The sequence below is a fragment of the Rhodococcus parequi genome (genome assembly GCF_046042785.1).
GTDB classification, from domain to species: domain Bacteria; phylum Actinomycetota; class Actinomycetes; order Mycobacteriales; family Mycobacteriaceae; genus Prescottella; species Prescottella parequi.
The window spans coordinates 399,634-457,038 of the sequence record NZ_JBDLNV010000005.1 but is presented as its reverse complement, the minus strand read 5'-3'; the positions used below and the strand labels follow the sequence as shown (position 1 = coordinate 457,038).

At 68.7% G+C, this 57,405-nt stretch carries 58 protein-coding genes (2 of these 58 cut by a window edge); 18 read left to right on the top strand and 40 right to left on the bottom strand.

Annotation, left to right across the window (positions count from 1 at the left end; all coding sequences use genetic code 11):
• The 3 genes in view from moeZ to ABEU20_RS16670 are tightly spaced (at most 41 nt apart) and all read right to left on the bottom strand, a layout consistent with a single transcriptional unit that may run on beyond the window.
• Positions 1-594, bottom strand: the 5' portion of a protein-coding gene (moeZ, locus tag ABEU20_RS16680) for an adenylyltransferase/sulfurtransferase MoeZ (RefSeq protein WP_420165487.1). 585 nt of this gene lie to the left of the window's left edge; the window shows 594 of its 1,179 coding nt (coding positions 1-594); it begins with the start codon at positions 592-594; its stop codon lies off the left edge, out of view.
• Positions 595-635: 41 nt separating this feature from the next.
• Positions 636-1,391 carry an HAD family hydrolase gene (locus ABEU20_RS16675; RefSeq protein ID WP_420165486.1) on the bottom strand — a complete coding sequence of 252 codons (756 nt, stop codon included), beginning with the start codon at positions 1,389-1,391 and terminating at the stop codon, positions 636-638.
• Between the two features lie 9 nt (positions 1,392-1,400).
• On the bottom strand, positions 1,401-2,489 hold the full coding sequence (locus ABEU20_RS16670; RefSeq protein WP_420165485.1) for a DUF3152 domain-containing protein: 1,089 nt from the start codon (positions 2,487-2,489) through the stop codon (positions 1,401-1,403).
• 358 nt (positions 2,490-2,847) lie between these two features.
• Between ABEU20_RS16670 and ABEU20_RS16665 the strand changes: the two genes are divergently transcribed.
• Positions 2,848-3,519 (top strand): TetR/AcrR family transcriptional regulator, encoded by a 672-nt coding sequence (locus ABEU20_RS16665; RefSeq protein WP_013416717.1) that lies wholly within the window; start codon positions 2,848-2,850, stop codon positions 3,517-3,519.
• Positions 3,520-3,612: 93 nt separating this feature from the next.
• Here the strand turns inward: ABEU20_RS16665 and ABEU20_RS16660 are convergent, their stop codons facing one another.
• Complete coding sequence (locus ABEU20_RS16660; protein WP_420165484.1) at positions 3,613-3,843, bottom strand: DUF3107 domain-containing protein; 231 nt, start codon at positions 3,841-3,843, stop codon at positions 3,613-3,615.
• A 106-nt stretch (positions 3,844-3,949) separates the two neighbouring features.
• Positions 3,950-4,630 (bottom strand): ferritin-like fold-containing protein, encoded by a 681-nt coding sequence (locus ABEU20_RS16655; RefSeq protein WP_420165483.1) that lies wholly within the window; start codon positions 4,628-4,630, stop codon positions 3,950-3,952.
• Positions 4,631-4,998: 368 nt separating this feature from the next.
• On the opposite strand from ABEU20_RS16655, the gene ABEU20_RS16650 reads away from it, so the two are divergent.
• Together ABEU20_RS16650 and ABEU20_RS16645 are read left to right on the top strand one after the other, a co-directional pair.
• A complete protein-coding gene (locus ABEU20_RS16650) occupies positions 4,999-6,642 on the top strand; it encodes a DEAD/DEAH box helicase (RefSeq protein ID WP_420165482.1) in 1,644 nt (547 codons plus the stop codon).
• Between the two features lie 20 nt (positions 6,643-6,662).
• Positions 6,663-7,877: an Rv3212 family protein gene (locus ABEU20_RS16645; protein ID WP_420165481.1), complete on the top strand. Its 1,215-nt coding sequence runs from the start codon at positions 6,663-6,665 to the stop codon at positions 7,875-7,877.
• 35 nt (positions 7,878-7,912) lie between these two features.
• Here the strand turns inward: ABEU20_RS16645 and ABEU20_RS16640 are convergent, their stop codons facing one another.
• Complete coding sequence (locus ABEU20_RS16640; RefSeq protein WP_420165480.1) at positions 7,913-8,716, bottom strand: ParA family protein; 804 nt, start codon at positions 8,714-8,716, stop codon at positions 7,913-7,915.
• Between the two features lie 55 nt (positions 8,717-8,771).
• On the opposite strand from ABEU20_RS16640, the gene ABEU20_RS16635 reads away from it, so the two are divergent.
• Together ABEU20_RS16635 and ABEU20_RS16630 are read left to right on the top strand one after the other, a co-directional pair.
• Positions 8,772-9,386, top strand: coding sequence for an acid phosphatase (locus ABEU20_RS16635; RefSeq protein WP_420165479.1), 615 nt, complete (start codon positions 8,772-8,774; stop codon positions 9,384-9,386).
• A 23-nt stretch (positions 9,387-9,409) separates the two neighbouring features.
• Positions 9,410-9,898 carry a GNAT family N-acetyltransferase gene (locus ABEU20_RS16630; RefSeq protein ID WP_420165576.1) on the top strand — a complete coding sequence of 163 codons (489 nt, stop codon included), beginning with the start codon at positions 9,410-9,412 and terminating at the stop codon, positions 9,896-9,898.
• Between the two features lie 13 nt (positions 9,899-9,911).
• On the opposite strand, the gene ABEU20_RS16625 is transcribed toward ABEU20_RS16630, so the two are convergent.
• A complete protein-coding gene (locus tag ABEU20_RS16625) occupies positions 9,912-10,334 on the bottom strand; it encodes a hypothetical protein (RefSeq protein ID WP_420165478.1) in 423 nt (140 codons plus the stop codon).
• Between the two features lie 45 nt (positions 10,335-10,379).
• Here ABEU20_RS16625 and ABEU20_RS16620 point away from each other — a divergent pair, with 45 nt between their 5' ends.
• Both ABEU20_RS16620 and ABEU20_RS16615 read left to right on the top strand, forming a co-directional pair.
• A complete protein-coding gene (locus ABEU20_RS16620; protein ID WP_420165477.1) occupies positions 10,380-11,336 on the top strand; it encodes a diacylglycerol/lipid kinase family protein in 957 nt (318 codons plus the stop codon).
• A gap of 338 nt (positions 11,337-11,674) precedes the next feature.
• Positions 11,675-11,929 (top strand): WhiB family transcriptional regulator, encoded by a 255-nt coding sequence (locus tag ABEU20_RS16615; RefSeq protein WP_005518766.1) that lies wholly within the window; start codon positions 11,675-11,677, stop codon positions 11,927-11,929.
• 84 nt (positions 11,930-12,013) lie between these two features.
• On the opposite strand, the gene ABEU20_RS16610 is transcribed toward ABEU20_RS16615, so the two are convergent.
• Both ABEU20_RS16610 and ABEU20_RS16605 read right to left on the bottom strand, forming a co-directional pair.
• A complete protein-coding gene (locus ABEU20_RS16610) occupies positions 12,014-13,525 on the bottom strand; it encodes a sensor histidine kinase (RefSeq protein ID WP_420165476.1) in 1,512 nt (503 codons plus the stop codon).
• 28 nt (positions 13,526-13,553) lie between these two features.
• Complete coding sequence (locus ABEU20_RS16605; RefSeq protein WP_115155946.1) at positions 13,554-13,805, bottom strand: biotin/lipoyl-binding carrier protein; 252 nt, start codon at positions 13,803-13,805, stop codon at positions 13,554-13,556.
• Positions 13,806-13,877: 72 nt separating this feature from the next.
• On the opposite strand from ABEU20_RS16605, the gene ABEU20_RS16600 reads away from it, so the two are divergent.
• Positions 13,878-13,952, top strand: coding sequence for a 50S ribosomal protein bL37 (locus ABEU20_RS16600; protein ID WP_022597109.1), 75 nt, complete (start codon positions 13,878-13,880; stop codon positions 13,950-13,952).
• Between the two features lie 73 nt (positions 13,953-14,025).
• Here the strand turns inward: ABEU20_RS16600 and rsrA are convergent, their stop codons facing one another.
• Positions 14,026-14,325, bottom strand: a complete 300-nt coding sequence (gene rsrA, locus ABEU20_RS16595; RefSeq protein ID WP_420165475.1) for a mycothiol system anti-sigma-R factor — start codon at positions 14,323-14,325, stop codon at positions 14,026-14,028.
• Positions 14,322-15,050 carry a sigma-70 family RNA polymerase sigma factor gene (locus ABEU20_RS16590; RefSeq protein WP_420165575.1) on the bottom strand — a complete coding sequence of 243 codons (729 nt, stop codon included), beginning with the start codon at positions 15,048-15,050 and terminating at the stop codon, positions 14,322-14,324. The genes rsrA and ABEU20_RS16590 overlap by 4 nt, the downstream gene beginning before the upstream one ends.
• Positions 15,051-15,227: 177 nt before the next feature.
• Between ABEU20_RS16590 and ybaK the strand changes: the two genes are divergently transcribed.
• Both ybaK and ABEU20_RS16580 read left to right on the top strand, forming a co-directional pair.
• Positions 15,228-15,722, top strand: a complete 495-nt coding sequence (gene ybaK / locus ABEU20_RS16585) for a Cys-tRNA(Pro) deacylase (RefSeq protein ID WP_420165474.1) — start codon at positions 15,228-15,230, stop codon at positions 15,720-15,722.
• A 73-nt stretch (positions 15,723-15,795) separates the two neighbouring features.
• A complete protein-coding gene (locus tag ABEU20_RS16580) occupies positions 15,796-16,821 on the top strand; it encodes an LLM class flavin-dependent oxidoreductase (RefSeq protein WP_420165473.1) in 1,026 nt (341 codons plus the stop codon).
• Here the strand turns inward: ABEU20_RS16580 and ABEU20_RS16575 are convergent.
• Positions 16,808-17,563, bottom strand: a complete 756-nt coding sequence (locus ABEU20_RS16575; protein ID WP_420165472.1) for an SOS response-associated peptidase — start codon at positions 17,561-17,563, stop codon at positions 16,808-16,810. The genes ABEU20_RS16580 and ABEU20_RS16575 overlap by 14 nt on opposite strands.
• Positions 17,564-17,600: 37 nt before the next feature.
• Between ABEU20_RS16575 and aroA the strand changes: the two genes are divergently transcribed.
• The 3 genes from aroA to ABEU20_RS16560 all read left to right on the top strand — a co-directional run bounded on the left by aroA (position 17,601) and on the right by ABEU20_RS16560 (position 22,072).
• Positions 17,601-18,953 (top strand): 3-phosphoshikimate 1-carboxyvinyltransferase, encoded by a 1,353-nt coding sequence (gene aroA / locus ABEU20_RS16570; RefSeq protein WP_420165471.1) that lies wholly within the window; start codon positions 17,601-17,603, stop codon positions 18,951-18,953.
• Entirely contained in the window at positions 18,893-19,942 is a 1,050-nt protein-coding gene (gene rsgA / locus ABEU20_RS16565) for a ribosome small subunit-dependent GTPase A (RefSeq protein WP_420165574.1), read from the top strand. Before aroA ends, rsgA begins: the two co-directional genes overlap by 61 nt.
• Before the next feature lie 99 nt (positions 19,943-20,041).
• Positions 20,042-22,072, top strand: coding sequence for a CocE/NonD family hydrolase (locus ABEU20_RS16560; RefSeq protein ID WP_420165470.1), 2,031 nt, complete (start codon positions 20,042-20,044; stop codon positions 22,070-22,072).
• Between the two features lie 70 nt (positions 22,073-22,142).
• Here ABEU20_RS16560 and ABEU20_RS16555 read toward each other — a convergent pair whose 3' ends face one another.
• The 8 genes from ABEU20_RS16555 to ABEU20_RS16520 all read right to left on the bottom strand — a co-directional run bounded on the left by ABEU20_RS16555 (position 22,143) and on the right by ABEU20_RS16520 (position 30,410).
• Entirely contained in the window at positions 22,143-23,423 is a 1,281-nt protein-coding gene (locus tag ABEU20_RS16555; RefSeq protein WP_420165469.1) for an NADH:flavin oxidoreductase, read from the bottom strand.
• 112 nt (positions 23,424-23,535) lie between these two features.
• Entirely contained in the window at positions 23,536-23,919 is a 384-nt protein-coding gene (locus ABEU20_RS16550; protein WP_420165468.1) for a PLD nuclease N-terminal domain-containing protein, read from the bottom strand.
• Positions 23,920-24,071: 152 nt separating this feature from the next.
• Positions 24,072-25,310, bottom strand: coding sequence for a fatty acid desaturase family protein (locus ABEU20_RS16545; protein ID WP_420165467.1), 1,239 nt, complete (start codon positions 25,308-25,310; stop codon positions 24,072-24,074).
• A gap of 70 nt (positions 25,311-25,380) precedes the next feature.
• Positions 25,381-26,640 carry a fatty acid desaturase family protein gene (locus ABEU20_RS16540; protein ID WP_420165466.1) on the bottom strand — a complete coding sequence of 420 codons (1,260 nt, stop codon included), beginning with the start codon at positions 26,638-26,640 and terminating at the stop codon, positions 25,381-25,383.
• A gap of 122 nt (positions 26,641-26,762) precedes the next feature.
• Positions 26,763-27,878 (bottom strand): ferredoxin reductase, encoded by a 1,116-nt coding sequence (locus ABEU20_RS16535; protein WP_420165465.1) that lies wholly within the window; start codon positions 27,876-27,878, stop codon positions 26,763-26,765.
• A 118-nt stretch (positions 27,879-27,996) separates the two neighbouring features.
• Positions 27,997-28,512, bottom strand: coding sequence for a DUF6912 family protein (locus ABEU20_RS16530; protein ID WP_420165464.1), 516 nt, complete (start codon positions 28,510-28,512; stop codon positions 27,997-27,999).
• A gap of 21 nt (positions 28,513-28,533) precedes the next feature.
• Positions 28,534-29,970: a WS/DGAT/MGAT family O-acyltransferase gene (locus ABEU20_RS16525; protein ID WP_420165463.1), complete on the bottom strand. Its 1,437-nt coding sequence runs from the start codon at positions 29,968-29,970 to the stop codon at positions 28,534-28,536.
• A complete protein-coding gene (locus tag ABEU20_RS16520) occupies positions 29,970-30,410 on the bottom strand; it encodes an HAD-IA family hydrolase (protein WP_420165462.1) in 441 nt (146 codons plus the stop codon). Before ABEU20_RS16520 ends, ABEU20_RS16525 begins: the two co-directional genes overlap by 1 nt.
• A gap of 207 nt (positions 30,411-30,617) precedes the next feature.
• Here ABEU20_RS16520 and ABEU20_RS16515 point away from each other — a divergent pair, with 207 nt between their 5' ends.
• Positions 30,618-31,130, top strand: a complete 513-nt coding sequence (locus tag ABEU20_RS16515) for an Rv3235 family protein (RefSeq protein ID WP_420165461.1) — start codon at positions 30,618-30,620, stop codon at positions 31,128-31,130.
• 10 nt (positions 31,131-31,140) lie between these two features.
• On the opposite strand, the gene secA is transcribed toward ABEU20_RS16515, so the two are convergent.
• The 18 genes from secA to ABEU20_RS16425 all read right to left on the bottom strand — a co-directional run bounded on the left by secA (position 31,141) and on the right by ABEU20_RS16425 (position 52,289).
• Entirely contained in the window at positions 31,141-33,978 is a 2,838-nt protein-coding gene (gene secA, locus ABEU20_RS16510) for a preprotein translocase subunit SecA (RefSeq protein ID WP_420165460.1), read from the bottom strand.
• A gap of 155 nt (positions 33,979-34,133) precedes the next feature.
• Positions 34,134-34,811, bottom strand: coding sequence for a ribosome hibernation-promoting factor, HPF/YfiA family (gene hpf / locus ABEU20_RS16505; protein WP_420165573.1), 678 nt, complete (start codon positions 34,809-34,811; stop codon positions 34,134-34,136).
• Between the two features lie 241 nt (positions 34,812-35,052).
• Positions 35,053-35,724 carry a ComF family protein gene (locus tag ABEU20_RS16500; protein ID WP_420165459.1) on the bottom strand — a complete coding sequence of 224 codons (672 nt, stop codon included), beginning with the start codon at positions 35,722-35,724 and terminating at the stop codon, positions 35,053-35,055.
• 60 nt (positions 35,725-35,784) lie between these two features.
• Positions 35,785-37,557: an MtrAB system accessory lipoprotein LpqB gene (gene lpqB / locus ABEU20_RS16495; protein ID WP_420165458.1), complete on the bottom strand. Its 1,773-nt coding sequence runs from the start codon at positions 37,555-37,557 to the stop codon at positions 35,785-35,787.
• Complete coding sequence (gene mtrB, locus ABEU20_RS16490) at positions 37,554-39,410, bottom strand: MtrAB system histidine kinase MtrB (RefSeq protein WP_420165457.1); 1,857 nt, start codon at positions 39,408-39,410, stop codon at positions 37,554-37,556. Before mtrB ends, lpqB begins: the two co-directional genes overlap by 4 nt.
• On the bottom strand, positions 39,407-40,084 hold the full coding sequence (gene mtrA / locus ABEU20_RS16485) for an MtrAB system response regulator MtrA (RefSeq protein WP_127946284.1): 678 nt from the start codon (positions 40,082-40,084) through the stop codon (positions 39,407-39,409). Before mtrA ends, mtrB begins: the two co-directional genes overlap by 4 nt.
• 66 nt (positions 40,085-40,150) lie before the next feature.
• Positions 40,151-40,819 (bottom strand): dTMP kinase, encoded by a 669-nt coding sequence (locus ABEU20_RS16480; RefSeq protein WP_420165456.1) that lies wholly within the window; start codon positions 40,817-40,819, stop codon positions 40,151-40,153.
• A 59-nt stretch (positions 40,820-40,878) separates the two neighbouring features.
• The gene (locus ABEU20_RS16475) at positions 40,879-42,156 is read right to left on the bottom strand and encodes a metal-dependent hydrolase family protein (protein ID WP_420165455.1); all 1,278 of its coding nucleotides are present in this window, start codon (positions 42,154-42,156) and stop codon (positions 40,879-40,881) included.
• A gap of 119 nt (positions 42,157-42,275) precedes the next feature.
• A complete protein-coding gene (ahcY, locus tag ABEU20_RS16470; protein ID WP_420165454.1) occupies positions 42,276-43,754 on the bottom strand; it encodes an adenosylhomocysteinase in 1,479 nt (492 codons plus the stop codon).
• Positions 43,755-43,829: 75 nt separating this feature from the next.
• Entirely contained in the window at positions 43,830-44,438 is a 609-nt protein-coding gene (locus ABEU20_RS16465; RefSeq protein ID WP_420165453.1) for a TetR family transcriptional regulator, read from the bottom strand.
• Positions 44,439-44,471: 33 nt separating this feature from the next.
• Complete coding sequence (locus tag ABEU20_RS16460) at positions 44,472-44,654, bottom strand: rubredoxin (protein ID WP_420165452.1); 183 nt, start codon at positions 44,652-44,654, stop codon at positions 44,472-44,474.
• 20 nt (positions 44,655-44,674) lie between these two features.
• A complete protein-coding gene (locus ABEU20_RS16455; protein ID WP_420165451.1) occupies positions 44,675-44,836 on the bottom strand; it encodes a rubredoxin in 162 nt (53 codons plus the stop codon).
• A complete protein-coding gene (locus ABEU20_RS16450; RefSeq protein WP_420165450.1) occupies positions 44,833-46,050 on the bottom strand; it encodes an alkane 1-monooxygenase in 1,218 nt (405 codons plus the stop codon). Before ABEU20_RS16450 ends, ABEU20_RS16455 begins: the two co-directional genes overlap by 4 nt.
• Positions 46,051-46,157: 107 nt before the next feature.
• Entirely contained in the window at positions 46,158-47,678 is a 1,521-nt protein-coding gene (locus ABEU20_RS16445; RefSeq protein WP_420165449.1) for an amino acid permease, read from the bottom strand.
• A 158-nt stretch (positions 47,679-47,836) separates the two neighbouring features.
• Positions 47,837-49,075, bottom strand: a complete 1,239-nt coding sequence (gene manA / locus ABEU20_RS16440; RefSeq protein WP_420165448.1) for a mannose-6-phosphate isomerase, class I — start codon at positions 49,073-49,075, stop codon at positions 47,837-47,839.
• Entirely contained in the window at positions 49,075-50,229 is a 1,155-nt protein-coding gene (locus ABEU20_RS16435; protein WP_420165447.1) for a tobH protein, read from the bottom strand. The genes manA and ABEU20_RS16435 overlap by 1 nt, the downstream gene beginning before the upstream one ends.
• Positions 50,230-50,314: 85 nt before the next feature.
• A complete protein-coding gene (locus ABEU20_RS16430) occupies positions 50,315-51,697 on the bottom strand; it encodes a phosphomannomutase/phosphoglucomutase (protein ID WP_420165446.1) in 1,383 nt (460 codons plus the stop codon).
• Between the two features lie 193 nt (positions 51,698-51,890).
• The gene (locus ABEU20_RS16425; RefSeq protein ID WP_420165445.1) at positions 51,891-52,289 is read right to left on the bottom strand and encodes a DUF3499 domain-containing protein; all 399 of its coding nucleotides are present in this window, start codon (positions 52,287-52,289) and stop codon (positions 51,891-51,893) included.
• A gap of 143 nt (positions 52,290-52,432) precedes the next feature.
• Between ABEU20_RS16425 and ABEU20_RS16420 the strand changes: the two genes are divergently transcribed.
• Positions 52,433-52,924, top strand: a complete 492-nt coding sequence (locus tag ABEU20_RS16420; protein ID WP_420165444.1) for a metallopeptidase family protein — start codon at positions 52,433-52,435, stop codon at positions 52,922-52,924.
• A gap of 20 nt (positions 52,925-52,944) precedes the next feature.
• Here the strand turns inward: ABEU20_RS16420 and ABEU20_RS16415 are convergent, their stop codons facing one another.
• Positions 52,945-53,178: a WhiB family transcriptional regulator gene (locus tag ABEU20_RS16415; RefSeq protein ID WP_420165572.1), complete on the bottom strand. Its 234-nt coding sequence runs from the start codon at positions 53,176-53,178 to the stop codon at positions 52,945-52,947.
• 482 nt (positions 53,179-53,660) lie between these two features.
• Between ABEU20_RS16415 and cofD the strand changes: the two genes are divergently transcribed.
• The 3 genes from cofD to ABEU20_RS16400 are packed head-to-tail and all read left to right on the top strand — an operon-like array spanning position 53,661 to position 56,548.
• On the top strand, positions 53,661-54,656 hold the full coding sequence (cofD, locus tag ABEU20_RS16410) for a 2-phospho-L-lactate transferase (protein WP_420165443.1): 996 nt from the start codon (positions 53,661-53,663) through the stop codon (positions 54,654-54,656).
• Positions 54,653-55,999 (top strand): coenzyme F420-0:L-glutamate ligase, encoded by a 1,347-nt coding sequence (locus ABEU20_RS16405; RefSeq protein WP_420165442.1) that lies wholly within the window; start codon positions 54,653-54,655, stop codon positions 55,997-55,999. The genes cofD and ABEU20_RS16405 overlap by 4 nt, the downstream gene beginning before the upstream one ends.
• Positions 56,000-56,548 (top strand): NUDIX hydrolase, encoded by a 549-nt coding sequence (locus ABEU20_RS16400; RefSeq protein ID WP_420165441.1) that lies wholly within the window; start codon positions 56,000-56,002, stop codon positions 56,546-56,548.
• Between the two features lie 63 nt (positions 56,549-56,611).
• On the opposite strand, the gene ABEU20_RS16395 is transcribed toward ABEU20_RS16400, so the two are convergent.
• Positions 56,612-57,405 carry the 3' portion of an NAD-dependent epimerase/dehydratase family protein gene (locus ABEU20_RS16395; protein ID WP_420165440.1) on the bottom strand. It continues 124 nt past the right edge of the window, so the window shows 794 of its 918 coding nt (coding positions 125-918); its start codon lies off the right edge, out of view; it ends in the stop codon at positions 56,612-56,614.

The following is a 57,405-nucleotide window of genomic DNA, read 5'->3' as shown; positions in this document are numbered from 1 at the left end:
CGGCGGCGCCTCCGGATACAGGTCGCGCAGCGTGATGCCGCGCCCGTCCGGGGCGGCGTCCCAGAACACCGACACCTGGCCCTCGAACCGGTAGATCGACCCCCACACGTACGGCCGCCCGGCCAGCACTGCGGCGTCGTTGACGAGATACCGGGTCGCGAAGTTGTCGGCGCCGTCGAGGATCAGGTCGTACTCGCCGAACAGCTCGACGGCATTCGTCGCGTCGAGCCGGAACTCGTGCAGGTGGACGTCGACGTGCGGGTTGATCTCCCGGATCGACTCACGCGCACTCTGCGCCTTGGACCGTCCGACGTCGGCGGTGCCGTGGATGACCTGACGCTGCAGATTCGACTCGTCGACCACGTCGAAATCGACGATGCCGATCGTGCCGACACCGGCCGCCGCGAGGTACAGCAGCGTCGGCGAACCCAGCCCACCCGCGCCGATCACCAGGACACGTGCGTTCTTGAGGCGCCGCTGTCCCGTCGTGCCCACGTTCGGGATGATCAGGTGCCGGCTGTAGCGGGCCACCTCGTCGCGGCTCAACTCTGCCGCCGGCTCCACCAGAGGGGGAAGCGGACTCTTCGCGGACACCACACGCTCCTGAACTCGACCGGTCAACGCTCGCGTCCAGCCTAGGCGGTCGGCAATCGCACCTCGAGATCGCTCAGGTCGGGCACGACGACGTCGGCGCCCGCCTGCCGGAGCGCGTCCGCGTGCTGGGCTCGGTCGACGCCGACGACCACCCCGAAGGCTCCGCGCCGGCCCGCCTCGACGCCCGCGAGCGCGTCCTCGAGCACCACGCACTCGGACGCCGACAGACCCAGCCGCCGCGCCCCCTCGAGGTACGTGTCGGGCTCGGGTTTGCCGGCGAGCGACAGCCGGTCGACGTCCGTGCCGTCGACGCGCGCGTCGAACAGATCGGTGAGCCCGGCCGCGTCGAGCACCCGCGCCGCGTTACGACTCGCGGTCACCAGCGCGACCGACACGTGCGCCGCACGCAGGCGCCGGATGAGCGCGACGGTGCCCGGGAACGGTTCGACACCGTGCTCGTCGAGTTCGTGACCGAACATCGCGTCCTTGCGGGCCGCGAGCCCGCACACCGTGTGTTCGGTCGGCGGATCCGACGGCTGTCCGTGCGGTATCTCGATCGAACGCGACGCCAGGAACGACGCGACGCCGTCGACGCGCGGCCGTCCGTCCACGTACTGCAGGTAGTCGTCGGACGTGAACGGCGGCTCCCCCAGTCCGCGTTCGGCCAGGAAACCGTCGAACAGTCGCTTCCACGCCCGCTCGTGCACGCGGGCGGTGTCGGTGACGACGCCGTCCATGTCGAACAGGAATCCCGCGCACGCGGTGTCCCCGATGCGGGCGGTTCCGGCGGCGGTCACTGCCTGTCCTCAGCCGCGGGGGTAGGGCCAGGGGTTGAAGCGGCACACCTTGCCGTCCATCGGTACGACGCCCTCCGGGTCGAGCTTGGCGATGTCGTTGTTCGCGGTGCCGAACGACTGCTGCATCATCACCGGGGCCAGCCCACCGTCGGCCTCGCACGGCTGGTGCGCCTGGTACCCGATCGCATGCCCCACCTCGTGGTTGATCTGGTACTGCCGATACGAGCCGATGTCGCCCTGGAAGGCCGTCGCACCACGCACCCAACGCGGCTCGTTCAACACCACGCGGTCGATGCCCGGATTGAAGCACGACACCTCGAGCTGGATGTCGTAGCCGCACGCCTCGCGAATGGTCATCTGCGACGTCAGTGAGATCCGGAAGTCGGGTCCGTTCCCGTCCTTCAGCAGCGGGTCCGTCGCGTCCACCCGACGGAACGCGAAGCGCGGATCCCGGGTCCAGCTCTTCGGATTGCCGAGGGTCTGATCGACCATCCGGCCGAACGACTCGTCGCCGCCGAAGCCGGCCGTGTCGATCCCGTCCTCGACCTCGACGGTGTAGGTGAACACCCGCTCGGTGCCCTGACCGACCTGACCGGTCGCTCCGGGCACGACGTGCCAGGTGCCCGCGGCCGTCGCGGTGAACGGCCCGCCCTCCGGCAACGCACCCGCGGGCACCGTGTCCGCGAAATTGCCGTCCGCGGCCGGCGGAACGCCGACGATGTCGGTGCCGTCCTCGTGGCTGAGCACACCGAAGCCGGGATCGGCGGAGGCCGCGGAGTCCGAGTCACCGACCCCGCGGACGGCGTCCACGAGCACGAGGACCGTGACGATCACCAGCACCGGGATGGCGTAGGCACGCCATCCGTACATCGAGACGAACCTGCCGAGCTTGCTCTGCTTGCGCGCATCGCGTTCGGGGCGCGGCGACCGGGGACGGCCGATGTTCCGACGGGTGGGATCCCACAGCGCGCGCAACGGCTCGTGCGGGTCGGGCACCCGGCCGGGGTCGCCGCCCGGGAGCCGGGAATCGCCCGCTGCCGGGTCGTCGGACACTTCGGGAACTGTGCCCCCCAGGCGCGGTCCTCCTCGGTCAGTCACCCCGCCAGAATCTCACAGTCCGCCCGGGGGTTCACCCGGCGCGCCCGAATTCCGGAGGGGTCCGGCGCTACCTGTGAGGTGGCACACCGCCCCTTCGGGCGCCTCTCGCCGGCCCCCAGCCCCACCGCTGACGGCGATCGCTCACCGCGTCGCCGTGTCGCGCGTGTGGAATCCTGGAATACTCGCAGACAGGGGACGTGACGATGCCGGGCACACGGCGCGTCGACGACAAGTTCAGGACAGCGAAATCGGCCGAGAACCGTCCGGGTATCGTGCAAATGATTTATCTTGCCCCGAGGCGTTCGTGAGAGGTCGGACACCGAACGAAGCGGGGCTCTTTGTGCAGATTGGGAGCGACATGACTGAACTCGCGGATCGGACACACTCCGATCGCGCCGCCACGACCGCAAACGGTCAGGGCACCCGCCGCAATACCCGGCTACCCCGGGACGCGCGGCGTCTTCAGTTGCTCGCGGCCGCCAGCGAGGTCTTCGTCAGCCGCGGTTACCACGCCGCCGGCATGGACGAGATCGCCGAGTGCGCCGGCGTGAGCAAGCCCGTGCTGTATCAACACTTCCCCGGCAAGCTGGAGTTGTACGTCGCGGTGCTGCAGAGCTACGTCGACACCCTCATCTCGGGTGTTCGCCAGGCCCTGCGCTCGACGACCGACAACCGCCAGCGCGTGCGGGCGGCCGTGCAGGCGTTCTTCGATTTCGTCGACACCGACACGCAGGGCTTCCGCCTGGTGTTCGAGTCCGACCTGATGGGCGAGCCGCAGGTGGCGCGCCGCGTCGAGCAGGCCACCGAGGCCTGCGTCGACGCCGTCTTCGACCTCGTCGCGCACGATTCGGGACTGGATCCCTACCGCGCCCGCATCCTCGCCGTCGGTCTGGTCGGCGCCAGCCAGTTCACCGCCCGGTACTGGCTCGAGGCCGCGCGGCCGATCCCGAAGGAAGAAGCGGTCGACACGACCGTCGCCCTCGCTTGGGGTGGCCTGTCGCACGTGCCGTTGCACGCCGAGACCAAGTAGTCCGCGCGCGGTAGTTCACGCGCCGTAGTCCACGCAGATACGCGAAGGGCGCGGAGTCTTTTCGACTCCGCGCCCTTCGCGTATCTGCCGGCTCTAGCTGGTCGGCGCGAACCCGACCTTGCGGCTGTCCGAGGGACCGATCTCCACATAGGTGATCCGCGCGGCCTGGACGAGGAACTTGCGCCCCTTCTCGTCGACGAGCGAGAGCACACCGCCCGCGTCTCCGAGCGCCTTCGTCACGAGCGCCTCCACCTCGTCGGGCGTGAGGACGCTGTTGACGACCAGCTCACGCGGGCTGTCAGTTACACCGATCTTGACCTCCACGGTCAACCTCCGAACTCTCCGAGCGCTTGAAGCTGTCCCGGCCAGGTTAATGCAGCCCCGCCCACCCGAGCCTGCCGTGCCGCTGTGCTGAGAGCGAACAGTGCACTCACACCAGGCCGAGCACCGCCATCCGTTCGGCGTGCTTCGCCTGCATGTTGTCGAACAGGGCGGCGACACCGTTGAGGCTGCCGGTCGCGGTCATGACGAGGTCGGTGAGGTCCTCGCGGCGCGCGAGGACGAACTGGGCCTGGGTGATTGCCTCCCCGAGCAGCCGGCGCCCCCACAGCATCAGCCGGTCCTTCTCGCTCGTGCTCGCGGCCACTGCGGCCCGGACCTCCTGCACGACGAACTCGGAGTGGCCCACCTCGGCAAGCACCTCGCGGACGATTGCGCCCACCGTGGGATCCAGCGAGTGCGCGATCTCCAGGTAGAAATCGGCCGCGATGCCGTCACCGACGTACGCCTTCACGAGCGATTCGAGCCACGTCGACGGGTCCGTCGACGCGTGGTACGCGTCGAGGGCGCGGACGAACGGATCCATCGCCGCGTAGACCTCGAGTCCCCGATCGGTGAGTGCCTTGTGCAGCGTCTCGAAGTGACCCATCTCGGCGGCCGCCATGCTCGCGAGCGCGACCCGTCCCTGCAGCGTAGGGGCCATGCGGGCGTCCTCGGCGAGGCGGTAGAACGCGGAGATCTCGCCATAGGCGAGGACCGCGAACAATTCGGCCACACCGGGGTGGTCTGCAGCGATGGCGGGCACGGACGACGTCGGTGAATCGGCTCCCATGACGCCACAGCCTAATCCGTGTCGTCGGCCGCCCCCGGGACGACGGGACGAGGTGGGATTCGTGATCTGCGCCATGTGTGTGTCGGCTCGGCGGCGCCGGGCCGCTACAATTGCGACGGGAGACCGATATTTCCGCGCTGGTCCCGATCCCGGAGCATCATTCCGGAGCGACGAGTTCGAGACAGAATTCGAACGATTCGGGCGCGAAACGGATACGGAATCCCGAAGATAATGTGCGCGCACCTGATCGACGGCGCTCGCCGCGTCTCGCCGAGATCCATACGATCTCCGCGCTGAGACGGAGGCTGGGCCACCGCACAAGAGGGCACCGACTCGGCCGACTTACGGCCTGGCCCCTTACCTCGTGCGTGCGTGCCGATACGAGGAAGGCCAGTTCCCTGAGCAAGATCACGATCGACCACGAAGACAGTAATCACGCAGCAACCGAGACCACGCTGTCCGCGCAGCTGGACGAGACGCACACCCCGCCGACCTTCGGCGAGCTCGGTGTCCGCGACGAGATCGTCAAGGCGCTCGCCGAGATCGGCATCGAGCGCACCTTCGCCATCCAGGAGCTGACGCTCCCCCTCGCTCTCGCCGGCGACGACCTCATCGGTCAGGCCCGCACCGGCATGGGCAAGACGTTCGGCTTCGGCGTCCCGCTGCTGCACCGCGTCTCCACCACCGATTCGGGCACCAGCCCGCTCGACGGCACCCCCCGCGCACTCGTGATCGTGCCGACGCGCGAGCTGTGCGTGCAGGTCACGCAGGACCTGGAGAATGCGTCGAAGTACCTGAAGTCCGGCAAGAAGAAGCTCGAGGTCCTGTCCATCTACGGCGGCCGCCCGTACGAGCAGCAGATCGACGCGCTCCGCAAGGGTGTCGACGTCATCGTCGGTACCCCGGGCCGCCTGCTCGACCTCGCCAACCAGGGTCACCTGATCCTCGGCAAGGTCGGCGTCCTCGTTCTCGACGAGGCCGACGAGATGCTCGACCTGGGCTTCCTGCCCGACATCGAGCGCATCCTCGGCATGGTGCCCGACAAGCGGCAGACGATGCTGTTCTCGGCCACGATGCCGGGCCCGATCATCACGCTGGCGCGCACGTTCCTGACGCAGCCGACGCACATCCGCGCCGAGGAGGCGGACTCCTCCGCGGTCCACGAGCGGACCACCCAGCACGTCTACCGCGCGCACGCCCTCGACAAGGCCGAGATGGTCGCCCGCGTGCTGCAGGCCGACGGCCGCGGCGCGACGATGATCTTCACCCGCACCAAGCGCACCGCGCAGAAGGTCGCCGACGACCTGAACGAGCGCGGCTTCAACGTCGGCGCCGTCCACGGCGACCTCGGCCAGATCGCCCGCGAGAAGGCCCTCAAGGCGTTCCGCAACGGCTCGGTCGACGTCCTGGTCGCCACCGACGTCGCGGCCCGCGGCATCGACATCGACGACGTCACGCACGTCATCAACTACCAGTGCCCCGAGGACGAGAAGACCTACGTGCACCGCATCGGCCGCACGGGTCGCGCCGGCCGCACGGGCATTGCGATCACCCTTGTCGACTGGGACGACATTCCCCGCTGGCAGCTGATCGACAAGGCCCTCGGCCTCGGTGTCGCGGAGCCCGTCGAGACCTACTCGAGCTCGCCGCACCTGTACGAGGATCTCGGTATCCCCACGGACGCAAAGGGTTCGATCCGCAAGGCTCGCGCCGAGCGTCCGGTCAAGGAGAGCAGGGACGCCTCGGCTGCCGGCGAGAAGTCCGAGAAGTCGGAGAAGTCGGACGCTCCCAAGCGCTCGCGTCGTCGCACCCGCGGCGGCAAGGCCACCGACGGATCGGCCCCGGCCGCCGCGACCGCGACGTCCGACGACCCCGAGGTCGCGTCGGCAGCGTCCGACGACTCCGGTGCCGCACCGCGTCGTCGCCGCCGTCGTCGCCGCCCCGCCGCGGCCGAGGGCGCAGCGGCGCAGACCGGCTCCCAGCCCGTGAGCGTCGCAGCAGCCGCAGAGTAGATCGGGGTAACCTGCCACCTGTGCTGGCACCCGAGCGTCGTACCCGTCTGGACGTCGCCGTCGCCGCGACCATCGCGATCGTCGTCGCGGTCGCCGCGGCGGTGATCTGGATTCGGAGCGACGCTCGGGGAACCACCTCGGTGACCACGGATGCTCCCGCGGCCGCGGTGGACACTCCCCTGTCACCGCCCTCGTCGCTCAGCGAACTCTGGAGGGCCGCCAGTCCCGAATCGGCCGCCCCGATCGTCGCAGACGGCACCGTCGCGACGGCCGACGGCGGCACCGTCCTCGGGCGCGATCCGGTCACCGGCGACGAGCGGTGGCGGTACCGGCGGGACATGCCGCTGTGCGGAGCGATCGGGGCGTGGAACACCGTCGTCGCGGTCTATCGCGATCAGCGCGGCTGCAGCCAGGTCACCCAACTCGACGGGGCGACCGGCGAACGCAAGGCACAGCGCTCCAGCGACGCGGACGACGCGGTCACCCTGTCCTACGACGGCACCTACGTGGTGTCCCGCGGTCCCGAGCGGATGGAACTGTGGCGGTCCGACCTGGTCCGCACCCTCGAGTTCGGGCGCGTCGATGCGCCGATCAACCCCGGCAAGCAGCCCCGACCCGACTGCTCACTCAAATCCGCGGCGGCCGGCGGCACACGGGTGACCGTGCTGATGCACTGCCCGGGTGAGGCCGGGGACCGCATCAGCGTCCTCGACGCCGCACCGAAGGACAATCAGGAACCCCACGAGTTCGGCTCGACACTGTTGACGGGTCCCGGCGCGGACACGTCCGGCGCCCGGTTGATCGCCGCGTCCGGCGACCGCACCGCGGTGTTCCTGCCGGCGGGCCCGATCTCCGCGGCCCGGATCGCGGTCGTCGACGGCGAGGGTAGCGAGATTGCATCCCATCCCGTCACCACCTCCGTCGACGCGGACGCCACCGCCGCCCGCAACGGTTCCGTCTTCACGTGGTGGACGGGCACCGAATTGATCGCCCTCTCCACGAGCGAGCTCGCACCGAAGTGGACCGTGACGGACGCCCTGGGCCCCGGCGCCATCATGGCCGGTTCGCTGCTGGTCCCGGTGCCGGGCGCGATCGCCGTCCTCGACCCTGCGACGGGCATCGAGCAGGCCCGGATCCCCGTCACCCGCGACGCCGACGCCGCCCCGATCGCGACGTCGATCCTCGGGGACATCGTGCTCGAACAGCGCGGCGACGAGGTCGTCGCGCTGCGCTGATTCACCGACGCGCCACGAAAGTCGTGTCGGCGCGGTCAGGCAGTTCCCTCGTACGGCGAGAAGGTGACCAGGTCGGCCTCGCCGGTCCAGTGGGTCGAAAGATGGTGCGCCAGTTCGCGGTACGCCTCACCGCCCTTGTTCTTGCGGCCGGCCAGCACGGTCGCGCCGGACGCCGACGCCTCCGCGAACCGCACCGTGCGCGGGATCGGCGGGGCCAGAACGGGAAGGTCGTAGCGGTCCGAGACGTCGGACAGGACGTCGCGGCTGTGCGTCGTGCGCGCGTCGTACAGCGTCGGCAGCGCACCGAGCAGGACCAGATCGGGGTTGGTGATCTGCTGCACCTCCGACACGGTCCGCAGCAGCTGCCCCACACCGCGGTGCGCGAGCGTCTCGCACTGCAGCGGCACCAACACCTGCTGGGCCGCGGTCAATCCGTTGAGGGTGAGCACCCCCAGCGACGGCGGGCAGTCGATGATGATCACGTCGAAGTCGTCGAGGACCGGTGCGAGCGCACGCTTGAGCGCGAACTCCCGGCCCGGGCGCATCAGCAACAGCGCCTCGGCCCCCGCCAGGTCGATGGTCGCGGGAAGCAACTTCACGCCGTCCTCGGTGGCGAGCAGCACGTCCGCGACCGGCACGTCCCCCGTGAGCACGTCGTGCACCGACGCCTCGAGCCGATCGGGGTTGTGCCCCAACGAGAATGTCAGACATCCCTGCGGGTCCAGGTCCACCACCAGCACCCGCCGGTCGAGGTCCACGAGTGCCGCCCCCAGAGACGCGACCGTCGTGGTCTTGGCTACCCCACCCTTTTGATTCGCTACAGCCAGTACCGTCGTCACGGCCTCGATCCTTGCGCACTCGAGGCCCGAAGGCGAGGGTTCGGGTACACCCGGCATGATTGATCCCATGACCGCACCCGAGCGCCGACTGGTTCTGCTGCGACACGGGGAGACCGAGTGGGCGCGACTCGGCCGGCACACGAGCACCACCGAGGTCCCCCTCACCGAGCGCGGCGCAGTCCAGGCCCGGGAGGCCGGCCGCCAGCTGTCCGCACTGGCGCTGAACGATCCGCTGGTCGTCACCAGCCCCCGGCGCCGGGCGCACGTCACCGCGACGCTCGCCGGACTGACCCACGACCGGCGCTGGGACGCGCTCACCGAATGGGACTACGGCGAGTTCGAGGGGCTCACCACCGCCGAGATCCGCGAGCAGATCCCGCACTGGACGGTGTGGACCCACCCGTGCCCGGGCGGCGAGACCCACGAGACGGTCGCGTCCCGAGCCGACATGGTGGTGCACACCGCCGAGGCCGCGCTCGCGGACCGGGATGTGGTGCTGGTGGGGCACGGACACTTCCTGCGGGCCGTGATCGCACGCTGGGTGGAGCTGCCCGTGGCCGAGGGCCGACGCTTCCTGCTGGACCCCGCCGCACACACCGTCCTGGGCTACGAGCACGGGTTCCGCACGATCCTGACCCACAACGTGACCCCGAGAGAAGGTACGGAGTGAACTCCCCGTCCGAGAAGACCGCGATCATCCGCCGCGCGACGCCGACCGACGTCGGCGCCATCACGGGACTGATCTACGAACTCGCCGAGTACGAGAAGGCCCGGCACGAGTGCACGGTGGTCCCCGAACAGATCGAGGCCGCGCTGTTCGGTCCGGAGCCCGCAGCCTTCGCGCACGTCGTGGAGGTCCCCGCGGCGGACGGGCCGACCGTCGTCGGGACCGCGATCTGGTTCCGCAACTTCTCGACGTGGGACGGCGTGCACGGCATCTATCTCGAGGACCTCTACGTCACTCCCGAGCACCGCGGCGCCGGCTACGGCACGGCGCTGCTGGCGACGCTCGCCGAGGAGTGCGTCACCAAGGGGTACACGCGTCTTGCGTGGTCGGTGCTGAACTGGAACACGCCGTCCGTCGGGTTCTACGAGTCACTGGACGCGGTCGCCCAGGACGAGTGGACCACCTATCGGCTCAGTGGGGACGCGCTGGCGGCGCTCGCCACGCGGGTGCCGTGACCGGCGCCGGATCTCACTCCTCGTCGGCGTCCGGGGCCCCGTAGGCTTCGGCCATCCAGCGAGAGGTGCTGCCGGCGAACAGCATCACGAGCGCGGCCAGCACCACGGCGCCCAGTAGCACTCCCCAGACCCAGCGGTGCGAGGTGAGCACGTACCACGTGACGGGCAGCAACAGCAGCTGCGCCATGAGCGCGATCGTGCGCCCCCAACGCTGCCCGCGCAGGAGCGCGATGCCGGCCGCCAGTACCGCGCCGCCCAGGATGACGAACCAGACAGCAGTGCCGTAGCCGCTCGTCACGCTCTGATCGGCGCCGAGCAGACCCCGCACCACCAGGAAGATCGCGAAACCGACGGCGGCCGCACCCTCGAGGGCGACGAGCGCGCCGGCCCGTCGTACCGTGCTGGGAGTAGGGGTGGGTGCAGGCTGATTCGACACGCAGCCAGCCTATACATCGACCGGACCCGGCTAGGCTGATGCCCCGTGCGCGCGCTGCTGATCGTCAACCCCAACGCCACCTCGACCACTCCCGCGGGCCGAGACCTGCTCGCGCACGCCCTGTCGAGCCGGGTCCGCCTCGACGTCGCGCACACGACCCACCGCGGACATGCCGGCGAACTGGCCGCTCAGGCACGCACCGACGGTGTCGCGCTGATCATCGTCCACGGCGGCGACGGCACGGTGAACGAGGTCGTCAACGGCCTGCTCGGCGAGCCGCACCCCAAGTCGATGCGCTCGGTTCCGATCGGTCCGATCCCGCTGGTCGCGGTCGTCCCCGGGGGCTCGGCGAACGTGTTCGCGCGCTCGCTGGGAATCGACCCCGACCCGGTGGACGCCACGAACCAGCTGATCGACCTACTCGCGATGCGCCGGCGCCGGACGATCGGCCTCGGCCACTGCGACAACCGCTGGTTCACCTTCAATGCCGGCATGGGCCTCGACGCCCAGGTCTGTGAGGCCGTCGACAAGGGGCGCAACAATGGACAGGCGGTCACGCCCGGACGCTACGTCCGCCACGCCGTCCGCGCCTTCTTCCGAGCCAAGCGGGAAGACCCGACGTTGACGGTCGAGGTGCCCGACCACGAACCGATCGACGGCGTCCACTACGCCTTCGTCTCGAACTCGACGCCGTGGACGTACCTGAACAGGCGTGAGGTGCATACGAACCCGGGCACCGCCTTCGACACCGGCCTGGGCCTCTTCGCGATGCGCACGATGCGGGTCTTTGCCAGCCTTCGCGTGGTTCGTCAACTACTTTCCGCCGGATTATCGCCTAAATCACATTCATTGATTCGATTCGACGACGTTCCGCAAATCCGCATCCGTTCGAGTTCGCCGATCGGCCTGCAAATGGACGGCGACTATATCGGCCTGCGAACCGATGTGACATTCGTCGCGGTACCCGGCGCACTCGAGGTCGTCGCACCCGTACAGCGCTGATCCCCGCAACGACGCCGACACCCCCGCGCGAGGCCGCCGCAGCGCCGTTCTACCGAATCGAACGCTCGATCGGGCCCCCTCAACCGGCCGATCGGCCCCTCACTGGGCCCTGAATGCCCAGATGGCGTGCGCAAATCCCCAGGTGGGTGTAGAAAGGACGAGGGACCACGTAGGGGAGCCTAACCGAGTGAGCTTGCCCACGGTGCAACCGATATCTATTGACTTCCCCTCGGTTCGTGAAAGCATTCACAAGTAACAGTGCTGAAACTTCCAAGTAAGCACCCATGAACTTGCGAATACATAACGGTGCACATTGCACCCAGTTAAGGAGTAGAAAGATGGACTGGCGTCACACCGCAATCTGTCGCGACGAGGATCCCGAACTGTTCTTCCCGGTGGGAAACAGCGGCCCGGCTCTCGCGCAGATCGCTGATGCCAAGGTTGTCTGCAACCGTTGCCCCGTGACCGCCGAGTGCCTGTCCTGGGCTCTCGAGTCCGGCCAGGACGCCGGCGTCTGGGGCGGCATGAGCGAGGACGAGCGTCGCGCGCTCAAGCGTCGCAACGCCCGCACCCGCGCGCGCACCGCGGTCTGATACGGCTTACGCGGAGGGCCCGGCACCACATGGTGCCGGGCCCTCCGTCGTTCGCCGCTGTTTCGTGACGCGAACGTAAGAAGCTCAGGCCCGCGAGGACCGCCGGCCCAGCGGCACGCGCAGAACCGCGTCCGTTCCCCCGTCGGGCGACGGATGCAGGCCGATCGAACCGCCCAGCTCCGCACCCACCAGCGTCCGCACGATCTGAAGTCCCAACCGGTCCGACTTCTCGAGGCTGAATCCGGCCGGCAGTCCACGCCCGTCGTCGTGGATGACCACGTCGAGCCAACGCGCGGATCGATCCGCCCGCAGGTACACCGTGCCGGACTCCCCCGGCTCGAAGGCGTGCTCGATCGCGTTCTGGACCAACTCCGTCAGCACCATCACCAGCGGGGTGGCGCGCTCGGCGGAGAAGACGCCGAGACTGCCCTCGCGCTTGATCTGGATCGGCATGTTCACCGACGCGACGTCGGCGAGGATCGGCACCAGGCTGTCCACGACCTCGTCGAGATCGACCTCCTCGTCCACCGACATCGACAGCGCATCATGAACGAGCGCAATGGAAGTCACGCGTCGGACCGATTCGCTGAGCGCCTGCCGCGCTTCCTCGTTCTCGGTGCGGCGGGCCTGCAGGCGCAGCAGCGCCGCGACCGTCTGGAGATTGTTCTTCACCCGGTGGTGGATCTCACGGATCGTCGCGTCCTTGCTGAGCAACGCCCGATCGCGCCGCTTGACCTCGGTGACGTCGCGGATCACCACCGCGGCGCCGACCACCGCGCCGTGCGGTTTGAGCACGAGCGCCCGGAGCAGGACGGTGGCCCCGCGGGCCTCGATCTCCATCCGGTGGCCCAGCCGACCACCCAGGGCGCCGCTGATGTAGTCGGCCACTTCCTGCGATTCGAACGGATCGGTGATGAGCGACCGCGTGGTGGACGCCAGGTCCTTGCCCACCAGATCGGTGTTCAGGCCCATGCGGTGATAGGCCGACAGCGCGTTCGGGCTCGAGTAGACGACGCGGCCCTCGGGGTCGAGACGGATGAAGCCGTCACCCGCGCGGGGGCTGGAGTTGGTGTCCGAACGGGTTTCCGGGGTGGGAAACGTCCCCTCGCTGATCATCTGGCACAGGTCCGCCGCGCAATCGAGATACGCGATCTCGAGGGGGCTCTGGGCGCGCTGGTGGGCGAGATTGGTGTCCCGGCTCAGAACGGCGATCACCTCGCCGTCACACCGGACCGGGACCGCTTCACGGCGCAGGGGCGATCCCCCGTGCCACGAGTGGTCGACCTCACTGACGATCTCGCCCTCGACGAGCGCCCGGAGCACCTGCGGGTGCTCGGACTCCGAGACCACCGAGCCGACGGCGTCGTCGGGAAAGGCCGTGGAGGCCGTGGTCGGCCGGCACTGCGCGACGCACACGACGGTCCCCGGCACGCCGCCGTCGGTGCCCTCCGGGCGCTCGGTGGCCACCCACAGCAGGACATCGGCGAAGGACAGGTCCGCGAGTAGCTGCCATTCGCCCACCACCTGCTGCAGGTGGTCGACCGCGTTTCCGGGAAGGTCGGTGTGCTCGGCGAGCAGGTCGCTCAGGGTCGACATGTGCCAGGCTCCGAATCGCTTCTCTGCGTCAGCTGATGGTGGCGATCAGATCGCCCTGCTGGATGACGTCACCGACCTTGACGTCGACGGACGTCACCTTTCCGGCGACCTCGGCCAGAACGGGGATTTCCATCTTCATGGACTCGAGGATCACCAGGGTGTCGCCCTCGTCGACCTCTTCGCCTGCGCTGACAACGACCTGGTAAACGGTCGAAACCATCTCGGCGCGCACATCTTCTGCCACCTGGCACCTCACTGTTCGTGGACGGTCGCGGACCAGCCAATGGAACCACAGCCAACCACACGTGAAACACTAGGACGAACCCGAGTTCGAACAGAGAAGGAGCTACTCATGGGTAAGCGTGGTCGTAAGAAGCGCAGCCGCAAGGGCAACGCCGCCAACCATGGCAAGCGTCCCAACGCCTGAGTAAGGCTGTAGATGAGAATCGGGGGCCGGCAAGCAACAGCTTGCCGGCCCCCGATCGTCGTACGAGCGCTGGTCAGCGCTCGGCGTCGAGATCCCCGATCAGGCCGGTCTCGGTGACGACCACCGTCCGACGGATTTCGATCGACAGGCGTTCACGAAGCCCGGCCGGCGCATGATCGCCCCCGCACTTACGCCCGATCAGTTTCTTGACCTTCTCCTCGATGCCGTACGCCGCGAAGCACGCGCCGCAGTTCTCGAGATGCCGCTCGATCCGCGCGCGGGAGTGTTCGTCGCACTCGCTGTCGAGCAGCAACCACACGTCCGCGATCACCGCCGAGCAGTCCAACTGCTCGAATTCGTTCTCCCCGGTCACCGAGTAACCTCCTGCTCCGCATCGGCGTCACTGCTGCGCTCGGCGGCGTCGACAGCGCCCCCACGGTTGAATCCACGCTCCCGGGCGACATCCGCGAGCAGACCCCGCAACTGCTTGCGCCCGCGGTGCAGACGCGACATCACGGTGCCGATCGGCGTGCCCATGATCTCCGCGATCTCCTTGTACGGGAATCCCTCGACGTCGGCGTAGTACACCGCCATCCGGAACTCCTCGGGAAGTTCCTGCAGGGCTGCCTTGATGTCGTCGTCCGGGAGTGCGTCGAGCGCCTCGACCTCGGCGGACCGCAGACCGGTGGAACTGTGCTCGGCCGTCGCGGCCAGCTGCCAGTCGGTGATCTCGTCCGTCGGGTACTGCGCAGGCTGACGCTGCTTCTTGCGGTAGGAGTTGATGTAGGTGTTGGTGAGGATGCGGTACAGCCAGGCCTTGAGGTTCGTCCCCTCCTTGAAGGAACGGAAGGCCGAATACGCCTTGACGTACGTCTCCTGCACCAGGTCCTCGGCGTCCGCCGGATTGCGCGTCATGCGCAGCGCGGCACCGTACAGCTGATCGAGCAGCGGCAGCGCATCACGCTCGAACCGCTCGATCAGTTGGTTCTGGGACTCCGGGCCCTCACCCGCGGACTCGTTCGCGGGGTCGTGATCGTCCAGCACGCTGATCCCTTCGCTTGCCGTAGGGGTCAAGGCTACCGCCAACCCCGGGGCCATCGAGGGATGCGTCTCGGTCACGAAGTCGGCCCTGGCCGATTCGGTCACGTCCTCCGGACGAACCCGTTCTGCGCACAACACCGGCACGAACCACTCCCTTCGCTGATGCAGCGTCTCGCGAGATATCAACAGCACGGGTCGAGAGTCTGTTCCCGGCGCGCTCTACAGTCAGTGCTCATGGCCGGAACATCGACTCCCGCAACGAAGCTCCTCGACAAGGAGAAGGTGGCGTACCGGATCCACGAGTACGACCACGACGCCCGCGCGGCGTCGTACGGCGCGGAGGCGGTCGATTCGCTGGCCGGTCAACTCGGGGTCGAACCGGGGCAGATCTTCAAGACACTGATCGTCAAGACGGACACCGGCAAGCTCGCGGTGGCGGTGCTTCCGGTGCCGTCGAAGCTGTCGCTGAAGGCGGCCGCCGCGGCGGTCCGGGCGAGCAAGGCCGTCATGGCCGAGCAGTCCGACGCCGAACGATCCACCGGGTACGTCCTCGGCGGGATATCGCCGCTCGGCCAGCGCAAGCGGCTGCCGACGGTGATCGACGCGTCCGCTCTGACGTTCGACCGTGTGCTGTGCAGCGCGGGGCGCCGAGGCCTGGAGATCGAGGTCGCGCCGCAGGACCTGGTGCGCCTGACTGGTGCGGTGGTCGCGGAGATCACGGCCGGCTGAGGAACGGGCCGAGGAATCTGTGGGCGACGGCCGCTGTTGCCCCCTGAGAAGAATCTTCGACGAACGAAAGACGGTGCCCGGCGTGTCTGGTCTCTCCCTCCCCATCTCCATCCTCGACCTCGCCCACATCGGCACGGGCGAGAGCGCCGCCGACAGCTTCCGGGCCAGCGTGGAGATGGCACGGAACGCGGAGCGGTGGGGCTACGAGCGCATCTGGTACGCCGAGCACCACAACATGCCGGCCATCGCGTCGTCGGCGACGAGCGTGCTGATCGCGCACATCGCCGCGAACACCGAGCGGATCCGCCTCGGCTCGGGCGGCATCATGCTGCCCAACCATGCGCCGCTCACCATCGCCGAGCAGTTCGGCACCCTCGCCGAGCTGCATCCCGGTCGGATCGACCTGGGCCTGGGCCGCGCGCCGGGCAGCGATCAGCAGACGATGCGGGCACTGCGTCGCGACCCCAGCTCGGCCGAGTCGTTCCCACAGGACGTACTCGAGCTGCAGGGCTACCTGACCGGGCCGTCGCGTGTCCCCGGCATCGAGGCGACACCGGGCAAGGGCACGAACGTGCCGCTGTACATCCTGGGTTCGTCGCTGTTCGGCGCGCAGCTCGCGGCCGCGCTGGGCCTGCCGTACGCCTTCGCATCACACTTCGCCCCGGCTGCCCTGGACGACGCGATCGCGATCTACCGTCGCGAGTTCCGGCCGTCGGCGCAGCTCGCCGAGCCGTACGTGATCGCCGCGGTCAACGTGATCGCCGCCGACACCGACGAGGAGGCGCAGCGGCAGTTCCTGGACACCAAGCGCAAGCGGGTCGGGCTGTTCGTCGGACGTGGGCGCACCTTCACACCGGAGGAAGCCGACATGATCCTCGAGTCCCCGGCGGGTCGGCAGGTGCTGGCGATGGTCCGGTACACCGCCGTCGGCACGCCGGCCGTGGTGGGCGACTACCTGGACCGGTTCGCGGCGCAGACGGGTGCCGACGAGCTGATGGTGGTGTCCTCGGCCACCGAGCGGGCCGCGTGGATGCGTTCGCTGGAACTGGTCGCCGAGGTGACCGGGCTCGCGGCCCGGGCTGCGATCACAGCAGGCTGATCTGCTCCCCCGCCCGGTCGCCCACGTCGTGCGCCAGGAGGTCGGGGCCGTTGTTGCGGACGCTGTTCACCTTCGGTGACACGCGCCGGATCTCGACGGCCGCGGCCTCCTCGAGGCTCGGCCGGATCAGGTCGGGATGGCCGAGGCTGTCCGGATCCAGCCAGGCGTCCCAGCGGTCCCGCGGCAAGATCAGCGGCATCCGGTCGTGCACGTTCGCGAGCTGGTCCACCGACTCCGTGGTGAGGATCGTGGTCGACAGCAGCGGCGCCTCCCGCGGAGCCTTCGGGTCGTGCCACACCGACCACAACCCCGCCATGAAGAGCCGCTCGCCGTCGCCCCGGGACATGTAGTACGGCACCTTCACGGCCTTGCCGTCCGCGGTCGGCTCGGTCTGCCACTCGTACCAGCCGTCCATCGGCACGAGGCAGCGCTTGAACCGCAGCGACGTCTTGAACGCCGCCTTGGTGGCGACGGTCTCGGACCGGGCGTTGAACAACGGCGCACCCTTGCCCGGCTCGGTCGCGTACGACGGCACCAACCCCCAGCGCATGCGGCGGATCCGGCGGTGCACGGGGCCGGCGTCGTCGCCGTGGTCGTGCCGCGCGACGACGGTGAGGACCTGGGTGGTGGGCGCGACGTTGTAGTCGGCCGCCTCCGAACCGGACTCCCCCGTCTCGTTGACCGCGTCGAGTTCCACCGCGAGCGTCGCGGGATCGGCCGTCGTCGCATACCTGCCGCACATGGCTCCATGCTGGCACGGATCACCGACACGGTCGGTCATGAGAGAAGATGGACCGGTGAGTCGTGAGAGCCTGTGGAGAGCGCCCCGAGCCGAAGCCCCCGTGGATGCGTCCGTGACGCTGCCCGGATCGAAGTCGATCACCAACCGGGCGCTGATCCTCGCGGCACTCGCATCCGGGCCGTCCACCATCACCGGCGCGCTGCGCAGCCGTGACAGCGACCTGATGATCCAGAGTCTGCGGGCGCTCGGCGTCTCGATCACCGCGACGCCCGACGCCGCGACCGGCACCACCCTGCACGTGATCCCCGGCCCGCTGACCGGCGGCGCGGTCGACTGTGGCCTCGCCGGCACCGTGATGCGCTTCCTGCCGCCCGTCGCTGCGCTGGCCGCCGGCACGGTCGCGATCGACGGTGACGAGCAGGCCCGCATCCGGCCGCTCGGCACGATCCTCGACGCACTGCGCGGGCTCGGCGCCGACATCGACGGCGACGCACTTCCGTTCACCGTGCACGGTCGCGGCGGGCTGCGCGGCGGAACGGTGACGATCGACGCGTCCGGGTCGTCGCAGTTCGTGTCCGGTCTGCTGCTGTCGGCGGCCCGCTTCGACGAGGGCGTCACCGTCCGGCACCAGGGCGGCTCGCTGCCGTCGATGCCGCACATCGACATGACCGTGGAGATGCTGCGCGAGGCCGGCGTCACCGTCCACACCCCCGGCGAGAGCGGCGACGCCGACACCTGGAAGGTGTTGCCGGGCAGGATTGCTCCCGTCGACTGGGTCGTCGAGCCGGACCTGTCGAACGCAACGCCGTTCCTCGCGGCGGCGGCCGTCACCGGCGGCACCGTGCGCGTGCCGCTGTGGCCGTCGCGCACGACGCAGCCCGGCGATGCGATCCGCGGAATCCTCACGGACATGGGAGCGGACGTGCACCTCTCGGAGGGCACGGCGGGGATCCTCACCGTCACCGGACCGAAGGTGTTGCGCGGCATCGACGTCGACCTGCACGACATCGGCGAGCTCACCCCCACCGTGGCCGCGCTGGCCGCACTCGCGGACGGGCCGTCGGTACTGCGCGGCATCGCGCACCTGCGCGGTCACGAGACCGACCGATTGGCGGCGCTCGCGACCGAGATCGGCAAGCTGGGCGGGGCGATCACCGAAACCGACGACGGACTGCGCATCGAGCCGCGTCCGCTGCACGGCGCGCAGTGGCACTCGTACGCCGACCACCGGATGGCTACCGCCGGCGCGATCATCGGGCTGGTCGTCGACGGCGTCGACATCGAAGATGTCGGGACCACCGCCAAGACGCTGCCCGGTTTCGAGAACCTCTGGGCGGCAATGCTGGACGGGGACAGGTCCGCGTCCGCCGAGCAGGAGGCGCTGTCCTGAGCCGCCGGCAGTACGACGAGTCCGACGTCCGAATCCGCCCGGGCAAGGGGTCGCGGCCGCGGACCAAGAACCGGCCCGAGCACGCCGACGCCGCTGAGGCCATGGTCGTCTCGAAGGACCGGGGCCGCTGGGGCGTCGTGCTGGGCGGCGACCCGGACCGGCCGGTCGTGACGATGCGGGCCCGCGAACTCGGCCGCACCCCGATCGTGGTCGGCGACCAGGTGAGTGTCGTCGGTGATCTGTCCGGCAAGCCCGACACGCTGGCCCGGATCGTGCGCGTCGCCGACCGCACGACGGTGCTGCGGCGCACCGCCGACGACACCGACCCGTTCGAGCGGATCGTCGTCGCCAACGCCGAGCAGTTGCTGATCGTCGTCGCACTGGCGGACCCGCCGCCGCGGACCGGCTTCGTCGAGCGCGCCCTCGTCGCCGCCTACGTCGGCGGACTGGAACCGGTTCTGTGCCTGACGAAGAGCGACCTCGCGACGCCCGACGAGTTCGCCGCGACGTTCGCCGGCCTCGACATCCCCGTCGTGGTGGCGGGCCGGGACGACCCGATCGAACCGGTGACCGAGATCCTCGAGGGCCGGCTGACCGCACTGATCGGACACTCGGGTGTCGGCAAGTCGACGATGGTCAACCGCCTGGTGCCCGACGCGGACCGGGCCACGGGCGTGGTGTCCGGCGTCGGCAAGGGCCGGCACACGTCGACGCAGTCGGTGGCGCTGCCGCTGCCTGGCGGCGGCTGGGTGGTGGACACCCCCGGAATCCGGTCGTTCGGACTCGCGCACATCTCCCCCGAGAACGTCGTGGACGCGTTCGCCGACCTGTCCGCGGCCGCCGAGGACTGTCCGCGCGGGTGCACGCACCTCGGGCCGCCGGCGGATCCCGAATGCGCGCTGGACAAGCTCGAGGGCAAGTCCGCGGACCGGGTCGAGGCGGTGCGGCGACTGCTCGTCGCGCTGATGGCGAACGAGTCCTGGACGTAGGGCAGGTATCTGGTACCCGCGGTACCTACTTTCGGGTAACAAGCGTTAGGGTGTGCTCCGGATCACCGATGCGTCGGTCGTCGAACCGGGGAGGACATCTTGCGAATTCTGCTGCGCCCGCGTCCGGGCCCATTCCTGCGCCGCGGGGCCGTCACGCTCGCTGCGGCCACCGCGGTGGCCGTCGGAGTGACGGTCGGGCCGCCGGTCGCGATCGCCGAGCCCACCGGTGGTGCCGCCGGGCAGTCGTGGACCGCGACGACCGACGGGCCGAACCAGTTCCCCGCCATCACCGTCGCCGAGGACGTACCGATCCGGATGAGCGACGGTGTCGTACTCCGCGCGAGCGTCTACCGGCCCGCGGATGCGTCCGGACGGGCGATCGACGACAAGCTCCCCACGGTCTTCAACATCACGCCGTACACGCGCCTCGTCCCGGCTCTCGCCGACGCGGCGGCCGCGCATCCGGTGCTCGGCGAGGCCCTGGACCGACTCGGCGCGGCCGACCTGTCCGGTACGCCGTTCGACGGGCTCACCGAACTGACCGGTGGACTCGGCGGCGGTCTGCTGCGCACCTTCGGCGTCAACCGGAACCTGGTGCAGAACGGGTACGTCCAGGTGGTGGTCGACGTTCGCGGCACCGGCTACTCCGAGGGCGTGTGGGACGTGCTCGGCGAGCGAGAGCAACAGGACACCGTCGAGGTCTTCGACTGGGCCCGCGCGCAGCCGTGGTCGAACGGCGACTTCGGCATGGCGGGAGTCTCCTACTCCGCGATCAACAGCCTGCACGCCGCCGACAAGCGTCCCGCCGGCCTGAAGGCCATTTTCCCGGTCGAGCCGTCCGAGGACCTGGCCCGCGAGATCGTCGCCACCGGTGGCGCTTTCGGCGCCGGATTCATGCCGGCGTGGCTGATCGCCGTCAACGGCCTCAAGTTCGTCCCGATCGACTCGCTCCTGCGCGGCGACTTCGATCCGCAGTGGCTCGCCGACCGACTGGCCGACCCGGCGGTGATGTTCCCGCAGATGTTCGACGCGGTCCTGAACGAGGAGGGCGAGGCCGCGAACGACGGCGCGTTCTACGACGTGCGCAACGCCGACGTCGAGCGAATCCAGGTGCCGACGTTCGTCACCGGCGGCTGGCACGACATCTTCGGTCGCGGCGAATCCCGGATCTTCGATCGACTGCAGATGCCGGCCGGGCAGAAGCAGTTGTTGATGGGCAACGGCTACCACCTCAACCCCGGACTCGGGCACGGCACGGAGGGCGCACCGCCACGCCTCGACGTCCTCGAACGCGCGTGGTTCGACAAGTGGGTCAAGGGAATCGACAACGGCATCGACGGCTACGGCCCGGCGACGCTGTACCAGCAGGGTGGCGGGTGGATCACCGCGTCGCAGTTCCCGCGCGCGGGTGCGGACTACCGGCGTCTGTATCTGAACGGGACGCCGTCGGGGTCGGCCCCACACGCCGTCGTCGACGGATCGCTGACGGTGGACGCACCCACCACACCGAGCACCCACAGTGTTGCTCCCGGACTGCGGGCCGCGTGCTCGCGGGACACCGCGCAGGGCACCGCCGGGTTCGGTGCGATCCTCGGCTCGACCTGCACGCAGGACGCACGTTTCGCGGAGGCAGAGTCGCTGACCTTCACGACCGCGCCGGTCACCGAGGCGACGGAGATCTCCGGCCCGGTCGCGGTGCACCTGCTCACCACCACCGACGCGCCCGACGGCTTCTGGTCCGTGACCGTCAACGACGTCGCGCCCGACGGCCGGTCGACCGTCATCACCAACGGGGCACTGCTGTCGTCGCGCAGCACGCTGGACGAATCGGCGAGTGAGAAGGACGCATCCGGCGCCTACACGGTCCCGGTCGCCGACCTCGGCGCCGACACCACGCGCGCGGTGACGCCCGGCGCGCCGCTGATCCTCGACATCGGACTGAACGGCACCGAGGCGAAACTGGCTGCGGGGCATCGCCTGCGCGTGGACGTCGCAGCCGCGAGCTTCCCGCGCTATCTGCCGATGCTGCCCGATCTGCAGGCCACCGGGCTGAAGGCTCAGCGACTGCTGATCGATCCGGCGAACCCGAGTTTCGTGAACGTCCCGGTGGTCGGCAAGCCCGGGTGGTGACCGCTCCCCGAACGGACAACGCCCGCCCCGGATTCCGGGGCGGGCGTTGCCGCGTGTGCCGCGCGCCGCGTCAGGCGGGCGTGATCGGCAGTTCCCGCGAGCGGTCCGCAGTGAACGAGGTCGCCGTGGCGGAACCCGACGCGCCGTGGGTGCCGGCCGGATCGAGCACGCAGTGTGTGCGTCCGTAGACGGTGTACATGCACTTGTTGTTGTGGTTGCAGCGTCCGGAGACGGTGCGGTCGGCCTGGATCCGGCTCACCAGGTCGGGCTCGCGCAGCAGAGCGCGGCCCATCGCGACGAATCCGAAGCCCTCGCGCATGCCGGTGGCGATGTGGTCGTAGTTGTTGATGCCGCCCAGGAGGATCAGCTGGGTCTCGGACACGACCGGGACGAACTGGCGGGCCGATTCGAGCATGTACAGGTCCTCGTACGGGTAGGTGCCGAGCGCACGCTTCCCGAAGAGCCGGACGCCGGTCTTGAAAGGCTCCTTCATCACCGCGGCGAACTCGTCCACGGGGACGTCACCCCGGAAGAGGTACATCTGCTTGAAGAACGACGACCCCTGCGTCAGTTCGATCGCGTCGAGATTGCGGTCCTGATCGAGAAGCTGCACGGTCCGCAGCGACTCGGACAGCCAGATGCTGCCCCGGATACCGTCGTCCATGCTGATCTTCGCGGTCACCGCGACCCGATCGCCCACCACTTCCCGGACTCGCTGCGCGATCTCCCGCACCAGCCGCGAGCGGTTGTCAATGGTGCCGCCGTACTCGTCCTTGCGCCGGTTCAGGAGGGGGCTCAGGAACGAGCTCGGCAGGTAGAGGTGTCCGAAGTGCAGCTCGACGGCGTCGAAACCCGCCTCCACTGCGATCCGCGCCGCATCCCCGAACTGGTCGATCACCCTGCGGATCTCGGACGGCGTGATCTCCCGGCAGTACTCGAGCGACGACGGATTGATCACGCGGCTGGGCGACATCGCCGTCACTCCCGTGATCTTCTTCGACGCCACCACACCGGCGTGACCGAGCTGGGCGGCGATCGCGCCACCCGCGTCGTGGACGGCGTCGGTCAACCGTCGAAGACCCGGAAGGGCCTTGGCGCTCATCAGGATCTGTCCGGGCGCGCTGGCGCCTTCCGGGGCGACGCAGCAGTACGCCACCGTGGTCATCCCCACCCCGCCGCGGACGAATCCGAGGTGGAAGTCGATGAGGTCGTCGGTGACGAGACCCTCCGGGGACCGTCCCTCCGAGGTGGCGGCCTTGATGATGCGATTGCGCAGACGGACAGGCCCCAGGGTTGCCGGGGCGAAAGGATCCGGGGTCACCGTCTCGGTGGGTAGGCCTGCGATGGTCATGAGTCGCCCTTCTCTCGATCCATTGTGACGGGCACCACGATTCGTGGAGGCTCCCGCGGCGTCAATACCGCGTCCCTCCCACCGGGCAACCTGTCGAGATCGAGACCCGAGCTCAGCCCCCGCTGCGTGCACGCGCCTCGAGGACGCGGTACTCGTCGTCGGTGATCGCCCCGGAGTCGAGCAGCGACTTCGCAGTCGCGAGGTCGTTCTCGGAGCCCGTCCCCGCGACGCCCCTGATGTAGGCGTCCTCGGCCGCGCGGTACTGCTTGTCGGCGCGGGCCGACCGTTCGACCATGCCGCGGCCGCGGACCATCAGGTAGACGACCTCACCGATGAGTGGCAGGACGAACAGGAACAGAACCCACAGCGCCTTGCCCCACCCGGACGTCCGATGGTCGCGGAACAGGTCGGTGAGGATCGAGAAGAGGACCATCACGTACGCCGCGAAGGCGAAGCACGCGAAGACCAGCCAGAAGTAGTCCCAGAACGAGTCCATCGCTTGCTCCGTTCACGAGGTGACGCCGAACGAACTCTGCCGTCCACTCTCCCACCGCCCACGTGCCGGGCACAGCGAATCCGGAAAGCACGAATCCCCGGCGGGACGCACCGAATTCGGTGTGGGCCCGGCCGGGGATCCGAGTGACCTGTCTAGCGCGACACCAGCGCGCGCAGTCCGCGGCGCTTCTTCGACGCCTTGATCGCCGAGCGCAGTCCACTGCGTCGTCCCGTCACCGGATCGATCGTCGCGGCGGTGTTGCCACCGAACTTGCGCTCCGACGCCGTCTCGGGCGCGTCGTCGGACGTGTCCTTGAGGTACTTGTCCGGCAGCGACAGCTTGGCGATCGTGCGCCACGACTTGGCGTACTGCACCGGCAGCGGACCGGTGGTGTACGGCAGGTCGTACTTCTCGCACAGCGCCCGCACCTTGACCGCGATCTCGGCGTACCGGTTCGACGGCAGGTCCGGGTAGATGTGGTGCTCGATCTGGTAGCTCAGGTTGCCGGTCATGAAGTCCATGAGGCGTCCGCCGGAGATGTTGGCACTGCCCAGCATCTGCCGGAGGTACCACTCGGCGTGCGTCTCGTTGTCGACGTCCGCCTTGGTGAACTTCTCGGCGCCGTCGGGGAAGTGACCGCAGAAGATGACCGCGTTGGTCCACAGGTTGCGGATGACGCCGGCGGTGAGATTCGCGGTGAGCGTGCTCTTCCACGCCTTGCCGGTCAGAGCCGGGTAGATGACGTAGTCCTTGAGCGTCTGCTTCGCGATCTTGCGACCGACCACGGCGGCGTTGCGCTTGGTGTACTCGCGGTCGTCGCGGCCGGCCGCGACCCGGCCCAGTTCGAGCAGCTGGATCGCGATGCCGTACTCGAACAGCAGCGCCAGGATGGCGTTGTACGCGATGTTGCCGTAGTTGAACGGACGCCACTTCTGGTCGCGGGTGACGCGGAGCAGGCCGTAACCCACGTCGTCGTCCATGCCCAGGATGTTCGTGTACTTGTGGTGCAAGTGGTTGTGGGTCTGCTTCCAGTGCGCCGACGGGTCGACGTTGTCCCACTCCCAGTTCGCGGAGTGGACCTCCGGATCGTTCATCCAGTCCCACTGCCCGTGCATCACGTTGTGCCCGAGCTCCATGTTCTCGATGATCTTCGCGACGCCGAGCATGCCGGTGCCGAGCAGCCACAGGGGCCGCTTCCGGCTACCGAACAGCACCGCGCGCCCACCGATCTCGAGGGACCGCTGCAGTCGGATCGTGTTGCGGATGTAGCGCGCATCGCGCTCGCCACGGGAGTCCTCGACATCGCGACGAATGGCGTCGAGTTCGCGTCCGAGCGCCTCGATGTCGGCATCCGTCAGATGCGCGTACTCCTTGATGTCGGTAATCGCCACGTTGCTACCGTACCGTAAGTTACGGCACCGTAGGTTAAGAACAGATGACTGTGGGGCACGTCACAGTACCCTATCCCCGGCCGGCCACCCGACGCCGACGCACCTGTGCGTCCGCGTGCGCGCGCAGCGCCGACAGCAGACCACGGCGCCGGCCGGTCACGGCATCGACTCGCAGTGCTTCCGCGATCCGCGAGCCGCTCGACGCGAACTTGCGCTCCGACGACGTCTCGGGGGCATCGTCGGAGGTCCGCTTGAGGAAGCGATCCGGCAACGCCAGCTTGTGGATCGTCCGCAGCGCCAGCAGATACTGCCTACTGAGCGGCCCGGTCGTATACGGCAGGTCGTACTTGGCGCACAGCGCCTGCACCCGCACCGCGATGTCGGAGTACCGGTTCGACGGCAGGTCCGGGAACAGGTGGTGCTCGATCTGGTAGCTGAGATTGCCGGTCAGAAACGCCATGACCGGGCCCGCGTCGATGTTGGCGCTGCCGAGCATCTGCCGCAGGTACCACTGCGCCCGCGTCTCGTTCTCGAACTGCTCGACGGTGAACTTCTCGGCCCCGTCCGGAAAGTGCCCGCAGAAGATCACCGCGTACGCCCACAGGTTGCGCACCAGGTTCGCCGTCGCGTTCGCGGCCAACGTGTGCTTCCACGCCGGACCCGTCAGCGCCGGGAACAACACGAAGTCCTTGCCGACCTGGCGGACGATCTTCACCGCGAACTGCTTGTTGGGGCCGGAGTTCCACTGCATGGGATCCACGCCCTCGAGCTGCTTCTGCGCCGAGAGGTCGTGCAGCGCGATGCCCCACTCGAAGCCGGCCGCGAGAACCACGTTGGCGACGGGCTGCAGCAGATTGACCGGACGCCACTTCTCGTCGCGGGTCATCCGCAGGATGCCGAATCCCACGTCGTCGTCCATGCCCACGATGTTGGTGTAGGTGTGATGCGAGTAGTTGTGTGCGCGCTTCCAGTGCTCGGAAGGACCCGTCATGTCCCACTCCCACGTCGTGGAGTGGATCTCCGGATCGTTCATCCAGTCCCACTGGCCGTGGGTCACGTTGTGCCCGAGCTCCATGTTCTCGATGATCTTGGCGAGCGAGAGCAACGCCGTCCCGGCGAGCCACGCCGGCTTGCGGCGGCTACCGAAGAGCACGACCCGACCGGCGAGCTCGAGCGAGCGCTGCAGCTTGATCGTGCGCCGAATGTAGCGGGCATCGCGTAGGCCCCGGGACTCCTCGACGTCGCGACGAATCGCGTCCAACTCGCGCCCGAGGGCATCGATATCGGCGTCGGTGAGATGGGCGAACTCTTTGATGTCCGTAATGGCCACCGAGGTCCTCCGTTGGATAGATCAGTTCACCGGCGTCGATTCTCGACGCGAGGCACAGCACTCAACGATACGGGAATTCGGACACCCTGCGATCTCGCAGATAGCGAGATCACACGCGCTGGTCAGGCGTCGAGCGTGCAATCGCCGGCGGCAGCCGAGATGCACGTCTGGATGCGCTCGCCCTCCGCGTGCTCCTTGCCGTTGCGCAGATCCACCGCATGACCGGACTCCAGCGGCACGACGCACGTCTGGCAGATGCCCATGCGGCAGCCGAACGGCATCAGCACACCGGCCTTCTCACCGGCCTCGAGCAGCGTCGTGGCGCCGTCCACCTGCACCTGCTTGCCGGAGCGGGAGAACGTGACCGTACCGCCCTCGCCCGACAGATCCGCGCGGGACACCGCGAAACGCTCGAGATGCAGGTTGGGGCCGATGCCCTCCCGGTCCCAGGTCTTCTCGATCTCGTCGAGCATGGCCTGCGGACCACAGGCCCACACCTGACGCTCCCGCCAGTCGGGGCAGACCTCGTCGAGCGACGACAGTTCGAACTTGCCCTGCGACCGTGTGTGCCGGACGTGGCAGTGGAACGACGGATGCGCCGTCTCCATCTCCGCGAGCTCGTCGCCGAACATCACCGATTCCTCGGTGGGCGCCGAGTGCACGTGCACGACGTCGGGCAAATCGCCGCGCCGGTTCATCGTCCGCAGCATCGACATGATCGGGGTGACGCCACTTCCGGCCGTGAGGAACAGGATCTTCCCCGGTGGCGGCTCCGGCAGCGCGAAATTGCCGGTCGGTGCGGCCAGTCGCACGATCGACCCGGACGGCACACCGGTGACGAGGTGGCTCGACAGGAAGCCCTCGGGCATCGCCTTGACGGTGATCGAGATCAGCTTGTGGTCGACGTTGGGCGCAGACGTCAGCGAGTACGACCGCCAGTGCCAGCGCCCGTCCACGTGGATACCGATGCCGACGTACTGGCCTGGCTGATAGTCGAAGTCGAAGCCCCAGCCGGGCTTGATCACCAGCGTCGCCGAGTCGGCGGTCTCCGGGCGGACCTCGACGATCCGGCCGCGCAGCTCGCGGGCCGACCACAGTGGATTCACCAGGTGGAGGTAGTCGTCGGGGAGCAGCGGCGTCGTCAACCTGGTCACGGCACCGCGCACCAGGCTCGCCACGGACCGGTTCGAGCCGGCAACTCCCGCTGCAGGCCCCTCGATCCAGCTCTTCAGTCCCATCCGACCTCCATCTCGCATTTCGGGCGTACAGCCAGCGTAGGGCATGTGCCTACGGTGGCGTAACTTACGCCCGAGTAATGAGCAAAGGTAACGACTGCCGTGGGACGTCGGGCCCGGTTCAGAGCAGCTCGAGCAGGAACGGCAGCTCCTGCGTCGCGTACCACGCCAGCTCGTGGTCCTCGGCGTCGCCGAGGACGAATTCGGCGTCGGCGTCGCCCAGATCGGCGTCGTCGATGATCTCGACCGCCTTCTCGATGTCCGGCTCCGCCTCGGCCAGATCGACGTGGACCGACGCCACCTGCTTCAACGTGAGCACCTGGCCGAGCCGCACGACGGCGTCGTCGAGATCGGGACGGTGCGTCGCGTCCTCGACGTCCGCCGCGATCACCGCGCGCCGGAACCTCGGCGCCGGTGCATCGCTGCCGGGTTCCGGGACGGCCGCGGCGATGAGCCGCAGCGACGCGCGCGCCGCCTCGGCCATGGCCACCTCGGACAGCTCGTCCTCGTCACCGGAGTGGTACGCCTCGCGCAGCGCGGGGGTCACCGCGAAGGCGGTCCGGCTCACCGGCACCAACTCGCGCTCGGCCACCAACTGCTCCAACATCGCGATGGTTGCGGGAACGTAGATCCTCACACTCGACCTCCGGTCACCGACTCAGCCACTGGCATCCAACAACTCCTCGAGAGACTCGTGCAGCGACGCGGCCACGACGTCCACATCGGCCATCGCGTCGCGATCCGCATTCAAACCGTAGTAGACGTTGCCGTCGTAGGACGTCAACGCAATGCTCAGACCCTGATTCTCCAGCAACGGCGACACCGGATACATCTCGACCATCCGCATGCCCGCGAGGTACAGCGGAATCTGCGGTCCGGGCGCATTGGTGACCATCACGTTGAACATCCGGTGCGACAGACTGCTCGCGGCCCGGGCGCCTCGCGCGTGCAGCGACGCGGGCGCGAAACCCGACAGCCGGATCATCGTCCGGGCGGTCACCTGCCGGCTCTGCCGCCCGAATGCCTCGGTCGCGTGCGCCACGTGGGACAGCCGCATCACCGGATTGGATTCACCGACGGGCAGATCCACCAGGAACGACGACGTCCGTCCGTGCGGCCGCCCGTCGCCGCCGCCCACCTCGACGACACTGACCCCGTTCGTCCCCGGATGCGCTTCGCAGATCGACATCGGTGCCAGGGCGCGCAGCGTCGTCGACTCGGATACCGGCTCTCCGCGGGAGAGGAGCCAGTTCCGCAGCGCACCGGCGACCACCGTCAGCACGACGTCGTTGATCGAGCACCCGAAGCGCGCCCGGATCTTGCGGTACCGCTCGAGATCGGTGGTGGCCGTCACGAACCGGCGATTGCGCGAGATCGGCGCGTTGAGGGGGCTCGACGGCGCCGGCTGCGCCGCCGTGCGGGCGAGCTCGGCGAGCTTGCCGAGGGCACCGACCGTCTCGTCGACCACGCTCGACATGTCGCCGAGCGTCATGCGCAGTGTCTGCAGGCCCTCGCGGGGCTGCGAGACCAGTTGCGCGAGAGCGCCCGCCACCAGCGCCGGCTCGCTCGGCGCCGATTCCGGCATCCACAGGTCCACCGACGTCGCGTCCGGTGTCGCCGCGTCGTCGAGCAGCACCTGGCCGATGTCGAGTGCCTTCTCCCCGTCCACGAGCGCCGAGTGCGACTTCACGAACACCGCGCACCGGTTCCGCGCCAACCCCTCGACCACGTACAGCTCCCACAGCGGGCGGGTCGTGTCCAGCGGGCGCGAGAGCAGCCTCGCCACCAGGTCGTGCAACTGATCGTCGCTGCCCGGAGACGGCAGCGCCGACCGCCGCACGTGGTAGGTGATGTCGAAGTCCTGGTCGTCGACCCACACCGGACGCGCGAGCCCGAATGCCACCTCCCGCACCTTCTGCCGATAGCGCGGGACCAGATGCAGACGCGCCTCGACGAGCCGCAGCACCGCCTCGAAATCGACTCCGTCCGACGGAACTTCCAGCACCGCAACCGAACCCATGTGCATGGGCGCGGTGCCCCCGTCGAGGAAGTAGAACGACGCGTCCTGCGTCGTGAGCCTCGTCGCCTTCGCCATCAACGCCCCCTGTCCTCGACCACCCTGGGCCCCGACCCTCGACCGTCCGAATCGAGAAGAATTGCAATCTCTTCCGCGGCCACTGCAGGGTCCACGTGATGCACGCCCACCATGCCCGCGGCGACGGCACCGCGGACATTCCCGATCAGATCGTCGACGAAGACGCACTCGTCGGGCGCCAACCCCAACCGGTCTGCCGTCAACTCGTAGATCCGCCGATCGGGTTTGGCCGTCCCGACGTCTCCCGAGACCACCACGACGTCGACGAACGTTCCCTCGAGATCCCGCAACCGCTGCGCACCGGGACCGCCCGGATCGTTGCTGAGGATCGCGGTGCGCACCCCGTCGCGCCGGGCCGCGGCGACGACGCCCGCCAGCAGGCGAGTGTCCGCGCCCGGTCCCGCGAGCACTCCACCGAAGTCCAGCACCAGCCCTTGCACTCCCCCACCCTAGGACGGCCCGGGGGTCTCCGCGACATCAACCGACCCCCGCGGCGCGCCCCACCTCTCGCTTTCCGCGGCCGAACGTGTCATGCTGTCGCGCAGATTCCGCCTCTCCACGGAGTCGACCACCCGCACCTACCCGGAACCGAATCCGGTGGGCGCAGTCGACGAGCGTGCCGCGCCAGCGCACCGGAGAGGACGATCATGCAGGTTCCACACCGATTCATCGCGCCCACACCACAATTCGAGCCGCCCGCACGGAACGCGGTTCTTCCACACGAGAAGCGGCCGACGCCCGGGTCGCGCCCCGGCACCGCCCGCCGATCACCGCACGACGGGCGCTCACCGCGCAGGGCCCTGCCCCACACAGCCGGCGAGTCCACTCCGTCCCCGGAGCTGCGTCGCTTCGCGGAACACACGCTCCGGCTCACCCTCGAGGTGCTCGACGGTCGCCGGCCGTCGGCCCACCTGCGCCCACTGCTCACGCCGTCCGTGAACGACCTGATTCCGGCACTCGTGCGGTCCGCGCCCGCGGACCGCCGGCTGGGTGGCGCAACCCTCACCCGCGTCCACATCCGCGTCGTCCGCGCCGACGCCGCCGAAGTGTTCGGCACCTACAACCGCGGCGGCCGGGTGTTCGCCGTCGCCGCGCGTATCGAACGCGGCAAGGGCGCACACCCGGCCGGATGGGCGATCACATCGTTGCGGATCGCCTGACGAGCACGGTCTAGCGCTTGCGCTTGGACTTGGGGGCCTTCTTGGACTTCGCATCGGTACGGGCCGCCTCACGACGCTCACGGCGGGTGCCCGCCTGACCGTCGGTGTCGCCGGCCGCGCGGCTCACCTGGGCGCTGCCGTCCTCGGCGGGGCCCGACAGCGTCAGCCCGCGAGGCTGCTGGTCGTCCAGTCCCTTCGCCCGCAGTGCCACGGGGGCAGCGGGTGCACCCTCGGACGCCGGCGCGGACTGCTGCCCCAAGGCAGGACCGCCCGCGGCGGCGGCAGCGGCCGAGGCCGCCGTGACGCTCACCGGCGCGCCCCCGCCCTGCGGGGTACCGGCCTCGACCTGCAGGTTGAACAGGAACCCGACCGACTCCTCCTTGAGACCCTCGAGCATCCCGGAGAACATGTCGAAGCCCTCACGCTGGTACTCGACGAGCGGGTCGCGCTGCGCCATCGCCCGCAGCCCGATGCCCTCCTTGAGGTAGTCCATCTCGTAGAGGTGCTCGCGCCACTTGCGGTCCAGGACCGACAGCATCACGCGACGCTCGAGCTCACGCATACCGCCCTCGCCGGCGATCTCGTTGATCTCCTGCTCGCGCTTGGCGTACGCGGCGTGCGCGTCCTTCAGCAGCGCGTCGAGCAGACCGTCGCGGTCGAGGTCCGAGTCACCGGCCTCGGCGGCCCCGACCAGTTCCTTGTAGTCGATGCCCACCGGGTACAGCGTCTTGAGCGCCGACCACAGCTGCTCGAGATCCCAGTCCTCGACGTAGCCCTCGGCGGCTGCGCCGTCGACGTAGGCGGTCACTACGTCGGTGATCATCGACTCGACCTGACCCTCGAGGTTCTCGCCCTCGAGGATGCGGCGGCGCTCGTCGTAGATGACCGTGCGCTGCTGGTTCATCACCTCGTCGTACTTGAGGACGTTCTTGCGGATCTCGAAGTTCTGCTGCTCGACCTGCGTCTGCGCGCTCTTGATCGCCTTCGAGACCATCTTGGCCTCGATCGGGACGTCGTCGGGCAGGTTGAGCCGGGTCATGATCGACTCGAGCGCCGCACCGTTGAAGCGGCGCATCAACTCGTCACCGAGCGACAGGTAGAAGCGGGACTCGCCGGGATCGCCCTGACGTCCCGAACGACCACGCAGCTGGTTGTCGATACGGCGGGACTCGTGACGTTCGGTGCCCAGCACGTAGAGGCCACCCGCGGCACGGACCTTCTCCGCGTCGGCCTTTACCTCGTCCTTGACCTTCTCGAGGACGCCGTCCCACGCCGCCTCGTAGTCCTCCGGGTTGTGCACGGGGTCGAGACCCTGCTTGCGAAGTACCAGGTCGGCGATGATGTCGGGGTTGCCGCCGAGCACGACGTCGGTACCACGGCCGGCCATGTTGGTCGCGACGGTCACGGCACCGGAACGGCCCGCCTCGGCGACGATGGTCGCCTCCTGCTCGTGGAACTTCGCGTTGAGCACGCTGTGCGCCACGCCGCGCTTGGTGAACTGCTTCGAGAGGTACTCGGACCGCTCGACGCTGGTGGTACCGATCAGGACCGGCTGGCCCTTCTGGTGCCGCTCGACGACGTCGTCGACGACCGCGTCGAACTTGGCCTCTTCGGTCTTGTAGATCAGGTCGCCGTTGTCGACGCGGATCAGCGGACGGTTGGTCGGGATCGGGATGACGCCGAGCCCGTACGTCTGGTGGAGTTCGGCGGCCTCGGTCTCGGCGGTACCGGTCATGCCCGACAGCCGGTCGTAGAGACGGAAGTAGTTCTGCAGCGTGATCGTGGCGAGGGTCTGGTTCTCGGCCTTGATCTCGACCTTCTCCTTGGCCTCGATCGCCTGGTGCATGCCCTCGTTGTAGCGGCGACCGACGAGGATGCGTCCGGTGAACTCGTCGACGATGATGACCTCGCCGTCGCGGACGATGTAGTCCTTGTCGCGCTGGTAGAGCTCCTTGGCCTTGATGGCGTTGTTGAGGTAGCTCACCAGCGGCGAGTTCGCCGCCTCGTACAGATTGTCGATACCGAGCTGGTCCTCGACGAACTCGACGCCGGCCTCGTGCACGCCGATGGTGCGCTTCTTGATGTCGACCTCGTAGTGGACGTCACGCTTGAGCAGCGGCGCGATACGCGCGAACTCGCCGTACCACTTGCTGGACGCGTCGGCCGGACCCGAGATGATGAGCGGGGTGCGGGCCTCGTCGATGAGGATCGAGTCGACCTCGTCGACGACCGCGAAGTTGTGGCCACGCTGCACCAGGTCGTCGAGCGTGTGCGTCATGTTGTCGCGCAGGTAGTCGAAACCGAACTCGTTGTTGGTGCCGTACGTGATGTCGGCCGCGTACGCCTTGCGGCGCTGTGCGGGCGTCATGCCGGACAGGATCACGTCGACCTCGAGGCCCAGGAAGCGGTGGACACGGCCCATCCACTCCGAGTCGCGCTTGGCGAGGTAGTCGTTGACGGTCACGACGTGGACGCCGTCACCGGAAATGGCATTGAGGTACGCCGGCAGGACACAGGTCAGGGTCTTGCCCTCACCGGTCTTCATCTCGGCGACGTTGCCGAAGTGCAGGGCCGCACCGCCCATGACCTGCACGTCGAAGTGACGCTGGCTGAGCACACGGCTCGCGGCCTCACGCGCGACGGCGAACGCCTCGGGCAGCATGTCGTCGAGCGTCTCGCCGTCGGCGTAACGCTTCCTGAACTCATCGGTCTTGGCCCGCAGCTGCTCGTCGGTGAGCGCCTCGACCTCGGGAGAGAGGGAGGAGACATGGTCGGCGATCTGCTTGAGCCGCTTGACCATGCGACCCTCACCTACACGGAGCAGCTTCGATAGCGACAGTGACGGCACGGTCCTCTTCGTCCTCAATCCAGGTGTCGGGTTCCAGGTGTCGGTATCGGTGGCAGATACATGACAAACGGGATCCGGCCGAGGTCGGGCGACCCCAGCCGGATCCCATGGTATGCGTATTCACGGTCGGACGAGTAGACCGACCGTCCGCAAGGTCAGGCCAGGCGAATCAATCCGTAGTCGAACGCGTGGCGGCGGTACACGACGGAGGGCCGATCGGTCTCCTTGTCGTGGAACAGGTAGAAGTCGTGGCCGACAAGTTCCATCTCGTACAGCGCATCGTCGACGGTCATCGGTGCGGCGGAGTGGACCTTGGTGCGCACGATCTGACCCGGACCGGGCGGAGCCTCACCGTCCAGGGAGAGATCACGGTCGATCGCCAACGAATCATCTTGTGCGAGTGCAGCAGTGGCCTGCGCGACCGATACCGGCGTCTTCTCCCCGTAATGGACCTTTCGGCGATCCTTGGTCCGGCGCAACCGACTTTCCAGTTTGGCAGTCACGGATTCGAATGCCGCGTAGAAACTGTCCGCGCTCGCTTCGGCGCGGGCGACGGGCCCCTTGCCGCGAGCCGTGATCTCGACGCGCTGGCAACTCTTGGCCTGTCGGCGGTTGCGTTCGTGTTGGAGTTCCACATCGAAGTGGAAGATGGTGGGATCGAAGCGCTCGAGTCGTGCGAGCTTCTCGGAAACATAGACCCGGAAGTGTTCCGGCACTTCTACGTTGCGTCCTTTGACGACGATTTCGGCGTTGCTCACGCCCGTGGTACTCGGAGCCTCCGCAGTGGCGGTGTCTTCGTCGACGAAAACCGAGGCTTGCATAGGGGTCGTCACTCGTACCTCCCGATTTTTCGGCCGGCCCACTGAGGTGGGACCGGCGAGTTCGATCTCGACCGGGCGGGGAACCACCCGGTATCAGAACGTGAAATATCACCTCCCACCTGTGACTTCGGGTGTGATGGCGACGCTAGTACGTAACTGCTCGGTGTGCCACTGTTCAGCGGGATTTCACCGGTGTGTCGTGGACGACATTCGCCCGGATCGACCGTTTTCCCAGCTCGGCGGGTTGTGCGGCTCACGCGGCCGCCACGACGATCACTGCAGCAACACGCGCCCCAGCAGACCGAAGGACCCGGACCGACTCCGCGGAAGTGGCACCGGTCGTCACGACGTCGTCGACGAGAACCACCTCATTGCGCCGACGCCCCGGGTCGGGCATCCGGCTCCACGACCGCTCGAGCACGATGCGGCCGCCGATGTTGTCCTGCCGCTGGGCGGCCGACAGACCCACCGAATCGCGTACTCCCCGGCGCATCGACAGGACGGGCCACACGCGGCAGTCCGCTTCGAGTCCGGACGCAGCGGCCCGCACCGCCCGCAGCACCGGGTCGCCTCCGCGCGCCCGTGCCGCACGGGCGCGCGTCGGTGCGGGTACCAGGCACAGCCGGGACGAGCCCTCCGGTCCCAGCTCACCCCACTGCCGCAGCACCCCGATCGCACCCGCCAGCGCGGCGCCCAGCGGCACCGCGAGGTCTCTGCGCCCACGTTCCTTCGCGGCGATCACCGCGCGCCGACGCGGACCCGAGTACGGCCCCAGCGCCCACACCGGCACACCCGGGTCGACCCGGGGAGTGACCGCGATCGGTGCGTCCGCCAGCGACCGGCGGCACCGCTCGCACCACTGCGTTCCCTGGACACCGCAGCCCCCGCACTCGGCGGGTAGGACCAGGTCGAGGAGTGTGCGCACACCGGGCAGTGTGCCGCCCGCCACCGACAAGCCGGCGATCGCGCCGCCGACCGGTCCGGGTCAGCCCGGCAGGACCGGGATCGCCTTGGTGCCGGCCAGCCCGGGCACCTCGCGCCAGTACCGATCGCCGGCGGGGTCGTTGTTGTTGAGTTGGAACACCGCGCGCGCATCCGCGACGTACTCGGTGGTCGACGTCGCGTCGACGGCCGTCACCGGCGCCGTCAGGTTCCGGCTCGGCAGCGAGTCCATCCGTGATCCGTCGACCGCGAGCTGGACCACCGGGACGTCGGATCCCCCGCGCGCGACGACCACCGTGTCCCCGGTGCTCCAGTCCAGCGAGATCGCCGGTCCGCCCAGCCCGTGCGCGATCGCGCGCGGGTTGGTGAGCGAATAGGCGCCGTCCGGCAACTGGACCACGGTCGCGACGTAGACCTTGCCGTCGACGATCAGTGCGGCACGCACGCCGTCACGCGACAGCCGCAGTTCGGTGACGGGACCACCGATGGCGCCGATGGCCCCGCTCTCCACGTTCGTCGTGGTGAGCTTGCCGGTGCCGGTCTCCCGGACCACTCGCACCACGGTCGAGCCGTTCACCACCGCCCAGACGCTGGTGCCGTCGAGAGCCCAGGACGGCCGCGTCACCGACTGGGCCTCGAGCGCGGTGGCCACGTTGCCGTCGTACGTCCCCACCACGAGCGCGGTCTGCGGGTCGGGCGCCGGGCGCCGCGTCTCCGCCACCGCGGCCACGAGGGAGCCGTCACGCGAGATCGCGACCGAACGAAGGTTGTCGGACGCCCCGAAGTAGCCCGGGACGGGCGTGACGACCGCGTCGTCGACGGAGATGAGGCCGCCCCCGCGCAACGCATGCAGACCGACGGTGGCGCTCGTGGTCGCGAGGGGATTCAACGACGCCACGTCCGCGGTGGTCCAGCCGTCGGCGTAGCGAGGATCGAGCGGCTGCCCGTCCGCCAGCAACACGTAGGGCCCGGAGATGTCGGCGTTCGCCAACGTCCAGACCACCTGTGCGGCGAGAAGCTCGCGCGACTGCGCGCTCATCTTGCTGAGTCCCTGGAAGTCGACGCGGATACCGCCCAGACCGACCCCCACCTGCGACGAGCGGCCGTCGGCCTTGGTGATGGTGCCCAGCACCGACACCCCGGAGCCCAGTTCGTTGCGCACCGCGCCCGCGAGCGAGGGTTTGGGGCCGTCGATGAGCAGACCGATCAACTGCGTGGCCATCTGGTCCTGGCTCGCCGCGACCCAGCGCGGATCCGGCACCACGGTGGCGGCGGTCGGGTCCAGGAAGTACAGCGACTTGCGCTGGTAGGAATTCAGGAACTGGGGCCGATCCATGATGACGCCGGACGGCAGGTCGTCGATCCGCCACTCGCCGTCGACCTTGACCCAGCTGAATTTGGCCTCGAAGGTGCCTTCCTGAGCCTGGTAGAGACCGCCCGGCTCGAGCTGTCCCACCCGGTTGGCCCGGATCGTGTACACCGCGCGATCCGCGGTGCGTGATTCGAGGATGAGGTCGATCTTGTCGACGATCGTCGCGCTCGCGGCGTCGTCCCACCGCGCCGAGGTGTCCTTGGTCAGGAATTGCCGGGCGGCGAGGTGCCGGTTGGCGGGATCGGTACTCGCCTTGACGAAGTCCCGGAGCAGCAGGTCCGGTTCCCGGCCCGGCGCGGGCGCCTCGACGCTCGTGGTCGGCACCGATCGTTCGATCGTTCCGATCGCCTGCGGCGCGGAGGAGTCCGGCAGGTTGGCACAGCCCGTCGCGCCCACGATCACAGCCCCGAGCACGGCGCACAACACCGCACGCGACCGCTTCACGATTCCTTCTCCCGCACCCTCGGCACCGTCGGACTGTCGTCCGGATCGGGCTGGAAGGCAGGCGTGGGCAACTCCTCCTCGATCACGTCCGCCTCGATGACGGTGGGGACGGGGCTCTCCGCAGCAACCGGCCCCGCCGTTTCCTGCCCCGCCGTCTCCTGCCCCGCCGTCTCCTGGACCGTGGTCTCCTGGACCCCGGTCGTGGCGGGCGCGCCCGGCAGCGGCCGGCCCTGGACGTACTTGGTCACGCCCGGCTTGAGCGGCAGCGGACTCCGGGTCACCTTGCGCCCGCGCACGCGCGGCAGCGTGAGCCGGAAGCAGGCACCCTCGCCGGGCTCGCCCCAGGCCTCGAGCGTTCCGTTGTGCAGATTCGCGTCCTCGACACTGATCGCCAGCCCCAAGCCGGTCCCCCCGGACCTCCGGACACGCGACGGATCGGACCGCCAGAACCGGTTGAACACCAGCTTCTCCTCCCCCGGACGCAGACCGACCCCCTGGTCCCGCACGATGAACGCCGCCGCGTCGTCGTCCGCGCGCAACCGCAGCAGGACGGGCTTGCCCTCGCCGTGGTCGATCGCGTTCGCGAGCAGGTTGCGCAGGATCCGCTCGACGCGGCGCGGATCGACCTCCGCGACCACCGGTTCCTCGGGCAGATCGACGATCAGCTCCGTCGACGTCTCCTTCGCGAGGTGGCGGACCGTCGAGACGGCGGCGCGCGCACACATGCGCAGGTCCAGCTGTTCGGACGCGAGCTCGGCGACACCGGCGTCGTGACGCGAGATCTCGAGCAGATCCCCGAGCAGGCTCTCGAACCGGTCCAGCTCGGCGACCAGCAGCTCCGACGATCGCTTGAGCACGGGATCGAGCTCGTCGCTGCTGTCGTGGATGAGGTCTGCGGCCATGCGCACGGTGGTCAGCGGTGTTCGCAGTTCGTGGCTCACGTCCGAGGTGAACCGCTTCTGCAGGTTGCCGAACTCCTCGAGCTGCGTGATCTGCTTCGACAGGCTCTCGGCCATCTCGTTGAACGACATCGCGAGACGCGCCATGTCGTCCTCGCCGCGCACCGGCATGCGCTCCTTGAGCCGGCCGTCCGCGAAGCGCACCGCGATGCGGGACGCCGAACGGATCGGCAGCACGACCTGCCGGGCCACCAGCATCGAGATCGCCGCGAGCAGCACCGCGAGCACCGCGCCGCCGATGAGCAGCGTGCCCCTCATCAGCGACAGACTGCTGTCCTCGCTCGCGAGTGGGAACACCAAATACAGCTCGAGCGTGGCGATGTCCGAAGCGGTGGGACTGCCGATGATGAGCGCGGGGCCGGAATACCCGTCCGGGTCGTTGACGGTCGCGAACTGGTAGCTGATCTGGTTCGCGCGCACGAATTCGCGCAGGCTCTCCGGGATCTGCTCGACCGGTCCGCTCGCCGTCGGTTCGCGCGGACCGTCGCCGGGCACGATGAGCACCGGATCGAAGGTGCCCGCGGAGCCGGAGGTCTGGCCACCGTCGGATTCCCGATTCGTCAGCGCGAGGCGCGCAGCATCCAACCGGACCTGCAGGGATCCGCTGTCGTCGGCACCCGACAGCTGCGCCTCCACGGTGCCCCGCGCACGGTCGAGTTCCTCGCTCGCCGCGGTGATCTTCGCGTCGAGGAGGCGATCGGTGAGCTGACTGGTGAGCACCACACCGAGAATCGTGATGACGATCAGCGACAACGACAGTGCCGAAACCACGACACGTAGCTGCAGCGACCTGCGCCACGAATGAGCGAGCCTGTTGCCGGAAGCCCGACACCAGCGGATCAGCGGCGAGAACGCCCTGCGGACTCGCCGCCGGTTCCGTCCGGCACCGATCACGGCGGTCCGGCCTTGTAGCCGACCCCCCTGACGGTGAGAACGACCTCGGGGTTCTCGGGATCCTTCTCGACCTTCGCGCGCAGGCGCTGCACGTGCACGTTCACCAGGCGGGTGTCGGCAGCGTGGCGGTAGCCCCACACCTGTTCGAGCAGTACCTCACGGGTGAACACCTGACGCGGCTTGCGGGCGAGCGCCACCAGCAGATCGAACTCGAGGGGCGTCAGCGAGATCAGCGCGTTGTCCCGCGTGACCTTGTGCGCCGGGACATCGATCATGATGTCGCCGATGCTGAGCACCTCCGCGGGCTCCTCCTCGGTGCGACGCAGCCGGGCGCGGACCCGGGCGACCAGCTCCTTCGGCTTGAACGGCTTCATGATGTAGTCGTCGGCGCCCGACTCGAGCCCGAGGACCACGTCGACGGTGTCCGTCTTGGCCGTGAGCATCACGATCGGCACGCCGGACTCCGCCCGCAGGACACGGCACACGTCGATGCCGTTCATGCCGGGAAGCATGAGGTCGAGCAGCACCAGGTCCGGCCGCGTCTCACGGACGGCCGCCAGTGCCTGGCTGCCGTCGCCCACCACGTAGGGTTCGAACCCCTCACCGCGAAGCACGATGGTGAGCATCTCGGCGAGCGCCGTGTCATCGTCGACAACCAGAATCCTTGGCTTCATATCCCTATCGTTACATCTTCGAGGCTGCTTGATGTGGAAAGGCGCGTACACGCCTCGGCGTGCCGCTCAATGTTTCGGCGGCAGCCCTCTCCGCTGATGCAAGAGTGCCAGTTTATCGGCCAGAATGCCCGGATCGGTGTCGGGCGTGAGCGTCCACCACGGCGAGTTCCAGTCCGTGGCCGCCAGTTCGCGGTACACCTCGCCGGTCCGACTCTGCAGGCCAGTGTCCTTTTCGTACGCGTCGAGCACACGGGAAATGTCCTGCGCTTCGCGTGCCCGGGCGCGCTCCTCGGCGAGGGCGACCGGCACGTCCAAATACAGCTGGAGATCGGGACGCGGCAGCCCGAGCCGGTCGAACTCGAGGTTGTCGATCCAGCCGACGAATTCGCCCTCGGCATCCTCGTGCATCCGCGCGGCGCCGTACGCGGCGTTGGACGCGACGTAGCGGTCGAGGATCACGACGTCGTGCGCGGCGACGAGTTCCCGCAACCGCTCGGCCGCGCCGGCCCGGTCGAGCGCGAACATCACGGCCATCGCGTGCACCGACGCGCTCAGGTCGCCGTGTGCGCCCCTGAGCGCCTCGGAAGCGAGATCGGCATGGATCGACGCCCCGTAGCGCGGGAAGTCGAGCGTGGCGACGTCGAGGCCGTCCGATTCGAGTCGAGCGACGACCTTGCCGACGAGCGTGCGCTTACCGGCACCGTCGAGCCCCTCCAGGGCGATCAGCATTCCCACGACCGCCGAGCCTATCGGTGGTCACCGCCCGACGCCCGGACCCCGGGACGGGACGGCGGTCACAACACGTTCTTGTGGACCACGCCGCCCTTGACGATCACCGCGAGGTACTTCGCCGGATCGGCGAGCAGCGAGAGGTCGTCGAGCGGATTTCCGTCGACGAGCAGCACATCGGCCCACGCCCCGGGCGCGATCACCCCGAACGGGGCGTCGCGGTACGGATCCCGCTCCCCCGCCATACGGAACAGTCGGGCATTGCCCGACGTCAGCATCCGGAGCGCATCCACGTTGTCGAAGTAGTCGGCCAGGCGGGCCGCCATCGCGCTCTGCCTCGCCGCGAACTCGGGTTCGAGGAGCAGGTCGGTGCCGAAGGCGACCTGCACCCCGTGCTCGCGGGCCCAGCCGTACACCCGCTCCACGCCCCCGCAGATCTCCCGGTTCTTCTCCGCCCGGCCGGGATCCGGGAAGTGGTGGTCGTCCTCCGCGAACGGCTGCATCGACAGCCACACGCCGCGTTCGGCCATGAGCGCGATCGTGTCCTCGTCCGCGAGATGGCCGTGCTCGATCGACGTCACTCCCGCCTCGATCGCCCGCCGGATGCCCGTGACGTTGTAGACGTGGGTGGCCACGTACGTGCCGTAATCGGTGGCCGCGTCGACCGCCGCCCGCAACTCGCCCGCAGTGAACTGCACCGTGTACAGCGGGTCGTACATCGACGCCGCACCACCGCCGACCATCAGCTTGATCTGCGAGGCGCCGCGCTTGAGTTGTTCCCGTACCGCCGCCAGAACCTGCGATTCGCCGTTCGCGATGCGCATGAAACCGATTGCCTCGGATCGGTTCTCGACACCGCCGAGCTCGGTGGGGGTGTCGTAGACGAAGCCGAAGTCGCCGTGCCCGCTGGTCTGTGAGATCGCGGCCTGGCTGGGATAGATCCTCGGACCGGGGAACTGGCCCCGATCGACCGCGGTCTTGATGCTCGCGGTGTCGCCCGCCATGTCGCGCACCGCGGTGAATCCGCGTGACAGCATGTTCCGGGCCTCCGCGACACCGTTGAGCGCGATGTGTGCCTGCGACCCGGTGAGCAGATCCAGATACGAGTTGGCATTGCCCACCAGGTGCACGTGCGCGTCGCTCATCCCCGGCATCAGCACCCGGCCGCCGCCGTCGATCACGACGGTCTCCCGTCCCGGCGCGTCCCCGATCGGCGATTCCGAGACCGCCTCGATCCGGTCGCCGTCGATCAGCACGTCTCCGTGCACGAGAGTCGCGGACTCGCCGTCGAACACCCGGACATCGCGAAACAACAGACGCTCGCCACTCCCCGTCGCCGCCATACCTTCGGACCCTAGCGAGCGGACCGCGCCGGGAGGGCCGGATAACGGCATCGGCCGGGGATCGTGACCACGATCCCCGGCCGATGCCGTGACTGACTACGACGAATGTCGCGGGTGCCTCAGTACCGGTAGTGCTCCGGCTTGTACGGGCCCTCGACGTCGACACCGATGTACTCGGCCTGGTCCTTCGTCAGCTTGGTGATCGAGCCACCGAGCGCCTCGACGTGGATCTTCGCGACCTTCTCGTCGAGGTGCTTGGGCAGGCGGTACACCTCGTTGTCGTACTCGTCCGGCTTGGTCCACAGCTCGATCTGCGCGATCGTCTGGTTCGCGAACGAGTTCGACATCACGAACGACGGATGACCGGTGGCGTTGCCGAGGTTCAACAGGCGCCCCTCGGACAGCACGATGATCGAATGGCCGTCGGCGAAGGTGAACTCGTCGACCTGCGGCTTGATGTTGATGCGCGTGACGTCACCGGCCCGCTCGAGACCCGCCATGTCGATCTCGTTGTCGAAGTGGCCGATGTTGCCGAGGATCGCCTGGTGCTTCATCTGCTTCATGTGCTCGAAGGAGATGATGTCCTTGTTGCCGGTCGCAGTGATGACGATGTCCGCCTGGCCGATGAACTCCTCGACGGTCTTGACGTCGAAGCCGTCCATCATCGCCTGCAGCGCGTTGATCGGGTCGATCTCGGTGACCGTGACGCGTGCGCCCTGGCCGCGCAGCGCCTCGGCGCAGCCCTTGCCGACGTCGCCGTAACCGCACACCAGCGCGGCCTTGCCGCCGATCAGGACGTCGGTGCCGCGGTTGATGCCGTCGAGCAGCGAGTGGCGGGTGCCGTACTTGTTGTCGAACTTGCTCTTGGTGACCGAGTCGTTGACGTTGATCGCCGGGAAGGCGAGCTCACCGGCGGCAGCGAACTGGTACAGGCGCAGGACGCCCGTGGTGGTCTCCTCGGTGACACCCTTGACCGACTCGGCGATCGCGGTCCACTTGCCGCCGTCGGACTCGAGCGACTTGCGCAGCAGCGCGAGAAACACCTTGTACTCGTCCGAGTCGTGGTCGTCGTCGGTGGGCGGAACGACGCCGGCCTTCTCGTACTGCGCACCGCGCAGCACCAGCATCGTGGCGTCGCCACCGTCGTCGAGGATCATGTTCGCGGTCGTGCCCGGCCAGGTGAGCATCTGCTCGGCGGCCCACCAGTACTCCTCGAGCGTCTCGCCCTTCCACGCGAAGACCGGGACACCCTTGGGCTCGTCGACGGTTCCGTGCGGGCCGACGACGACGGCTGCGGCGGCGTGGTCCTGCGTCGAGAAGATGTTGCACGACGCCCATCGAACTTCAGCACCGAGCGCGACCAGCGTCTCGATCAGGACCGCGGTCTGGATCGTCATGTGCAGCGAACCGGAGATGCGAGCACCCTTGAGCGGCAACACGTCTGCGTACTCGCGGCGGAGCGCCATCAGACCGGGCATCTCGTGCTCGGCGAGACGGATCTCCTTGCGGCCGAACTCGGCGAGCGACAGATCCGCCACCTTGAAGTCGATCCCGCCCCGGTGCTCTGCCACCGGCTCCGATGAAACTGAGGTCGTCATATGCCTCTCCTGTTGACTGTCTGGGTTGGCTCCCAGGCTATCGGGTACCGATCCGCACCGGGGACGGGCAGTACCTCACGCGCGGGTCACGACGTCGACGAAGGGCGCGAGCAGGGCCGCCAACTCGCGCGCATCGTCACGATCGGACGTCGGCGGCATCGACACGTAGCTGAGCGCGATGCGCACGATGCCGTGCCCCAGCACCGTCGCCTCGGCGTCCGGTGCCCCAATCCAGCTCAGCCGGAAGGTCTCTGCCAGCCGCCCCGTCGCCCGCTCGATCAGCGGGGCGCTGTCGGTGGTCACGATGCGCAGTAGGTCCGGTTTCGCCGCACCCGTCCGCAGTGACCGAACCAACGGGTCCGCGCCACTGGCCTGGAAGAAGCCCGTGAATCCGTCCACCAGCGCCGCGTGGGCATCGCCCTCGTGCCGGTAGACCGCGTCCGTGACGGCGTCGACGAACCGGTCCACCAGCCGCAGCGCGTAGCCGTTCGCGAGCCCTTGCCGCGACCCGAACTCGTTGTACAGCGTCTGCCGGCTCACGCCCACCGCCGCCGCGACGTCCGTCATGGTCACACCCGACCAGTCGCGTTCGAGAAGGAAGTCGTGGACCGCGTCCAGGATCGATTCGCGCAGCAGCAGCCGCGACGCCTCCTGGTACGGCACCCGTGGATGTGACTCGGTCATACTCTCGACCCTAGTGGCGGCACGCCCGCCGCCTCAGCTGTGCTCGACCTCGACCATGAAGAAGTCCTCCTTCGCTGCACCGCAATCGGGGCAGCGCCAGTCGTCGGGGATGTCCTCCCACCGGGTGCCGGGCGCGATCCCCTCGTCCGGCCAGCCGAGTTCCTCGTCGTACTCGAATCCGCACTGCGCGCACTGATAGAGCTTGTAGTCCTTCATGATCCCTGTCCTGTTCCCCGTCACACGGGTTCGAAATCGATCTTCTCCCTGACCCCGCAGTCGGGGCAGCACCAGTCGTCGGGCACCGACGCCCACGAGGTGCCGGCGGGGAACCCCTCGCGGGGCGCGCCGACGGCCTCGTCGAACACGAACTCACACACCGGGCAGCGATACGCGCTCATGCCGCGCCCCCGTGTGCCGCGAGCAGCTTCTCCCGCCTGCTCGGCTGCAGATTGACCCTCGTGATGTCGCCGTCGTAGTGCGCGAGGACCTTTCGATCCATCACCGCACGCCACAGCGGCGGCACGTACGCGAGCATGATCATGCTGGCGTACCCGCTCGGCAGGTTCGGCGCGGCATCCATGCTCCGCAGCGTCTGGTAGCGCCGCGTGGGGTTGGCGTGATGGTCGCTGTGCCGCTGCAGGTGGTAGAGGAAGATGTTGGTGCAGATGTGATCGCTGTTCCAGCTGTGCGCAGGCGTGCAGCGCTCGTAGCGTCCGCTCTCGGTGCGCTGACGCAGCAATCCGTAGTGCTCGAGGTAGTTGACCGTCTCCAGCAGGGAGAACCCGAACACGGCCTGCAGCACCAGGAACGGCGCCACCTCCCAGCCGAAGATCGCGATCACCGCACCGAACAGCACCACCGACATCAGCCACGCGTTCAGCACGTCGTTGCGAATCGTCCACGGACTCTTGCCGAGCCGCTCGAGTCGCGCCTTCTCCAGGTGCCACGACGAGCGCAGGCTGCCCCACACGCTGCGGGGCAGGAACGCCCAGAAGCTCTCCCCGAAGCGGGAACTCGCGGGGTCCTCGGGGGTGGCGACCCGCACGTGGTGGCCGCGGTTGTGCTCGATGTAGAAGTGTCCGTAGAACGACTGCGCCAGCGTGATCTTCGACAGCCACCGCTCCAGATCGTCCTTCTTGTGACCCAGTTCGTGCGCGGTGTTGATGCCGATGCCGGCCACGCATCCGACGCTGATCGCGAGGCCGATCTTCGAGATCAGGCCCAGCCCGCCGTCGATCCCGAGCCAGCTCAGGTCGTCCGCGGACCACAGGTAGCACGCGACCACCACCGTGACGATCTGCAGCGGGATGTAGGCGTACGTGCACCAGCGGTAGTACCGATCGTTCTCGAGATGGTCCATGACCTCGTCCGGCGGGTTCTGGCCGTCGGCGCCGAACGCCAGGTCGAGGATCGGCAGCAGGAAGTAGACCAGCAGGGGCCCGATCCACCACCACACCGGCGCCACCGCGTCCAACCCGATCCGGTCGAACGCCCAGACCAACCCGATCGCCAGGAAGATCGCCGTCGGCGGAATCAGGCCCAGCAGCCACAGGTACCGCTTCTTATCGCGCCAGACCGGCACGTCCGTCTCGACAGCTTCGTCGGTCGCCATTGTCGTCCCCTTCCACGAGACCGCCCCAAAGTGAGCGGCATCACCCTGGGTTTGACGATACGCGGCCTCGTGTACGTGGTCTAGACAATCGAGCTAATTTGTAAACCTCACGATTTCTGTTCCGACTGCGCGGCGGCGGCACGTTCCCGCACACCGATCATCGAGTGCCGCCGGCTGTAGGCGAAGTAGACGACCACGCCGATCGCCATCCACACCACGAAGCGCAGCCAGGTCTCGACGGAGAGGTTGAACATCAGCCACAGGCAGGAGATGACCGCGAGGATCGGCACGAACGGCACCAACGGCACGCGGAACCCTCGGGGCAGATCCGGACGCGTCCGACGCAGCACCACGACGCCGATCGACACCAGCACGAACGCGAACAGCGTTCCGATGTTGACCATCTCCTCGAGAGTGCCGATCGGGAAGAACGCGGCGAGGACGGCGACGACGACGCCGACCAGCACGGTGATCCGGACCGGCGTGCCGTGTTTACCGGTCGGAGCGAGGCTGCGCGGCATCAGGCCGTCACGCGACATCGCGAACAACACGCGGGTCTGTCCGAGCATCAGGACCATGACGACGGTGGTCAGGCCCGCGAGCGCACCGAAGGAGATCAGATTCTTGGCCCAGTCCATTCCGTTGATCGCGAAGGCGGTCGCGAGCGTCGAATCGTCGCCGGCCAGGTCGGTGTAGTTCACCATCCCGGTGAGCACGAGCGAGACCGCGACGTAGAGCACCGTCACGATCGCGAGGGACCCGAGGATGCCGCGGGGCATCGCCTTCTGCGGGTCCTTGGTCTCCTCCGCGGTCGTCGCCACGACGTCGAAGCCGATGAAGGCGAAGAACACCAGGCTCGCCGCCGCAAGGAGGCCGTACCAGCCGAACGTGCTGCCACCGGCGCCCGTGACGAAAGAGAACAGCGACTGATGGATGCCCTCACCGGTCGATCCGGACTCCGACGGCGGGATGTACGGGGAGTAGTTGTCCCCCTTGATGTAGAAGGCCCCGACCACGACGACGAACAGCACGACCGCGACCTTGATCGCCGTGATCACGGCCGAGACCCGCGACGACAGTTTCGTGCCGGTCGCCAGCAGCACGGTGATGATCGCGACGATGAGCACCGCGCCCCAGTCGATCTCGCGTGAACCGATGTGCCACACCGGACTGGAGCTGCCGAGCACCTCACCGAGGTACAGGGACCAGCCCTTCGCCACCACCGACGCCGCGAGGGCGAACTCGAGGATCAGGTCCCAGCCGATGATCCACGCGACGAACTCACCGAACGTCGCGTAGGAGAAGGTGTACGCACTGCCCGCGACCGGAACCGTGGACGCGAACTCCGCGTAACACAGTGCCGCGAGAGCACACGCGACCGCCGCGAACACGAAGGCCAACGAGACCGACGGCCCCGCGATGTTGCCCGCAGTGCGGGCCGTGAGTGTGAAGATGCCCGCGCCGATCACGACCGCGACACCGAAGACCGTCAGGTCCCACGAAGTGAGGTCTTTGCGAAGTTTGGTCTCCGGTTCGTCGGTCTCGAGAATCGACTGCTCGACCGACTTCGTGCGGAACAGGCCTGATCGGGGCCGTGTGCGGCCGGACTTCGGGTCGGATGTCGCCATCGCTGCCTCCTCGGGAGGTTGGGATGGTGGAAGCCTATGCCGGGAGAAGGCGCCCAGCACGGTTTCGCGACACGCCGTTCGACCTGGAGTTCGACGCCTGACCGGCCGTGGTGCGGTAGGGCTCCGGGTCGTCGCGAATCACCCCAGCGGCCGGGATGTCAGACGCCCACGCCGGCCCGGAAGATCTGGGTGTCGTCGGCGCACGCCTGGATGTGGATCTCGTTGTCCGACGCGGAGATCCACGCCGCACCGCCGCGCTCGAGGACGAGGGACTGCGCGCCGCATCCGAGCTTGGCCGCCCCCGACGTGCACAGCAGGATCTGCGGCCCGTCGGGTTCGATCGTCGCGGCCACCCCCGATTCCGCGTCCGACGCGTCCAGGTCGATGCGGGTCAGCACGAACTCGGGTGCCGGCGTCGCGTACGCGACCTCGCCGACCCTGCCCGTGGGAGCCGGCGCCAGCAACGGGACGTCGACCGAGTCGAAATCGAGCACACGCAGCAGTTCCGGAACGTCCACATGCTTGGGGGTGAGCCCGCCGCGCAGCACGTTGTCGGAGTTCGCCATGATCTCGACGGCGGTTCCGTGCAGGTACGCGTGCAGATTCCCGGCCGCGAGGAACAGACCCTGTCCCGGTTCGAGGGTGATGCGGTTGAGCAGCAGCGCGGCGAGCACGCCGGCGTCGCCCGGGTAGCCCTCGCTCAGCTCGAGCGCGGTGCGTGCCTCGGGGGCGAACTCGGCCTCGGCCGCATCGGTGCGCGACAGGTACTCGACGCAGCCGTCGAGCACGGGCGGCAGCAGCGCCGACAGTGCCGGCGAGGGCAGCGTGATCCACGTCGTGAACAGCGCCCGCAGGCCGTCCGGGTCCGGCTGACCGGCCAGCAACCCCACGTACGGTTCGAGCTGGGCGACGTCGAGCGCCCGGAGGAACCGCACGGTTCGGTGCGGATCCCGAAATCCGGCCAGCGCCTCGAATCTGGTGAGCGCGACGACGAGCTCCGGTTTGTGGCTCGCGTCGCGGTAGTTGCGTTCCGCCGAGTCCACGGGGATCCCCGCCGCGTCCTCCCGCGCGAATCCCTCCCGGGCCTGCTCGGCGCTGGGATGGGCCTGCAACGACAACGGTTCCTCGGCGGCCAGCACCTTCAGCAGGAACGGCAGGCGCTCACCGAACTCCGCGACGCTGCGCTCGCCCAACTCCGACAGCGGCGCCGCGTCGATCACGTCGCGCAGCGAACGGCTCCCGCTGTCCTCGATCACGTGCGCGGGATCGCCCGGATGCGCTCCCAGCCACAGCTCCGCCTCCGGGTGCGCGCTGGGGCTCGGACGGCCGCTCAGTTCCGCGAGCGCGGTCCGTGACCCCCAGGCGTACGACCGGAGCGCCCCTTCGAGTTGGCGCACTAGTTACCACCGATCAGACGTAGATAGGCCGCGCTCATCTCGAGTCGGCCGACGAGAAGTGCCAGCTGTTCCAGGTCGGTCCGGGTGCCCCCCGACCCCGGCGGCCCCGACGCGGAAAGATCCGGTACCGAAAGCTCCGACGCCGAAAGGCCGGACGCGGAGAGATCCGGCACGGCATCGTTGCCGTCGGCGACGACGACGTCCACATCCGGAAGAGCCGCGACCCGACGCTCGACTGCGGCCCGGTTCGCGTCGAACGCGAGCACGATCACCCGCACGGCCGGCGCCGGCGCCGGACCGTCGAGTTCCTCGTCGTGGAAGAACGGGTCGTACCCGGCCGCGGCGGCCGCCGGGAACGTCCGCACCCCGCTCACGGCGTCGGGCAGGTCCGTGGCCACGGCCACCCCGGCGCCGACGCGCAGTAGCGTCTCGCTGCCGTGCCGGGCCACCAGCGCGGTGGTCCGGGAGTCCCCGGTCAGCACGACGCGACGACCCTGCATCCGCGCGGCCAGCGACTTCGCAGGATTGTGGAAGACCTCGTTCGACGGATGGTTTCGCACGGCCTCGGCGTCGACCGCATCGGCGAGACGATCGAGGTCCGGGATGATCCTCGACGACCGTTCGGCCTCGACGGCGACCAGGACTGCCAGGAAGGCCGCGAGGTACCGGAGCAGACCGTGGTGATCGGGTACCGCGACGCGGGGCGGCAGAATCAGTGCCCGCCCGGCACCCGCGGCACGCATCGGCCCCTCGTCCGGTGCGACGACGACGACCTCGGCACCGCGCCGCAGCGCGCTGTCGACGGCCTCGACGAGCCGTGGATCGCCGGCGTCGTCGCCGGCGACGACGACCACGTCGAGCGGCCCCACCCAGGGCGGCGTGCCGACGGACCCGAGCACCGGGACGCCGACCCTGTTGCCGACCGCGGCCTGGGTGAGCTCCGCGGCCCGGGACGCACTGCCGTCACCGCTGACGAGGACGACGCTGCGTGGCTGCATCCCGTGCAGGCGGGACAGGGCGTTCTCGTGGACCGCGGCCGCGGTCGCGCGGATCTGCGCACCGCCGAGCGCCGCGAACCTGAGCGTGCCGTCGACATCGGCGGCGAGCAGGGCGTCGACATCGTCGAGATCGACCAGAGACGACGGAGCTGTCATCGCGAACGCACCTCCCTTTCAACTCCCACTCACCCCTGTCCCCCCGACGAGTCCAGGTGTCTCGAGTATCCCAGCAATCGACGTTCTAGGCGCGGACCGTTTCGAGGATCTCGGTGACGAGCGCGTCGACGTCGGCGGATGTGCGGGCCTCGACGTTCAGGCGCAGCAGCGGCTCGGTGTTCGAGGCGCGCAGGTTGAACCATGCGCCGTCCCCCAGGTCGACCGTGACGCCGTCGAGTCGGTCCACGGAAACCGTGCGGTCCGCGAACTGGGCTATGACGGCCTCGGTCCGCTCGGCCGCGTCCGCGACGGTGGAGTTGATCTCGCCGGACGCCGCGTACGCCTCGTACGACGCCATCAGCTCCGACAGCGGCCGGTCCTGCTCGCCGAGCGCGGCCAGGACGTGCAGTGCGGCGAGCATGCCCGAGTCGGCACCCCAGAACTCGCGGAAGTAGTAGTGCGCGGAGTGCTCGCCGCCGAACACTGCCCCGGTCTCCGCCATCTGCTGCTTGATGAACGAGTGGCCGACGCGGGTGCGGACCGCCGTTCCCCCGAGCTTCTCGACGAGCTCCGGCACGAAACGCGACGTGATGAGGTTGTGGATGATCGTGGCGCCCGGTTCCTTCGCGAGTTCGCGATCGGCGACGAGGGCCGTCACCGCCGACGGCGAGACCGGATTGCCCTTCTCGTCGACCACGAAACACCGGTCGGCATCGCCGTCGAAAGCGAGGCCGATGTCGGCGCCGGTCTCACGCACGAACTTCTGCAGATCGACCAGGTTGGCCGGATCCAGCGGATTCGCCTCGTGGTTGGGGAAGGTGCCGTCGAGCTCGAAGTACAGCGGGAGCACCGTGACCGGCATCGGTTCGAACACGGCGGGGACGGTGTGGCCGCCCATGCCGTTGCCGGCGTCGACGGCGATCGTCAGCGACCGCAGCTCGGCCAGGTTCACCAGGCCGCGGACGAAGCTCGCGTACTCGGCGAGCAGATCCTGCTCGGACACGGTCCCGGCGTCCCCGTCGTACGCGGGAACCCCCTCGGCGACCTCGCGGGCGATGTCGGCGAGGCCGGTGTCCTGCCCGACAGGCTTGGCGCCCGCGCGGCACAGTTTGATGCCGTTGTACTCGGCGGGATTGTGGCTCGCGGTGAACATCGCGCCGGGGCAGTCCAGGATGCCCGAGGCGAAGTACAACTGGTCGGTCGACGCGAGCCCGATGTGGACGACGTCGAGACCCTGCCCGACGACTCCGTCCGCGAACGCCTGCGAGAGTTCGGGCGACGACTCGCGCATGTCGTGGCCGATCGCGACGCGGGTCACCGGACGGCCGCCGGCCGCCTCGTCGTGTACCAGCCGGGCGAACGAGGCGCCCACGTCGCGGACGAAGTCGGCATCGATCTGCTCGCCGACGACACCACGCACGTCGTAGGCCTTGATCACGGCATTCACGGATTCCACAGATCGAGCCACTGCTGGTTACTCCTGCTGTTCGTAGATGCGACAGACGCTGCTCGTCGGACCGAGTCGTCCACCGGGTCGATCACCGAGCCTAGTGTGGACTGTGCCGAGTCCGCCTCCTGAGCGGCAGCGCCGGGCAGGTGGCACGCGTTCGAGAGGAGTTACGGCAGGGTCGACCGAGGGCAGGATCGCGCGCTCGGACCGATCAGTTCGCGGGGTCGGGTAACACGCGCAGGTGACCGCGCCGACCGGTACGCACGATGGGCGATGCCGACGGCGTCGATGTGCCGGCACGGGATTCCGGCGAGCCGTCGTCGGTGCGGGGACGCTCGCCCAGACCTGCCTCGCGGACCGCCTCGGCCAGCGCGGTGAGGTCGTCCTCGTCCGGGGTGCTGGACGAGAAGCCGCCCTCGTAACGAACCAGTTCCCAGCCCTTCGGGGCGGTGATGCGCGACGCGTGGGTCTCGCACAGGTCCCACGAATGCGGCTCGGCCACGGTGGCCAGGGGACCCACCACGGCGGTGGAGTCCGAGTACACGTACGTCAAGGTGGCGACAGCAGGGTTCTTGCACCCAGGTCGGCAGCATCGACGCAGTGATCTCACAAGCAAGGAGACTAACCCCAAGTGTCCGGTTGGCATACTCGGACACACCGAGGGACCGATTACCGAGCCCCCGTGCGGGCCGTGCCGTAGGTCACCGGTGGCGTCCGAAGGTGCGTGGCCGCGGTCGCGGTAATCTCCACGGCATGGCCAGATCCCGTCGCCCCCGCCCCTTGACGTCGCGTTCGGTCGCGCGCCGGGGCCGCGGCATCCGGGGACCGCTGTTCCCGCCGGATCTGCCGGCCGCGCGCACACGCGCGGAGAAGTTCGATCAGTTGGTGCTGGGAGCTTTCGAGCCGATCGACGCTCGATGGCACGATCGGCTCACCAAGCTCGACATCGCGGTCGACGACGTGCCGCGGATTCGGGCCATCGACCCGGACTCGGTGAACTGGCCGCCCGAAGTGGTTGCCGACGGGCCGGTGCCGTTGTCACGGCTCATCCCCGCGGGCATCGATCGGCGCGGCACGGCGACGCGGGCACGCATCGTTCTGTTCCGACGCCCGATCGAATTGCGCGCCAAGGATCCTCACGACCTCGAGGACTTGGTGCACGACGTCCTGGTGGAGCAGGTGTCCACGTATCTGGGCGTGGACCCTGAGGTGATCGACCCCGATCTACCGGGGGCCGACGAGTAGCGAGACGCAGTTTCGAATCGTCAGATGATGCCGCGCTTGAGGCGCCGGCGCTCACGCTCCGACAGTCCACCCCAGATACCGAAACGCTCGTCGTTGGCGAGCGCGTATTCGAGGCACTCGCCACGAACCTCGCACCCGAGGCAGATGCGCTTGGCCTCGCGGGTGGAACCACCCTTCTCGGGGAAGAACGCCTCGGGGTCGGTCTGCGCGCACAGGGCGCGGTCCTGCCACTGTTCCTCTGCCGGATCGAGCATCGCGTCGATACCCGGGATCAGACTGAGCTGAGGAACGGTCACCCCGAGTTCGAACTCGGCGCCGACGCCCGAAGAATCGCCCGCATCGGAATCGGCCCGCGGCTCGTCGTCGACCACGCTCAGAGGAGTGTCGAACTCATACTGCCGGTACTCGTACTGTTGGTACTGCATCGCTCCGCCTCCCCACCTGTGTTCTAGCGCAGAATTAGTCGATCGATCTCGAAAAACACTTCGTGCCGTTCTCGCCTCGAGGGCTACCCGCGCAACAGCTCGAACCATGGTTCGAGCCGACAGCCGCTCCAAGTGAACTCGCCCCTCGAACCTGGAATGACATACATGTGATTAGACATGCCCTGGCGTGTCGGGTCAAGCCGAACGGGAAAAGTCGTTTACTATCCGCACCCCGTCGCACAGCGTGGTACAACCCGGTTCGATGAGACAGCCTCGATCAGCACTGAGCGACAACGCATAGGCTTCGGGTTGTGAAGGTGACTGTATTGGTTGGCGGCGTCGGAGGGGCCCGTTTCCTCCAAGGTGTTCGAAATCTGCTGGGCGACGACTCGTCGGGGCCCGACGGGTCGTCCGATCACGAGATCACGGCGATCGTCAACGTGGGCGACGACGTCTGGATGCACGGGCTGCGCATCTGTCCCGATCTCGACACGTGCATGTACACCCTCGGCGGGGGCATCGACCCGGAACGCGGCTGGGGTCATATCGGCGAAACCTGGAATGCCAAAGAGGAACTCGCGGCCTACGGCGCCCAGCCCGACTGGTTCGGACTCGGCGATCGCGACATCGCCACGCACCTGATCCGCAGCCAGATGCTGCGGGTCGGCTACCCGCTCTCGGCCGTCACCGAGGCGCTGTGCAAGCGTTGGCAGCCAGGAGTTTCCCTGTTGCCGGTCAGCGACGATCGCAGCGAGACCCACGTCGTCATCAGCGATCCGGAGGATCCGACCGGGGAGCAGCAGAAGGCGATCCACTTCCAGGAGTGGTGGGTCCGGTACCGCGCCCAGGTTCCCACGCACAGCTTCGCGTACGTCGGTGCGGAGCAGGCGAAGCCGGCGCCCGGGGTGCTCGAGGCGATCGAGTCCGCGGACATCGTCCTGCTGGCGCCGTCGAACCCCGTCGTCAGCATCGGCGCCGTCCTGGCCGTCCCCGGGATCCGGGGTGCGCTCCGCACCACCCAGGCCAAGATCGTGGGCCTGTCCCCCATCATCGGCGGAAAGCCGTTGCGGGGCATGGCCGACGAGTGCCTCGAGGTGATCGGAGTGGAGACCTCCGCCGAGGCGATCGGGCGTCACTACGGGGCGCGTTCCGGTACCGGCATCCTCGACGGCTGGCTGGTCCACTCGACCGACGAGGCCGACGTCCCCGGGGTCGCGGTCCGCAGCGTGCCGCTGATCATGAGCGATCCCGAGACGACCGCCGAGATGGTGCGGGCCGCGTTCGACGTGGCCGGAGTGAGCCTGTGACGGTGCGCGACCACGGCGCCGGACGAGCCGTCGAGATCCTGCCCGTCCCAGGGCTTCCCGAGTTCCGACCGGGGGACGACCTGGCCGGCGCGATCGTCGAGGCGGCACCGTGGCTCGCCGACGGCGACGTGCTCGTCGTGACCAGCAAGGTGTTCTCGAAGGTCGAGGGGCGGGTCGTGGCCTCTCCCACGGATCCCGACGAGCGAGACGCTGCGCGCCGGCGCCTCGTCGACCAGGAGGCGGTCCGGGTGGTGGCCCGCAAGGGGCGCACGCTCATCACCGAGAACCGACTCGGCATCGTGCAGGCCGCGTCGGGCATCGACGGTTCCAACGTCGACGGCGCCGAACTGGCTCTGCTGCCGGAGGATCCGGACGGCAGTGCCCGAAAGCTGCGCGCCGACATCGCGTCTCGGCTGGGTGTCGACGTTGCGGTGGTGGTGACCGACACGATGGGCCGCGCGTGGCGGATCGGCCAGATCGACGCCGCGATCGGGGCCTCGGGCATCCCCGTCCTGCACGCCTACGCCGGTGCGGTCGACAGCCAGGGCAACGAGCTGTTCGTCACCGAGGTCGCGGTCGCCGACGAGATCGCCGCGGCCGGTGATCTCGTCAAGGGCAAGCTCGGCGGCGTCCCCGTCGCGGTCGTCCGCGGACTGGGCCTGAGCGACGACGGTTCGGCTGCCGAGAAACTGATCCGCCGCGGGCCCGAGGACCTGTTCTGGCTCGGCACCGCGGAGTCGGTGGAGATGGGTCGTCGGGAGGCGCTGCTGTTGCGCCGGTCGGTGCGCGAGTTCTCCGACGACCTCGTCGATCCCGACGCCCTGCGGGACTCGATCGCGGAGGCGCTGACCGCGCCCGCACCGCACCACACCCGGCCGGTGCGTTTCGTGTGGCTGCGCAGCCCCGCTGTCCGCAAGCGCCTGCTCGACGCCATGCAGCAGCGTTGGCGCGACGACCTTGCCGCCGACGGCCTCGACGCCGAGCGGATCGAGCGACGAGTGGGCCGCGGCGACATCCTCTTCCGCGCGCCCGAGGTCGTGATCCCGTTCTGCGTGCCCGACGGGGTGCACGAGTACCCGGACGAGCGCCGCACCCGGGCCGAGTCGACGATGTTCACGGTTGCAGCCGGTGCGGCGGTGCAGGGTCTGTTGGTGTCGCTGGCGACCCGCGGCATCGGCAGCTGTTGGATCGGGTCGACGATCTTCGCGGCCGATACCGTCCGGGCCGAACTCGATCTGCCCGCCGAGTGGCAGCCGCTGGGTGCGATCGCGGTGGGGCATCCGGTGGAAGCACTGGGTCCCCGCGAGCCGGCCACGCCGGGCGATGCCCTCGTGGAGCTGTAGATGTCGGCGCGGTCACTACACGCGTCCGCCCGCGACGTACTGCAGAACTGGGAGACCGACTCCGACGGCGCGGAGTCGTTGCGGCACACGATGCTCGCGTTCCTCGACTCCGCACCGGACGGCTGCCTGCGCGCGCACGTGCCGGGTCACATCACCGCGTCGTCGCTCGTCCTGGACGAGGGCGGCTGCCACGTCCTGCTGACGCTGCACCCGCGGGTGGGCCGGTGGATCCAGCTCGGCGGGCACTGCGAGCCCGACGACGAGACGGTCGTCGCGGCGGCGCTGCGGGAGGCGCGGGAGGAGTCGGGCATCGAGGGCCTGCGGATCGATCCGCGGCTGCTGTCGGCGCACACGCACCCCATCACGTGCTCGCTGGGCGTACCGACGCGGCATCTGGATCTGCGGTTCCTCGTCCGGGCACCGGAGGGAGCGCCGATCACGATCAGCGACGAGTCGCAGGACCTGCGCTGGTGGCCGGTCGACGATCTGCCCGAGGGCGCCGAGAAGGACACGATCGACCACCTGGTGCGGCTGGCGCACTCCCGCTGAGTTCGCTCCCTCCCGGGACACGAAAGGGCCGGTCCCCCAACGGGACCGGCCCTCGTCGTCGAATCAGTTGGCGACTGCCGCCTGCACGATCTCGTACATCTCGGCGATCGCCCGCGCGCAGTCGTTGCGGGTGAAGCCGAGCAGTTCGACGTCGGCCGGATCCGGCTCGTAGGCGATGACGTTGCCGCGCCCCTGGACGATGAAGCCGTCCGGGAGCAGCGGGTGTTCCTCGTTGCGCTCCTCGATGACGCGGTTGCCACCCGCGGCGTCGACGAGCAGCTGGAAGTACTCGGTGAAGGTGAGGTTCTGATCGCCGATCAGGTACGCCTTGCCGGACTCGGCGTTCTGCAGCGCACCCCCGATCGCCTCGGCGAGCGAGTGCGCCGACATGTAGTTGGTGCCGCCGGCGGGGGCGAAGTCGGGAATGCCCGGCTCGTTGCCCGCGGCCCACGAGAACAGCTTGCGGTAGCGCTTGGCGGACACCCCGGAGATGGCGCCGAGGATCGACGGCGGGTTCAGCGTCGAGACGTTGAAGTTCTCGTCGGCGAGGGCGCGGGCTCCCTCGTCCGCAGCCTTGCGGGCCGCGACGTACGGCATCGTCTCGGCGTACTCCGGGTGCAGGTGGTGGTAGTAGCTGCCGACCTGGACGAAACGGGAGACACCCGCCTCCTTGGCGAGCGCCGCGAAGCGCGGTACGCCGCCGGTCTGCGTCTTCTCCCAGAACTCGGCTTCGTCGACACCGCGCCCCATGTGGCGGATGTCCTGGCCCGCGGCGAACACGATGCCCTCGTACGGGGCCAGCTGCGCCGCGGTGAACGTCTGCTCCGTGTAATCACCCAGCAGCACCGGGAAGTCGC

Bases quoted from the DNA above. Each gene is read 5' to 3' on its own strand.
- ABEU20_RS16665 (WP_013416717.1), top strand. From the start codon at position 2,848: ATGACTGAACTCGCGGATCGGACACACTCCGATCGCGCCGCCACGACC.
- ABEU20_RS16655 (WP_420165483.1), bottom strand. From the start codon at position 4,630: ATGGGAGCCGATTCACCGACGTCGTCCGTGCCCGCCATCGCTGCAGAC.
- ABEU20_RS16635 (WP_420165479.1), top strand. From the start codon at position 8,772: ATGATTGATCCCATGACCGCACCCGAGCGCCGACTGGTTCTGCTGCGA.
- ABEU20_RS16615 (WP_005518766.1), top strand. From the start codon at position 11,675: ATGGACTGGCGTCACACCGCAATCTGTCGCGACGAGGATCCCGAACTG.
- ABEU20_RS16610 (WP_420165476.1), bottom strand. From the start codon at position 13,525: ATGTCGACCCTGAGCGACCTGCTCGCCGAGCACACCGACCTTCCCGGA.
- ABEU20_RS16590 (WP_420165575.1), bottom strand. From the start codon at position 15,050: ATGGCCCCGGGGTTGGCGGTAGCCTTGACCCCTACGGCAAGCGAAGGG.
- ybaK (WP_420165474.1), top strand. From the start codon at position 15,228: ATGGCCGGAACATCGACTCCCGCAACGAAGCTCCTCGACAAGGAGAAG.
- ABEU20_RS16575 (WP_420165472.1), bottom strand. From the start codon at position 17,563: ATGTGCGGCAGGTATGCGACGACGGCCGATCCCGCGACGCTCGCGGTG.
- aroA (WP_420165471.1), top strand. From the start codon at position 17,601: ATGAGAGAAGATGGACCGGTGAGTCGTGAGAGCCTGTGGAGAGCGCCC.
- ABEU20_RS16555 (WP_420165469.1), bottom strand. From the start codon at position 23,423: ATGACCATCGCAGGCCTACCCACCGAGACGGTGACCCCGGATCCTTTC.
- ABEU20_RS16550 (WP_420165468.1), bottom strand. From the start codon at position 23,919: ATGGACTCGTTCTGGGACTACTTCTGGCTGGTCTTCGCGTGCTTCGCC.
- ABEU20_RS16535 (WP_420165465.1), bottom strand. From the start codon at position 27,878: ATGGGACTGAAGAGCTGGATCGAGGGGCCTGCAGCGGGAGTTGCCGGC.
- ABEU20_RS16525 (WP_420165463.1), bottom strand. From the start codon at position 29,970: ATGGCGAAGGCGACGAGGCTCACGACGCAGGACGCGTCGTTCTACTTC.
- ABEU20_RS16515 (WP_420165461.1), top strand. From the start codon at position 30,618: ATGCAGGTTCCACACCGATTCATCGCGCCCACACCACAATTCGAGCCG.
- mtrA (WP_127946284.1), bottom strand. From the start codon at position 40,084: ATGAAGCCAAGGATTCTGGTTGTCGACGATGACACGGCGCTCGCCGAG.
- ABEU20_RS16475 (WP_420165455.1), bottom strand. From the start codon at position 42,156: ATGGCGGCGACGGGGAGTGGCGAGCGTCTGTTGTTTCGCGATGTCCGG.
- ahcY (WP_420165454.1), bottom strand. From the start codon at position 43,754: ATGACGACCTCAGTTTCATCGGAGCCGGTGGCAGAGCACCGGGGCGGG.
- ABEU20_RS16465 (WP_420165453.1), bottom strand. From the start codon at position 44,438: ATGACCGAGTCACATCCACGGGTGCCGTACCAGGAGGCGTCGCGGCTG.
- ABEU20_RS16460 (WP_420165452.1), bottom strand. From the start codon at position 44,654: ATGAAGGACTACAAGCTCTATCAGTGCGCGCAGTGCGGATTCGAGTAC.
- ABEU20_RS16455 (WP_420165451.1), bottom strand. From the start codon at position 44,836: ATGAGCGCGTATCGCTGCCCGGTGTGTGAGTTCGTGTTCGACGAGGCC.
- ABEU20_RS16450 (WP_420165450.1), bottom strand. From the start codon at position 46,050: ATGGCGACCGACGAAGCTGTCGAGACGGACGTGCCGGTCTGGCGCGAT.
- ABEU20_RS16445 (WP_420165449.1), bottom strand. From the start codon at position 47,678: ATGGCGACATCCGACCCGAAGTCCGGCCGCACACGGCCCCGATCAGGC.
- ABEU20_RS16435 (WP_420165447.1), bottom strand. From the start codon at position 50,229: ATGACAGCTCCGTCGTCTCTGGTCGATCTCGACGATGTCGACGCCCTG.
- ABEU20_RS16420 (WP_420165444.1), top strand. From the start codon at position 52,433: ATGGCCAGATCCCGTCGCCCCCGCCCCTTGACGTCGCGTTCGGTCGCG.
- ABEU20_RS16415 (WP_420165572.1), bottom strand. From the start codon at position 53,178: ATGCTCGATCCGGCAGAGGAACAGTGGCAGGACCGCGCCCTGTGCGCG.
- ABEU20_RS16400 (WP_420165441.1), top strand. From the start codon at position 56,000: ATGTCGGCGCGGTCACTACACGCGTCCGCCCGCGACGTACTGCAGAAC.